The 56,693-nt window shown below is 70.5% G+C and carries 52 protein-coding genes (1 of these 52 running past the window's edge); 23 read left to right on the forward strand and 29 right to left on the reverse strand.

What is annotated here, in order from left to right; genetic code table 11:
- The first annotated feature begins 512 nt into the window (after positions 1-512).
- The 3 genes from QSK21_RS31080 to QSK21_RS31090 all read left to right on the forward strand — a co-directional run bounded on the left by QSK21_RS31080 (position 513) and on the right by QSK21_RS31090 (position 4,327).
- Complete coding sequence (locus QSK21_RS31080) at positions 513-1,898, forward strand: helix-turn-helix domain-containing protein (protein ID WP_285701048.1); 1,386 nt, start codon at positions 513-515, stop codon at positions 1,896-1,898.
- Positions 1,899-2,065: 167 nt separating this feature from the next.
- On the forward strand, positions 2,066-2,593 hold the full coding sequence (locus tag QSK21_RS31085; protein WP_285701050.1) for a hypothetical protein: 528 nt from the start codon (positions 2,066-2,068) through the stop codon (positions 2,591-2,593).
- Between the two features lie 609 nt (positions 2,594-3,202).
- The gene (locus QSK21_RS31090; RefSeq protein ID WP_285701051.1) at positions 3,203-4,327 is read left to right on the forward strand and encodes a hypothetical protein; all 1,125 of its coding nucleotides are present in this window, start codon (positions 3,203-3,205) and stop codon (positions 4,325-4,327) included.
- A gap of 71 nt (positions 4,328-4,398) precedes the next feature.
- Here QSK21_RS31090 and QSK21_RS31095 read toward each other — a convergent pair whose 3' ends face one another.
- The 6 genes from QSK21_RS31095 to fbaA form a co-directional block, all read right to left on the reverse strand.
- Complete coding sequence (locus tag QSK21_RS31095; RefSeq protein WP_285701052.1) at positions 4,399-5,337, reverse strand: glycerophosphodiester phosphodiesterase family protein; 939 nt, start codon at positions 5,335-5,337, stop codon at positions 4,399-4,401.
- A 65-nt stretch (positions 5,338-5,402) separates the two neighbouring features.
- Entirely contained in the window at positions 5,403-6,686 is a 1,284-nt protein-coding gene (locus QSK21_RS31100) for an adenylosuccinate synthase (protein ID WP_285701053.1), read from the reverse strand.
- Between the two features lie 138 nt (positions 6,687-6,824).
- Positions 6,825-7,247, reverse strand: a complete 423-nt coding sequence (locus tag QSK21_RS31105; protein WP_285701054.1) for a DUF3151 domain-containing protein — start codon at positions 7,245-7,247, stop codon at positions 6,825-6,827.
- 25 nt (positions 7,248-7,272) lie between these two features.
- Positions 7,273-7,794 carry a GNAT family N-acetyltransferase gene (locus QSK21_RS31110; RefSeq protein ID WP_285701056.1) on the reverse strand — a complete coding sequence of 174 codons (522 nt, stop codon included), beginning with the start codon at positions 7,792-7,794 and terminating at the stop codon, positions 7,273-7,275.
- A gap of 66 nt (positions 7,795-7,860) precedes the next feature.
- A complete protein-coding gene (locus QSK21_RS31115; protein ID WP_285701058.1) occupies positions 7,861-8,310 on the reverse strand; it encodes a winged helix-turn-helix transcriptional regulator in 450 nt (149 codons plus the stop codon).
- Between the two features lie 113 nt (positions 8,311-8,423).
- Positions 8,424-9,446, reverse strand: coding sequence for a class II fructose-bisphosphate aldolase (gene fbaA, locus QSK21_RS31120; RefSeq protein ID WP_285701060.1), 1,023 nt, complete (start codon positions 9,444-9,446; stop codon positions 8,424-8,426).
- A gap of 342 nt (positions 9,447-9,788) precedes the next feature.
- Here fbaA and QSK21_RS31125 point away from each other — a divergent pair, with 342 nt between their 5' ends.
- Together QSK21_RS31125 and QSK21_RS31130 are read left to right on the forward strand one after the other, a co-directional pair.
- Complete coding sequence (locus QSK21_RS31125) at positions 9,789-10,529, forward strand: DedA family protein (RefSeq protein WP_285701061.1); 741 nt, start codon at positions 9,789-9,791, stop codon at positions 10,527-10,529.
- Positions 10,530-10,538: 9 nt separating this feature from the next.
- Positions 10,539-11,009 (forward strand): RodZ domain-containing protein, encoded by a 471-nt coding sequence (locus QSK21_RS31130; protein WP_285701062.1) that lies wholly within the window; start codon positions 10,539-10,541, stop codon positions 11,007-11,009.
- Between the two features lie 820 nt (positions 11,010-11,829).
- On the opposite strand, the gene pyrE is transcribed toward QSK21_RS31130, so the two are convergent.
- The gene (gene pyrE, locus QSK21_RS31135; RefSeq protein ID WP_285701063.1) at positions 11,830-12,360 is read right to left on the reverse strand and encodes an orotate phosphoribosyltransferase; all 531 of its coding nucleotides are present in this window, start codon (positions 12,358-12,360) and stop codon (positions 11,830-11,832) included.
- Between the two features lie 82 nt (positions 12,361-12,442).
- Between pyrE and QSK21_RS31140 the strand changes: the two genes are divergently transcribed.
- Positions 12,443-12,958 (forward strand): hypothetical protein, encoded by a 516-nt coding sequence (locus QSK21_RS31140; protein WP_502871616.1) that lies wholly within the window; start codon positions 12,443-12,445, stop codon positions 12,956-12,958.
- A 6-nt stretch (positions 12,959-12,964) separates the two neighbouring features.
- On the opposite strand, the gene QSK21_RS31145 is transcribed toward QSK21_RS31140, so the two are convergent.
- The 3 genes from QSK21_RS31145 to QSK21_RS31155 form a co-directional block, all read right to left on the reverse strand.
- The gene (locus QSK21_RS31145) at positions 12,965-13,612 is read right to left on the reverse strand and encodes a tetratricopeptide repeat protein (RefSeq protein WP_285701065.1); all 648 of its coding nucleotides are present in this window, start codon (positions 13,610-13,612) and stop codon (positions 12,965-12,967) included.
- Between the two features lie 102 nt (positions 13,613-13,714).
- A complete protein-coding gene (locus QSK21_RS31150; protein ID WP_285701066.1) occupies positions 13,715-15,328 on the reverse strand; it encodes an NYN domain-containing protein in 1,614 nt (537 codons plus the stop codon).
- 320 nt (positions 15,329-15,648) lie between these two features.
- A complete protein-coding gene (locus QSK21_RS31155; protein WP_285701067.1) occupies positions 15,649-17,277 on the reverse strand; it encodes an alkaline phosphatase D family protein in 1,629 nt (542 codons plus the stop codon).
- A gap of 185 nt (positions 17,278-17,462) precedes the next feature.
- Between QSK21_RS31155 and QSK21_RS31160 the strand changes: the two genes are divergently transcribed.
- Together QSK21_RS31160 and QSK21_RS31165 are read left to right on the forward strand one after the other, a co-directional pair.
- Positions 17,463-17,804, forward strand: a complete 342-nt coding sequence (locus QSK21_RS31160; protein ID WP_285701068.1) for an SDR family NAD(P)-dependent oxidoreductase — start codon at positions 17,463-17,465, stop codon at positions 17,802-17,804.
- 35 nt (positions 17,805-17,839) lie between these two features.
- Positions 17,840-18,244, forward strand: coding sequence for a hypothetical protein (locus QSK21_RS31165; RefSeq protein ID WP_285701069.1), 405 nt, complete (start codon positions 17,840-17,842; stop codon positions 18,242-18,244).
- A 3-nt stretch (positions 18,245-18,247) separates the two neighbouring features.
- Here QSK21_RS31165 and QSK21_RS31170 read toward each other — a convergent pair whose 3' ends face one another.
- From QSK21_RS31170 to QSK21_RS31185, 4 genes are all read right to left on the reverse strand, one after another.
- Positions 18,248-19,087, reverse strand: a complete 840-nt coding sequence (locus QSK21_RS31170; protein WP_285701071.1) for a helix-turn-helix transcriptional regulator — start codon at positions 19,085-19,087, stop codon at positions 18,248-18,250.
- Between the two features lie 70 nt (positions 19,088-19,157).
- Entirely contained in the window at positions 19,158-20,801 is a 1,644-nt protein-coding gene (locus QSK21_RS31175; RefSeq protein ID WP_285701072.1) for an AMP-binding protein, read from the reverse strand.
- Entirely contained in the window at positions 20,798-22,480 is a 1,683-nt protein-coding gene (locus tag QSK21_RS31180; RefSeq protein WP_285701074.1) for an AMP-binding protein, read from the reverse strand. The genes QSK21_RS31175 and QSK21_RS31180 overlap by 4 nt, the downstream gene beginning before the upstream one ends.
- A gap of 244 nt (positions 22,481-22,724) precedes the next feature.
- Positions 22,725-23,153: a nuclear transport factor 2 family protein gene (locus QSK21_RS31185; RefSeq protein ID WP_285701075.1), complete on the reverse strand. Its 429-nt coding sequence runs from the start codon at positions 23,151-23,153 to the stop codon at positions 22,725-22,727.
- Positions 23,154-23,248: 95 nt separating this feature from the next.
- Between QSK21_RS31185 and QSK21_RS31190 the strand changes: the two genes are divergently transcribed.
- The 4 genes from QSK21_RS31190 (at position 23,249) to QSK21_RS31205 (ending at position 26,367) form a co-directional block, all read left to right on the forward strand.
- Complete coding sequence (locus QSK21_RS31190) at positions 23,249-23,824, forward strand: TetR/AcrR family transcriptional regulator (RefSeq protein ID WP_285701076.1); 576 nt, start codon at positions 23,249-23,251, stop codon at positions 23,822-23,824.
- Between the two features lie 106 nt (positions 23,825-23,930).
- Positions 23,931-24,440, forward strand: coding sequence for a dimethylamine monooxygenase subunit DmmA family protein (locus tag QSK21_RS31195; RefSeq protein ID WP_285701077.1), 510 nt, complete (start codon positions 23,931-23,933; stop codon positions 24,438-24,440).
- Positions 24,440-25,369, forward strand: coding sequence for a PDR/VanB family oxidoreductase (locus QSK21_RS31200; RefSeq protein ID WP_285701079.1), 930 nt, complete (start codon positions 24,440-24,442; stop codon positions 25,367-25,369). Before QSK21_RS31195 ends, QSK21_RS31200 begins: the two co-directional genes overlap by 1 nt.
- 23 nt (positions 25,370-25,392) lie before the next feature.
- Positions 25,393-26,367, forward strand: a complete 975-nt coding sequence (locus tag QSK21_RS31205; protein WP_285701080.1) for a heme-dependent oxidative N-demethylase family protein — start codon at positions 25,393-25,395, stop codon at positions 26,365-26,367.
- 6 nt (positions 26,368-26,373) lie between these two features.
- Here the strand turns inward: QSK21_RS31205 and QSK21_RS31210 are convergent, their stop codons facing one another.
- The 4 genes from QSK21_RS31210 to QSK21_RS31225 form a co-directional block, all read right to left on the reverse strand.
- Positions 26,374-27,141 carry a group II truncated hemoglobin gene (locus tag QSK21_RS31210; RefSeq protein WP_285701081.1) on the reverse strand — a complete coding sequence of 256 codons (768 nt, stop codon included), beginning with the start codon at positions 27,139-27,141 and terminating at the stop codon, positions 26,374-26,376.
- A 151-nt stretch (positions 27,142-27,292) separates the two neighbouring features.
- On the reverse strand, positions 27,293-27,874 hold the full coding sequence (locus QSK21_RS31215) for a copper resistance CopC family protein (RefSeq protein ID WP_285701082.1): 582 nt from the start codon (positions 27,872-27,874) through the stop codon (positions 27,293-27,295).
- Entirely contained in the window at positions 27,871-28,587 is a 717-nt protein-coding gene (locus QSK21_RS31220) for a YcnI family copper-binding membrane protein (protein WP_285701084.1), read from the reverse strand. The genes QSK21_RS31215 and QSK21_RS31220 overlap by 4 nt, the downstream gene beginning before the upstream one ends.
- Before the next feature lie 135 nt (positions 28,588-28,722).
- Positions 28,723-29,349 (reverse strand): MFS transporter, encoded by a 627-nt coding sequence (locus tag QSK21_RS31225; protein WP_285701085.1) that lies wholly within the window; start codon positions 29,347-29,349, stop codon positions 28,723-28,725.
- Positions 29,350-29,518: 169 nt separating this feature from the next.
- Here QSK21_RS31225 and QSK21_RS31230 point away from each other — a divergent pair, with 169 nt between their 5' ends.
- Genes QSK21_RS31230 through QSK21_RS31240 form a run of 3 tightly spaced genes read left to right on the forward strand, consistent with a single transcriptional unit; the run spans position 29,519 to position 31,835 of the window.
- Positions 29,519-29,914 carry a GntR family transcriptional regulator gene (locus tag QSK21_RS31230; RefSeq protein ID WP_285701087.1) on the forward strand — a complete coding sequence of 132 codons (396 nt, stop codon included), beginning with the start codon at positions 29,519-29,521 and terminating at the stop codon, positions 29,912-29,914.
- Positions 29,911-30,807: an ABC transporter ATP-binding protein gene (locus tag QSK21_RS31235; protein ID WP_285701088.1), complete on the forward strand. Its 897-nt coding sequence runs from the start codon at positions 29,911-29,913 to the stop codon at positions 30,805-30,807. Before QSK21_RS31230 ends, QSK21_RS31235 begins: the two co-directional genes overlap by 4 nt.
- Entirely contained in the window at positions 30,804-31,835 is a 1,032-nt protein-coding gene (locus tag QSK21_RS31240) for an ABC-2 membrane transporter-related protein (RefSeq protein WP_285701089.1), read from the forward strand. Before QSK21_RS31235 ends, QSK21_RS31240 begins: the two co-directional genes overlap by 4 nt.
- Here QSK21_RS31240 and QSK21_RS31245 read toward each other — a convergent pair.
- Positions 31,830-32,618 carry an enoyl-CoA hydratase/isomerase family protein gene (locus QSK21_RS31245; RefSeq protein WP_285701091.1) on the reverse strand — a complete coding sequence of 263 codons (789 nt, stop codon included), beginning with the start codon at positions 32,616-32,618 and terminating at the stop codon, positions 31,830-31,832. The two genes, QSK21_RS31240 and QSK21_RS31245, sit on opposite strands and share 6 nt — an antisense overlap.
- A 196-nt stretch (positions 32,619-32,814) precedes the next feature.
- Here QSK21_RS31245 and QSK21_RS31250 point away from each other — a divergent pair, with 196 nt between their 5' ends.
- From QSK21_RS31250 to rho, 3 genes are all read left to right on the forward strand, one after another.
- The gene (locus QSK21_RS31250) at positions 32,815-34,845 is read left to right on the forward strand and encodes a PEP/pyruvate-binding domain-containing protein (protein WP_285701093.1); all 2,031 of its coding nucleotides are present in this window, start codon (positions 32,815-32,817) and stop codon (positions 34,843-34,845) included.
- A complete protein-coding gene (locus tag QSK21_RS31255; protein WP_285701094.1) occupies positions 34,842-35,765 on the forward strand; it encodes a hypothetical protein in 924 nt (307 codons plus the stop codon). The genes QSK21_RS31250 and QSK21_RS31255 overlap by 4 nt, the downstream gene beginning before the upstream one ends.
- 449 nt (positions 35,766-36,214) lie before the next feature.
- The gene (gene rho, locus QSK21_RS31260; protein ID WP_502871617.1) at positions 36,215-37,504 is read left to right on the forward strand and encodes a transcription termination factor Rho; all 1,290 of its coding nucleotides are present in this window, start codon (positions 36,215-36,217) and stop codon (positions 37,502-37,504) included.
- A 24-nt stretch (positions 37,505-37,528) separates the two neighbouring features.
- Here rho and QSK21_RS31265 read toward each other — a convergent pair whose 3' ends face one another.
- Both QSK21_RS31265 and QSK21_RS31270 read right to left on the reverse strand, forming a co-directional pair.
- Entirely contained in the window at positions 37,529-39,001 is a 1,473-nt protein-coding gene (locus QSK21_RS31265) for a serine/threonine-protein kinase (RefSeq protein WP_285701095.1), read from the reverse strand.
- Positions 39,002-39,051: 50 nt separating this feature from the next.
- Positions 39,052-39,900: a PIG-L family deacetylase gene (locus QSK21_RS31270; protein WP_285701096.1), complete on the reverse strand. Its 849-nt coding sequence runs from the start codon at positions 39,898-39,900 to the stop codon at positions 39,052-39,054.
- Between the two features lie 182 nt (positions 39,901-40,082).
- Between QSK21_RS31270 and sigE the strand changes: the two genes are divergently transcribed.
- The 3 genes from sigE to QSK21_RS31285 all read left to right on the forward strand — a co-directional run bounded on the left by sigE (position 40,083) and on the right by QSK21_RS31285 (position 42,177).
- Positions 40,083-40,646 (forward strand): RNA polymerase sigma factor SigE, encoded by a 564-nt coding sequence (gene sigE, locus QSK21_RS31275; protein ID WP_285701125.1) that lies wholly within the window; start codon positions 40,083-40,085, stop codon positions 40,644-40,646.
- A 32-nt stretch (positions 40,647-40,678) separates the two neighbouring features.
- Positions 40,679-41,497, forward strand: a complete 819-nt coding sequence (locus tag QSK21_RS31280; RefSeq protein ID WP_285701098.1) for an alpha/beta fold hydrolase — start codon at positions 40,679-40,681, stop codon at positions 41,495-41,497.
- A 131-nt stretch (positions 41,498-41,628) separates the two neighbouring features.
- Positions 41,629-42,177: a YceI family protein gene (locus QSK21_RS31285; protein WP_285701099.1), complete on the forward strand. Its 549-nt coding sequence runs from the start codon at positions 41,629-41,631 to the stop codon at positions 42,175-42,177.
- A 93-nt stretch (positions 42,178-42,270) separates the two neighbouring features.
- Here QSK21_RS31285 and QSK21_RS31290 read toward each other — a convergent pair whose 3' ends face one another.
- The 8 genes from QSK21_RS31290 to QSK21_RS31325 all read right to left on the reverse strand — a co-directional run bounded on the left by QSK21_RS31290 (position 42,271) and on the right by QSK21_RS31325 (position 53,090).
- The gene (locus QSK21_RS31290) at positions 42,271-42,594 is read right to left on the reverse strand and encodes a hypothetical protein (protein ID WP_285701100.1); all 324 of its coding nucleotides are present in this window, start codon (positions 42,592-42,594) and stop codon (positions 42,271-42,273) included.
- Positions 42,595-42,734: 140 nt separating this feature from the next.
- Entirely contained in the window at positions 42,735-44,189 is a 1,455-nt protein-coding gene (locus QSK21_RS31295) for a hypothetical protein (protein ID WP_285701102.1), read from the reverse strand.
- A 70-nt stretch (positions 44,190-44,259) separates the two neighbouring features.
- Positions 44,260-45,045, reverse strand: coding sequence for a sporulation protein (locus tag QSK21_RS31300; RefSeq protein WP_285701104.1), 786 nt, complete (start codon positions 45,043-45,045; stop codon positions 44,260-44,262).
- A 169-nt stretch (positions 45,046-45,214) separates the two neighbouring features.
- The gene (locus tag QSK21_RS31305) at positions 45,215-46,546 is read right to left on the reverse strand and encodes a UDP-glucose dehydrogenase family protein (protein WP_285701105.1); all 1,332 of its coding nucleotides are present in this window, start codon (positions 46,544-46,546) and stop codon (positions 45,215-45,217) included.
- A gap of 47 nt (positions 46,547-46,593) precedes the next feature.
- Positions 46,594-47,745: a right-handed parallel beta-helix repeat-containing protein gene (locus QSK21_RS31310; protein WP_285701106.1), complete on the reverse strand. Its 1,152-nt coding sequence runs from the start codon at positions 47,743-47,745 to the stop codon at positions 46,594-46,596.
- On the reverse strand, positions 47,742-49,766 hold the full coding sequence (locus QSK21_RS31315) for a right-handed parallel beta-helix repeat-containing protein (RefSeq protein WP_285701107.1): 2,025 nt from the start codon (positions 49,764-49,766) through the stop codon (positions 47,742-47,744). Before QSK21_RS31315 ends, QSK21_RS31310 begins: the two co-directional genes overlap by 4 nt.
- Before the next feature lies 1 nt (position 49,767).
- Positions 49,768-51,678 (reverse strand): right-handed parallel beta-helix repeat-containing protein, encoded by a 1,911-nt coding sequence (locus QSK21_RS31320; protein WP_285701108.1) that lies wholly within the window; start codon positions 51,676-51,678, stop codon positions 49,768-49,770.
- Positions 51,679-51,725: 47 nt separating this feature from the next.
- The gene (locus tag QSK21_RS31325; RefSeq protein WP_285701110.1) at positions 51,726-53,090 is read right to left on the reverse strand and encodes a glycosyltransferase family 2 protein; all 1,365 of its coding nucleotides are present in this window, start codon (positions 53,088-53,090) and stop codon (positions 51,726-51,728) included.
- 699 nt (positions 53,091-53,789) lie between these two features.
- Here QSK21_RS31325 and QSK21_RS31330 point away from each other — a divergent pair.
- Together QSK21_RS31330 and QSK21_RS31335 are read left to right on the forward strand one after the other, a co-directional pair.
- Positions 53,790-55,685, forward strand: coding sequence for an acyl-CoA dehydrogenase (locus QSK21_RS31330; protein WP_285701112.1), 1,896 nt, complete (start codon positions 53,790-53,792; stop codon positions 55,683-55,685).
- Between the two features lie 42 nt (positions 55,686-55,727).
- On the forward strand, positions 55,728-56,693 hold the 5' portion of the coding sequence (locus tag QSK21_RS31335) for an OmpA family protein (protein WP_285701113.1). Its footprint extends 528 nt past the window's final position; 966 of the gene's 1,494 nt are visible here — the first part of the coding sequence; the start codon lies at positions 55,728-55,730; its stop codon lies beyond the right edge, outside the window.

Below are 56,693 nucleotides of genomic sequence, written 5' to 3' on the forward strand. Positions count from 1 at the left end.
CACCGCGACGGGTGCAGGTGCTGCCCACTCGCTCACCTAGGACGGCAAGGTGCGAGACGGGGCGTGAACTAGCATCACTCATTGGGTCCGACCCCCTGTGTCGGATCAAGGCCCCGGGCATGCCCGATGTTCGCAGCATCGGGACCGGGGCCGCCTTGTGTCTGATGCCTTCAACCCTGGCGGGCCTGAGTTTCGCGTAACCATGTCGATCGCAGATGGTGTTATGCCGATCATGCCGCGCTGACTTGAGCGTGCTGCGCATAAGAGCCGGTGCCTGAAGGGGTGACCGGGTTTAGACTGGCGCGCAGGTGGCCGAGTGCCCATGGTCAATCGGATGGGACTGATGCGGCATGACCCCTCAAGCGCGAAACCGCCCGCGTAACTGCCAGGAGTGCAATGCCCGCCTGGCACGCGACAACAGAGGCGAGCTATGCACCGCTTGTCAGCATAAGTCCCGTGATATCCGGTTGAGCCCGCCCGAGGTTCCTGCCTCCTTCTGGGAGTCTCCGCATATGCGTGAGGCTTTGGCGGCCCGGCATATCGGCAGGGTGCTGCGTGCATTCCGGAAGCACCCCCACCATTGGCCGCGCCGTTATTCCCAGGAAATCGCCAGTGCCTGGCTGAACGTCGGCCAGTCCTATGTAAGCCGTGTCGAGAAAGGTGCGCCGCCGAGTGACCTGAAGAAGCTGACGCACATCGCCCGTACGCTCCGCATCCCCGATCACCTGCTCTGGTTCACCCCCGAAGACATCCCTACGCCGATGACGGGTGCCAGAACGTCTGACGGCAGCACTCGTCCCGACCAGGCCAAGGCTTCAGCGGGCTGCAGCGTTCCAGCGGGTACCATGGGGCCAGACACCGACATAGCGGACGATTGGCGAGCGATGGAACGTCGGCTTCTGCTGAAACTCGCGGCAATGACCGGTGGTGGGATCCTCACTGCGCCTGAACAGAAGATCCGGCATCTGGCCGATATGGTTTTGACCACGCCACCTAGAACGCTTGAAGACTGGGAGATAGTGTGCGCGGATCATCTGTACGCGATTCGGACGCGTTCTCCCATTAAGGTGCGCGAGGACATGATGATCGACCTCCTCGCTGTGCGACGTCAACTACATGAAGCGAGCGGGGAGGATCCGCGGGAATTGCAGCGTGTCCATGCGGCGCTTGCGACGCTGTACGCCAATGTTCTCACTCGTTTGGGTGACCATGGGGCTGCCCTTCGATGGTGGCGGACCGCTCGTGAAGCGGCCGATATCTGCGGTGACCCCGATTTGCGCCTGGTGGTTCGCGGCTCGGAAGCGGGGTTTGGTCTCTATGGTCAGCGCTCGCCCGAGACGGTTCTTCGTCTCACGCAGAGTGCGCGCAGTATTCGGGGAAACAAGTCTCCGGTAGGGCTCGCCAAGGTCGTCAGCTCTGAGGCAAAAGCGCTGTCGCTGCTTGGCAGGCATGATGAAGCGAAGCAGAGGACGCTAGAACTAGAGAAATTCGCGCCCGGTGAGTCGGTGGCAAATCCAATCCCCAATATTTGGACCACCGATCAGGTTCATTTTACTCAAGCGTGGGTCTTCGCTGGCAGCGGTGACGAGTCGGCCGTTGCTGAGGCGCGATCTCTGGTCCTCGTGCAGAGTGTGGACTATCAGTACTTCGCTAATGTGCGGCTTCATCAGGCTATTTGCACTGTCGTGAGCGGTGGGATCGATCAGGGCGTGGGGGAAGCTACAGCGTTGCTTGATGCGTTGCCCGATTCCCATCGCAGCCAGATGATTACCGAGACTGCTAATAGAGTGCTCCAGTCTGTGCCTCTGGACCAGCGGAATCGCGATTCGGTGAATGAGTTCCGCGAGATTCTCATTGATACCGCCCCTGAGGTCCGCAGTTTGAATTGTGGGGCGTAGGCTCTACCTGAAATCGTCCTGGTGAAATGGCGCTCGTCGGCATGCCCGTCGAGATGCCTTTCGGGGTAGCCCTAGGAGTACTTCTCAGTCGGTGCTGCTCAGTGCGGTCGTCCGGGGTGCGATAATTGCGGGGTCGGCGCGCTGTGCTGCTGGCTAGTATCGCGATCATGGGGCTCAGGAGGATCGGTCAGGAGTGGAGGAGCGCTCTGGCCAATCGCGACCCGCGCATTATCGAGCGGTTGCTGCGGGGCGACGAACTGCTGAAGTCATCCGAAACGGCCGAACTGCGAGGTCTCCTGCTTCTGGGCGGCGACGGCGATGTCCCGTTCACCGCAGAGTCCGCGTGGGATGTACCGGCCAGCGTTGGCACCGTGCGCAGGGGAACGAGCCCTGCGGTGGCGTTCGGGACGACGCTCGGCGCCTCGATCCGCGAGGACTACGAGGGTGAGGACCTTGCCGACTACTACGAGACCGATGAGTTCGTCCGTGCGGTGAACGGCGAGTTCGACCGTCACATGCACTGCTGCACCTGCGACTCCGCCGCCGAGGCTTACTTCCTGGACATGGACGACCGTGCCTCGGACGGATTACCCCGGGTCGCGCTGTCGAGCATCAACGGTATGTCCGAGCGACCCGGAACGCCCTTCTGGGACTGGGTTGATGAGGCGCTGCCGTCCCTGCTGTTCTGCCATTGAGGACGGCGGCCCGCTGAAGCGAGGCGACGTCGGCTTCCTGCAATGGCCGTACGTGGGCTCGTGATGAAGATCGCCACCCGGCGAGCGCATGGGTGACCCCGAGCTTGGTGGGCCTGGACGACCGTCCCTGAAACCCTCCGGCCCGATCGCGGTGGCAAGTTCACCGATTGCTTCGATGCGGTCCGGGACGCGGGCAGAGCCGAAGGCCGACGCGATCGGCGAGCGCTGGCTCGGTGGCATCCGATCCGAGCCGCGGTACGCCGGGTCGGCGGCAGTGCGGCATAGCGACCAGTACTCGGCATCACGCAAAGCTCGCCGGTCCTGGCCGTAAACCATTTTTGGTAGGCCCCGAAGGTAGGTGTGACATAGATACGGGGGAGTATTTTCCCTATTTTCGAAACCTTGGCAGGGGTGGTGTGTCAACTGGCCTTTAGTGGCCGCAACATATCGTCGAAGATCTTGAAGATCTGTTGCATCCTACTGTCAGTGCACGCTCGCTCCGACGCCGGCAGGGGCCTCTGACGGTGGGTAAGTGGGCATGTCGGGCCGACGGTGGTGCGCACGTCCGCACGCTCTGCTAACGGCGACCGCGATCGAAAGGAATCGCACATGCTTCTGGTGATGAAAGACACGCACGAAGTCGTCAGGGTCGAGCAGACCGCCAGCCTGCTTGAGTTGATGTCCGAAAACGCGCGCAAGTCGCTGGAGCAGCGGATCGAGGACAAGGCGACACGGCATGGCTATCTACAGCGCTACATCGAGCAGAACAGGAGGGTCCCGCTCGCTGACCTCGACGAGTGCGTGTCAACGGCAGTGCGGATCATGGATTGGAAGGACCAAGACAAGCTACCTGGTGATCGCGGCTACATGGATTGGGCGATGTTCCATTATCTCACTCCTCACGCCCATGCCGCATGTGGAAGGAAAAGCCTCGAGTGGAATGCGGCGAAGAAGGCGATAGGAGATACTCAAACTAAGGTCGCGTTCGGTGGCCCGCGGATGCTGGAACTCTATTGCCGGTACATTGAATTCTTCAATGGTCAGGGCATCGATGCTGGAGACCAAGATGCACTCAGCCGGCTCGGCAAGGAGGCCGAGGCGGGAAAATCGGTGAGCCCGTATTACCCGGAAACGGTCGAGCCGAAGCTGAGGCAAGCAGCCTCCCCTGAGTCTCCTGAAGAATCGTTCATCATGCCCTTCAGTTACGGCGCCCATCTAACGTATATCCGAGTCTCCTTCGATCGGGAATCCTATCGATTCGAGTACTTTGATCGGCAGCGGCAGACGCTCACTCTGAAAGGGCAAGATATTGTCGGCTACTTCCAGGGCGACGAAATGGTCTCCGGCCGGCCCATCTATTTTGAATTCAAGATGGATTCTCAATCGCTGGCCCAACTGTGCCGGAAAGCGCAACTTCTCGCCGGGGAATTCAAGGCTGATCTCGAGGACACGCTGGTCGACACTGCACGAAAGAATACCCTCGAAAAGTTCGCCGAGAAGGCCACCGTCGTCTCGGTTTTCGGCGATCCTGAGCCGGCTCAGCACCCGGACGCGATCAACTGCCCATGGGCCAGTCTGGAGAGCATCATCCGTCACTTCGTCGGGGAGGAGGCTCTCCAGAGGCAAGTCAAGTTCATTCGTGAAGTAGCAGTGACCCACTATATCGCCGAACACGGGAGCGACGTCGAAAAGAGGATGGCGGGCCTGGAGGTAGTTAATAGCGAACGCTCATAGAACCGATGAGCGTGTGCGGTCGCGCGCGTCCCGCGTGAGTGTGGTGTCGCTTTGCTCCGTGGGGTGCTCTGCTATGGGGTTGGGGCGCCGTTCGGGATGGGGAGGAGGTCGGGGCGGGGGGTGGGTACGGGGAGGCGGTGGTCGGATAGGACGGTGTGGAGGCGGTCGGGGTAGTCGGTGACGATCGCGTTCACGCCGTAGGAGAGGTAGCGGGTCATGTCGGACGGTTCGTTCACCGTCCAGACCGCGACGGGGAGTGCCAGGGATTGGGCGTGTTCCACCAGGGCGGGCGTGGTCATGGCCATCTCTGGGGAGAGGCTGGTTGCGCCTACGTCCAGGGCGGCCGCTACCGGGTCGACCGGGTCCAGGCCGGCGCACCACGGGGTGCCTGGGACGGCTGTGACGCGTTCAATGAGGGCTACTCGGCCCGCGTCAGGGATGTATCGGCGGGCCTCGACCAGGACGCGCCAGTCGAAGGCCAGGAGGCGGCTTCGGGCCGACAGTGCGAAGGCTTGCAGGACTTCTGCGACCGCTACGGTGAAGCGGGTCACCTCGGTGTCGGGCCAGCTTGGGTCGGTCTTGAGCTCGACCGCCAGGCGTACGTCCGGGACGGTGCTCAGGAGGGCGCAGACCTCGGCCAGTGTGGGAATGCGCGTACCCGGGACCGGTAGTTGGGTGAGGACGAACGGGTCGTCGTCCCGGGTCGGGTGGCGGGTGCCCGCGTCGACCATGCGGACTTGGGCGAGCGTCAGTGTGCGGAGGGCCTTGCCTACGTAGGGGTAGTGCGGGTCGCCTGGTGTGGCCGGTTCCGTGTCCCTGGCGGTGAGCGCGGAGAGGGCTTGGTCGTGGTTGAGCACCACGACGTCGTCCTGGGTCAGCCCGACGTCGAACTCGACCGCGTGGACGCCCAGGGCCAGTGCGTGCCGGAACGCGGGCAGGGTGTTCTCCGGACGGAGACCCCGCGCTCCTCGGTGGCCGTGCAGCTCGACGGTCTCCCCGGTGAAGGTCACCCGTGCACGTTACAGCCCGTGACCGAACGCTTTGTGTCCGACCGGTGAGAACGAGGGGAACCGGATCAAACCAGGGGCCGGAGGGAGAGGGTTTGGGTGCGGCCCGGGCCGACGCCGATGGCGGAGATCTGGGCCCCTGACATGTCCTCGATGGCCCTGACGTACGCCTGGGCGTTCTTGGGGAGGTCGTCGAAGGTCTTGGCGCCGCTGATGTCCTCCTGCCAGCCGTCCAGGTACTCCAGGATCGGCTTGGCGTGGTGGAAGGCCGTCTGGGTGGTGGGGAGTTCGTCCAGGCGCTCGCCGTCGACGTCATAGGCGACGCACACGGGGACGCGTTCCAGGCCGGACAGGACGTCGAGCTTGGTGAGGAAGTAGTCGGTGATGCCGTTCACGCGGGTGGCGTAGCGGGCGATGACCGCGTCGAACCAGCCGCAGCGGCGGTCACGGCCCGTGGTGACGCCGTATTCGCCGCCGGTCTTGCGGAGGTACTCGCCCTGCTCGTCCAGCAGTTCGGTGGGGAACGGGCCCGAGCCCACGCGGGTGGTGTACGCCTTGAGGATGCCGATGACCTTGGTGATGCGGGTGGGGCCGACGCCCGAGCCCGAGCAGGCCCCGCCCGAGGTCGGGCTGGACGAGGTGACGAACGGGTAGGTGCCGTGGTCGATGTCCAGGAGGGTCCCCTGGGCCCCCTCCAGGAGGACGGTCTTGCCGTCGTCCAGCGCCTTGTTGAGGACCAGGGTGGTGTCGGCGACGTACTGCCGTAGCCGCTCGCCGTAGGCCAGGTACTCCTGGACGATCGAGGCGGTCTCGATCCGGCGCCGGTTGTAGACCTTGGTGAGCACCTGGTTCTTCTCGCGCAGCGCCAGGTCGAGCTTCTGGGTGAGGATGTTGGCGTCGAACAGGTCCTGCACCCTGATGCCCATCCGGGTGATCTTGTCGGCGTAGGCGGGGCCGATGCCGCGGCCGGTGGTGCCGATCCTGGCCTTGCCCAGGTAGCGCTCGGTGACCTTGTCCAAGGCACGGTGGTGCGGCATGATCAGGTTCGCGTTGGCGGAGATCAGCAGCCGTTCGCAGCCGATGCCGCGCTCCTTGAGGCCGTCGATCTCCTGGAGGAGGACGGCCGGGTCGATCACCACGCCGTTGCCGATCACCGGCACCACGTCGGGGGACAGGACGCCCGAGGGGAGCAGGTGCAGGGCGTAGCTCTCGTCGCCGATGACCACGGTGTGGCCGGCGTTGTTGCCACCCTGGTAGCGGACGACGTAGTCGACCTCGCCGCCCAGCAGGTCGGTGGCCTTGCCCTTGCCCTCGTCTCCCCACTGGGCTCCGACAAGAACGATGGCCGGCATGCCATTACACCTTTCCCACGACTAAGGCCCCTCGCTGGGCCTGGGTCACTCCCAGGGGAAAACCGCAAGCGCGAAGGGGCCTCTTGCGAGCAAATCGTACCCGCCGGTGGACACCAGGAAAACCGGAGCGGTCTCCGGCTAGCCGTTGTTCAGGATGTCGGCCGCCGTCTGGCTGCTGTCGCGCAGGAACGTACGGCAGCGCTCGGCCTCGTGGTCCTCGCCGATCGCGGCGGCGGCGCGTCCCAGGGCGTGCAGGCAGCGCAGGAACCCGCGGTTGGGCTCGTGCTCCCAGGGGATGGGGCCGTGGCCCTTCCAGCCGGCCCGGCGAAGCTGGTCCAGGCCACGGTGGTAGCCGGTACGGGAGTAGGCGTAGGAGTCGATGACGCTGCCCTTGGCGAAGGCCCAGTCCGCCAGCTCCGCCCAGGCGGCGGGGTAGTCCGGGTGGCGTGCGGCCACTTCGATCGCGTTGGTGCCGGACTCCAGGGCCTTGCGGGCCTCGGGGTTGTCCGGCAGTTCGGTCGGGGGCGGGCCGCCGAGCAGGTTCTGCGTCATGCGGGTCATGTTAGGCGGGGACGCGGGGTGTGCATCAACCCGGCACCGGTACCGGCATCGGCAGAGGCAGGGAGAAGCGCGCAGCTCCGTCCACCAGGGCGGAGCCGACGTCCGGCCAGCAGACGAGGATGGCCCGCATCGCTCCCTGGTTCTCCAGGATGACGTCGGCGTTGAACTCGGTGATGCCGCGCCGCTCGGCCAGCGGCGCCAGGCACGACACCAGGATCCGTCCCAGGCCGCGGCGCTGCCACGGGTCGGCGACGAGGGCCGCCAGGTCGGCGCGGTACGGCCGTGCCGCGTCCCGGGCGTACTCGGCGATGCCGATCATCTCGTCGTCCAGGAGGGCGACCATGGCCTCCCGGTCCCAGTGGTCGAGCGCGTCCATGGCCTGGACGTAGTACTCGGGGATGTAGGGCGACCCGGACCAGAAACGGGTGAAGAGGCTCCGCTTGGACAGCCGGTCGGACATGCGGCGCAGGCGGTCCGCGTCGGTGACCCCGTATGGGCGGATGCGGACGTCCCGCAGCTCCGTCCCGTCCACGTCAAGTTGCGTCATGCAACTCATTGGATCGCGCCAAGTTGCATGACGCAACTACCTCAGAGGTCAAGATCGCGAATGCGCTCAGGCTCCGGGGCCCGGCCGCGTCTCCACATCTTTGGGACCCAGGCGGACCCCGCAGGAGCCGCACGTGAGATCCTCGGTAAGGGCGCCACCGCAGTCGGCGTGGGTCACGAGCAGCGGCGGGCCGTCAGGGGCGTAGTGCCGGTCGCCCCACATCATCAGCGTCATCATGACCGGCCACAGCTCCACGCCCTTGCGGGTCAGGCGGTACTCGTATCGGTCGGGGCGCTCCTGGTAGCGGACGCGGCGGAGCAGGCCCTCGTCGCAGAGCCTGGACAGCCGGTCGGTGAGCACGTTGCGGGCGACGCCCAGCCGGTCCTGGTAGTCGTCGAAACGCCGGATGCCCTCGAACGCGGTGCGCAGGACGAGCATCGTCCAGCGATCGCCCACGACCTCCAGGGCGCGGGCGATCGAGCAGTTCTGGGTCTCGTACGTGCGTGGTAGTGCCACGTCCGAAGCCTAACCCGAGTTGCCTGAAGCAACCCACCTTCCAGGGAACGGCGGGCCGCCGCGGGATCGTGTCGGCGCGGACCATGATCCCGCGGCGGGGCATCGGTGCCGGCTTACTTGATCTTCGTTCCGGCGGAGCGGAGGTGGCGGCACGCCTCGACCACCCGCGCGGCCATGTTCGCCTCGGCCGCCTTGCCGTACGAGCGCGGGTCGTACTGCTTCTTGTTGCCGACGTCGCCGTCGACCTTCAGGACGCCGTCGAAGTTGCGGAACATGTGCTCGGCGATCGGCCGGGTGAACGCGTACTGGGTGTCGGTGTCCACGTTCATCTTGACCACGCCGTAGGACACCGCCTCCAGGATCTCCTCCTCGGTGGAGCCTGAGCCGCCGTGGAACACCAGGTCGAACGGCTTCTCCTTGCCGTACTTGGCACCGACCGCCTCCTGGATGTCCTTCAGCACGCTGGGACGCAGCTTGACGTGGCCCGGCTTGTAGACGCCGTGCACGTTGCCGAACGTCGCCGCCAGGATGTAACGGCCCTTCTCACCGATCCCCACGGCCTCGGCGGTGGCCAGGGCGTCGCCCGGGGTGGTGTACAGCTTCTCGTTGATCTCGCCGACGACGCCGTCCTCCTCGCCGCCGACGACGCCGATCTCCATCTCCATGATCACGCGGGCCTTCGCGCACTCCTCCAGCAGCTCGGCCGCGATCTGGAGGTTCTCCTCCAGCTCGATGGCCGACCCGTCCCACATGTGGGACTGGAACAGCGGCTCCTCGCCACGCGCGACCCGCTCCTGGGAGATCTTGATCAGCGGCCGCATGTAGCCGTCCAACTTGTCCTTGGGGCAGTGGTCGGTGTGCAGGGCGACGTTCACCGGGTACTTGGCCGCCACGACGCGGGCGTACTCGGCCAGGGCGGTCGCGCCCACCACCATGTCCTTGATCGTGGTTCCGGAGAGGAACTCGGCGCCGCCGGTGGAGACCTGGACGATCCCGTCGCTCTCGGCCTCGGCGAAGCCGCGCAGCGCCGCGTTCAGCGTCTGGCTGGAGGTGACGTTGATGGCGGGGTAGGCGAAGCCCTCCTGCTTGGCACGGTCGAGCATCTCCGCGTAGACCTCGGGCGTTGCGATGGGCATTTCGGCGTCCTTTCTTACGCAGCAGTGCCGTCGGGGCGGGGCGTACCGTCCACCGTCAGTATGTCGTCCGACCTCACCCGCCATGGGGGTGGGCTCCACAGCGCCAGTATCCCGGATGGGCCGCCGCCACGCCCGGCGCGCCCCTCCAAGAGGCCATGCCCCTCGCGGGACACCCACATGCCCCCTCCCGCGCGTTCCATGCGGCGCTCCACGGCTTTTTACGGCCCGGTGAACCTAGCCGCCCTGGGGCCCTGAGACGGCCCGTGAGCGAAGGAATGAGAGTATTACCCAGGACTCGACGTCTCACCGAAACGTGAGGCCCGCTCCGGGTACGCTCGCAACGTGGATCTCTCGCTCATTTCCCTTGACATCACCGAGTGGCTGCACCCGACGGCATGGCTGCAACTGTTCGGGACGTTCGCGACCGTCGGCGTCATCGCCATCATCTTCGCGGAGACCGGACTCCTGTTCGGCTGCATCCTGCCGGGTGACTCGCTGCTGTTCACGGCGGGGATCCTCACGGCCGTCTCCACGGTCAACGGCCAGGAGTTCCAGCCCTTGTCGCTGCCCTGGCTGCTGATCGGCGGCCCGATCGCGGCGATCCTCGGCGCCCAGCTCGGGCACTGGCTCGGCGCCAAATACGGCCGCAAGCTCTTCGAGCGACCCGACTCCCGGATCTTCAAGCAGGAGTACGTGGTCAAGGCCGAGTACTACTTCAACCGCTTCGGCCCGGCCCGCGCGGTGGTGCTGGCCCGCTTCATCCCGATCGTCCGGACCTTCCTCAACCCGCTGGCCGGGATGCTCGGCATGAGCCGCCGCCGCTTCTTCATCTGGAACGTGGTCGGCGGCGTGCTCTGGACGGACACGCTGTTCCTCCTCGGCCACTTCCTCGGCGCCGAGGTGCCCGACATCGAGCGCTACATCCTGCCGGGCGTCGCCGTGATCGTGCTGCTGTCGCTGATCCCGATCATCCGGGAGATGATGCGCGGACGGGGCGGCAAGGGCCGCCACGCCGGCAACGGTACGAATAAGAATGCCCCGGAAGAGTCCCGTCCGTCGCTCAGCGGTGACAGTTATCGCTAATCTCCCCATGTGGGACGTCATCGGTCGGACCCTCGTGGTCTCGCGCGCATACTGATCGCGGCCATCGCCGTGGTGCTGGCCTTAGCGCTGTTGGTCATCGGCGGCCTGGCCCTGGTGAACGCGCTGACCTCCAGTTCGAGCGAACCAGGCTCGGCGAACCCGCCCGGCACCCAGGACGCGAGCGAGAGCGCGTCGCCGACCCCCGAGCAGACCCGAGCCACCCGGACGGCCGCCGCCGCGGCCACCCCGCTGCTCATCCGCGTGATCGGCGCCCCCACCCAGGTCTTCGTCCGCGTCTCCGGCAGCGGCGAGGTACTGCAACAAGGCACCCTCAACACCGGCGAGGCCCGCCAGTACGAACAGGCCCCCCTCGACGTGGTCGCCCTCAACGGCGCCGCGGTGGAAGTGGTCATCTACGGCAAGAAGCAACCCCCCAAACCCTCGGGCACCCGCGGCGAATGGTTCGTCCCAGAACGCTAGCCCCACCGACCACCCCTAGAACCGCCGCGACAGCCCCCGCAGGCACCCCCGCCAACCAGCCGATCACCGCCACGCCACCCCACATCCGGCCATGGCCAAGATCAGCAATCATCGCCGCCAGGCGAGAAGCACAGCCACACCCACCCCCGAACGGTCGCCCAAGCGCCGCGATCGCGTCCAAAGGCAGGGCAAGCGCCAGCGAAACCCTGATCGCGTAGCGAGCCCCAGGCCGGATCGGAGCGATGCCAGCGATCGCCGCAACCGCAAAAAGCGACGAGCCGCCAAGGCGAGGAGCGCCGCTCGCGCCTGCCAATAAACAACACTCTCGCACCCACCCCAGCCCCTCACCCCAGCCCCGAACGGCGCCCAAGCGCTGCGATCGCGTCCGAAGGCAGATTCGAGCGGAGCGAGAATCTGATCGCGGAGCGAGCCTCTAGGCGAGTCGGAGCGATGCAGCGATCGCCGCAGGCGCGACAAGCGAGGAGCGCCAGCGACGAGCGCAGCTCGCGCCTGCCATAAGAATGAGCGCGCCCAGCGCCCGACGCCGCAGGCACCGCCAACAAACACAGCGCGACGAGCCGCTAGGGCGAGGAGCGCAGCTCGCGCCTGCCAATGAACACCTCTCGCACCCACCTCAGCCCGTCACACCAGCCCCGAACGGTCGCTCAGGCGTTGCGATCGCGTCCGAAGGCAGGGGCGAGCGCCAGCGAGACCCTGATCGCGGAGCGAGCCTCTAGGCGAGTCGGAGCGATGCAGCGATCGCCGCAGGCGCGACAAGCGAGGAGCGCCAGCGACGAGCGCAGCTCGCGCCTGCCAATAGTCACAGCAGCTCGGTGAGGGTGTAGGGGTGGCGGTAGTCGAGGCCCTCGGCGGTGATGCGTTCGGTGGCGCCTCTTTCCACGATTGTGGCTACGGCGACGACGTGGGCGCCTTCGGCGCGTAGTGCTTCTACGGCTGTGAGTACTGAGTTTCCTGTGGTGGAGGTGTCTTCTACGGCGAGTACTCGGCGGCCCTTGACGTCTGGGCCTTCGATGCGGCGTTGGAGGCCGTGGGCTTTGTCGGTTTTGCGTACCACGAAGGCGTCGAGGTGGCGGCCGCGGGCGGCGGCGGCGTGGAGCATGGCGGTGGCGACGGGGTCGGCGCCGAGGGTGAGGCCGCCGACGGCGTCGTAGTCCAGGTCGGCGGTCAGGTCGAGCATGACGCGTCCGACGAGGGGGGCCGCTTTGCCGTCCAGGGTGACTCGGCGCAGGTCGACGTACCAGGACGCGCGCTGGCCTGAGGACAGCACGAAGTCGCCTTTGACGACGGCCTTGGACTTGATCTCTTCGAGGAGGGCTTCGCGGTCGCTCACAGGGAGAACCCTAGGGGGACGGGTCGTGGCGGGGGAAACGGGGCGGCGGTCGGCGGGCTGTACCGTGGGCGCGGGAGGTGACGTGACCCCCGGAACGCTGGTGCTGTTGCACGCCCCGTACTCGCGCGCCGAAGCGTGGGGTGATCTGCCGGAGGCGTTGCGCCGGCATGGGCTGGACGTGGTGGTGCCGGATGTACCGGACAGTTCGGGGCCGCGGTACGTGGCCAGGGCATCGCTGATCATTTCGGCGACGGGTCCGGTGTCGCCGCTGGTGCTGGTGGCTTCGGGTGGGGCGGGGCCGCTGGTTCCGGCGGTCGCGCTGGCGCAGCGGGCGGCGCACCGCAGGGTCGGCGGGTACGTGTTCGTGGACGCGGACCTGCCCAGGCCCCCGGTCGGGCAGAGTGATGAGCCGGTGGCGATGCCGCCCGACTGGCCGGAGGCGCCGTGCGGCTACCTGCGTACCGATCATTCGTTGGCGCGTACGGCCGACGAGGACCGGGCGTTGCGGGAGGCGCGGTTGCGCGGCTGGGTGGTCGCCGAGCAGGGGCCGGGCACGTCCAAGGCGCTCACCCTCAACGGGCTGATCGCGGCCCTGTGACCGGCCTCAGGTGTCGTTCTTCAGCAGGTCGTCCAGGAGGGCGTCGTAGTCGTCCTCGGGACGGCCCAGGTCGACGCGCGCCCGGTAGCGCAGCCGCAGCAGCGCCTCAAGGCTGTCTTCGGCGAGGGCCACGTCGTCGGGGCCGGGGGTGAACTCCTCCTCGGCGCCCCTGGTGGGGGAGGCGCCGGTGCCCGCCCCGATGCCGACGGCGCGGTCGCGGAGGGCGAGGACGACGTCGGCGCCGGCGGTGGCCCACTCGTGCGCCCCGGCCGCGTCGCCCTGGGCGTACAGCACCTCGGCCACCGCGCGGTAGACCTCCGGGTCGCTGGGTGCGTCGGCGCGGATCTGCTCGACCAGCTTGCGCGCCTCGTCGGCCTCGCCCAGCTCGAACAGCGCGTCGGCCAGGTAGGCGCGGGGGTCGCCGTAGGTCTCGCCGCCGTCCTCGATGGCGGTCCGGTACAGTTCGGCGGCTCGCGCGTGGTCGCCCGCGTGCTGCCACTGCTCGCCCGCGCGCAGCAGCACGTTCGCACGTGACACCCCGCCGGACACCGACTCGGCGAGCTCGGAGAGCCGCCGTGCCGCCGAGATGTGATCGCCCGTGCGCAGGGTGTCGAACTCCAGGTCGTCGAGATCGTCTTCCGTCACATGCGTCACGGTTCAACGCTACCCGTCGCCCGCCGAACGAAGCGGGTGAATCGTGGAGGATCGTGAACTACCTACGCGTTCCACGTCGCCCCGCTGGTCGTCGGCACAGGGTCACCTGCGGGAACGTTCGAGCGCGTCCCAGAAACCGCGGCGGAGGGCGTGCCGCACTTCGTCGTGCAGCAGGAAGTCGATCGGCAGCGAGGAGCCCTGGAGCAGCCGCGCCTCCAGGTCGGACGGCATCCGGGGCTTGCGCGCGAGCACGGCCTCCAGCCACAGGGCCGGGGCGTCCCGCGCGACGGACTCGCCGAAGTCCTGCCCTTCGCGGTGGGCGGCCTTGACGGCGTCGGCGAGGGTCGGCGCCGCCTGCTGGGCGGGTACGGGCGCGATCTGCTGGGGGCCGGTGTACGGGCCGTGCGACTGTGGTGCCGGGGGTTGTGAGGGAGGCGGGGGTGACAGGGCGGGGGGTGGCGGGGAGAGCGCGGGCGGCGGGGGCGAGGAGGACGGCGGGAGGTACTGGGGTCCGGTGCTGGACGGGGCGGAGGTCGGTGTGGGCGCCGCGTGCAGCGGGGACGGGGGGCCCTGCGAGGGCGATGAGGGCAGGTCGTTCGGGCCTGTCCCGGCTCCCAGGGCGCTCATCGAGCCGTTCGCGGGTGGCAGGCGCGGCGCGGACCCGTTGCCGCCGAAGCCCGTGTCGGAGGTGAAGCTTCCGATGCCGGTCGTATCCGGGCCGTAGCCGGGGCCCGCGCCGCCGGAGTCGCCGGTCGTGGAGCTGTACGACCCGTACTTGCCGGGCTCGTAGCCGGAGCCGGACGTGTCGGTGTCATAGCGGGAGCCCGTTTTGTAACCGGATCCCGTGTCGTGACCGGAGGCCGTGCCGTAGCTCGAACCCGTGTCATAGCTGGAACCGGTGTCGTAGCCCGAGCCCGTGTCGTACCCGGAGGTGGACGGCCTGGCGAAGTCGACGGTGGAGTTCTGGCCCGTCGAGGACGAGGCGGACGAGTCGTACGAGGGCGGCGGGCCGGTCAGCGGCGAGGACGGAGGCGGGCCGCTGTGGGGGCCGGTGGTCTGGAGCGGGGTGAGGGAGCCGGGCGTCCCGTGCCCGTTGGACAGCGGCCCGGACGGCGAGGTGGAGGACGAGGCCGGCGCGGGGCTGAGCGCCCCGGCGGTCGTGGAGGCGGGGGCCTCGATGCCGGCGAGCAGGTTGACGTACGGGCGGAGCTGCGCGGGGCCGACCTCGATGAGGTCGTCGCATTCCTGGCGGAGCGAGCGGGAGATCGTCCAGTTGCCGTCGACGGCCACGTGCACGACCGTGACGCGGACGCCGAAGTCCTGCGCGTCCACGATCACCTGGGCCAGTTCCTCGTCGCCGCTGACCAGCACCGCCTCGGCCAGCGCGCCGTTGCGGGCCAGCGTCATCAGATCGCGGTGGATCTCGGTGTCGACGCCCTCGCGCTTGCCCGGACGCATCCGGCCGAGCCGGAGCTTGAGCCCGGGCAGGTCGGCCAGGGCCTCGTGTTCGAGCGAGCGCCGTCCTTCGACGGTGGCCTCGTACCAGTAGCAGCGCAGCATCGGCAGGCCGGTGCGCTCGCAGGCGAGGTTGCCGAGCAACTGGAGGAGTCCGCCGAAGTCCCAGGAGACGGTGTCGCGATGGCGGGTGCCGTGCACCGCCATGGCGCCGTCCGCCAGCAGGTAGCCGGCGTCTACGAACAGCGCGCAGCGATCCATGCGACATCGCCCTTCCTCAACACGGGACCTCTCGGGAAGCCCACTCCTCGGTCAGGTCGGCGAGGGGAGCATCGGCGGGCGGTCTCCCCTCTCTGCTTCGGGGGTCGCGGGCCGGGGAGAGACCCGGCCCGCCTTAGCGTATAGAAAGCCGTTAGCCACGTAGGCCAATACGGCGATTCGCCACTCTTTCATGACACTTCGTGACTCGTCGCCGCGCCGTGTGGCTCAGCGCGGACGCTACCAGCCTTTCCGGTCTGTCCCCGATTCCGCCACATGATCTTTACATGAGGATTCGATGGCGTGGAGGCTCGGCCGCCGGGTCAGCAGATGGTGGCGGCGCCCATCCCGGTGAGCGAGGTCGCGTCGCGCGGCGTCTCCCAGCGGACGTGGCAGCGGCGCCCGTCCAGCTCGACGGTGGCGATGGCGTTGTCGAACCAGGGGCCGTCGGTGATCCGCCATTTCAGCGGGGGCGGCGCCACCTTCGACAGCCTGGCCAGCAACCGGAACGGTCCGGGCACCGCCCGCGAGCACGCGATCTTGTTGGCCCAGCGGAACCTGCCGACCAGCGGGTTGCGCAGCGGGGAGCACACGATCTGCGTGATGGCCGTCCCCGTGCTCGGCTCGGTGACCCGCGCCAGGTAGGAGTAGTGGATGTCGCCGGACAGGAAGGAGATGCTGGCCGGCGCGTCGCCGCGTTCACCGCGCGCCACCGCGACCACGTCCTCGGCCACGGCGCGGAACGACGCGTCGAACGCGGCCCAGTGCTCCAGGTCGGCGCCCTGCCGCAGCCTCTCGCCGAGCCGCGCGGCCCGCCCGCCCCAGGCGCCGCCTGCCATGGCCTCGTTCCACGCCTCGGCGTGGTGGATGGCGCGGGGCAGCAGGTACGGCAGCGAGCTGGCGATCAGCAGGTGGTCCCTCCCGCCCTGGCACTGCTCGTCCAGCCACTGGAACTCGTCGTCGTCGAGCATGCCGCGGCGGTCGGCGGTGAGCAGGCGGGAGCAGCGGCTGTCCACGACGACCAGCCGGGTGCCGCCCCAGTCGTGGACGTAGCTCCAGCGCGTGGTGGCGGGCTCCTTGTCGGCGCGCTCGGCGAACTCGTCGATGATCTCGGCGGCGTCCGCGCCGCCGGCGGCGGCCGCGAGCACCTTCGCGTACAGCGGCTCGGCCGCGCGCTGCTCCGGCGACAGGTTGCCGAGGTGCTGGTAGATCCAGTACGAGCCGATGCCGCCGGTGATCCGCGCCCGCCACCACGGCTTGGCCCACATCTGCCGCCGCCAGGTGTAGGAGGTGTTCCAGTCGTCCCGCACGTCGTGGTCGTCGAAGATCGTGTACGTGGGGACGGTGGACAGCAGCCACCGCACCGCGGGGTCGTCGCGCCATGCCAGCTTGTAGAGCATGGTGTAGTCCTCGAAGTCGGCGACCTCGCCCTCGGGCTCGGTGCCGGGGGCGCGCCGCTCGGCCAGGTACGCCCGCATCTCCTCGCCCAGCTCGTCGGCGTAGATCTGGTCGCCGACCATCAGCAGCACGTCCGGCCAGGCGGAGTCCTCGGTGCCGGGCGCGGCGAGGCGGTGGGCGAAGGCGGACAGGGCGTCCAGGCCGTGCAGCCCGGCGCGGTCGGGCGAGCGGCGGCAGGAGCCGAACGAGAGGCGCACCGGTCCCGAGGGGTCGATCGTCCTGATCGCCGGGGCGGGGAACGGGCCGCCGGGCTCCGGCCACACCCGCTCGCCGTCCAGCGCGACCGCGTAGGGGATCGTGGCGCCCGGTTCAAGGCCCTCCACGTCCACCAGCGCGTAGTGGTGGCCGTGCGCGGTGAACGTGGAGGCGGAGGCGTTCACGCCGTGTTCTTCGCTGAAGACCCGTACTTCGCAGGGACGGTCGGTCTCGACCCAGATCGTGGCGGTGCGGTCGGCCACGTGCCGGAGCAGGGGCCCGAGTACCAAGGCGGTCATAACAGGCTTCTCTAGCGGACGCGCGGTGGCCGCGTCCAATGTTCCCGCGCATCCGCCTCGGAACGTACGGACGCCGCGGCGCGTACCAGAGCGGCGACCGCGGGTGAACGGCTGTCCTCCGGCCAGGCCGGCACGACGCTGGCCGGCGGGGCGTCCAGGACAGCGGTGTCGGGTCCCTGACGTTCATGACCGACCCGGAGCACTACATGTCACGGTTGCCCGCCGTGGCCGCCTACCCTTCGTCCAAGGCTGCCCTGAACGCGCTCACGGTGCAGTACGCAAAGGAGCTGCGCGGCGACGAGATCCTGGTGAACGCCGCCGTCCCCGGTGCGTGCGATACCGACTTCACCAAGGGCCTAGGGCTGAACATCACCCGGACGGCCGCGCAGGGCGCCGCCATAGCCGTACATCTGGCCACGCTGGGGCCGGACGGCCCGACCGGTGGGGTCCTTCGACGACAGCGGCCCCGTCCCTTGGTGAGGCCGGATCCGGCCGGGCGCGTCACCTCGGGGCCGGGGCAGAGTTAGGGCACCGAAGTGTTCGCGGCGAAAGGACCCCGTTCATGCCCCCCACTCCCCGCACCACCCTGTCCGTCCGTTACAACCCGGTCATCGCCTGGGTGGCCCTGGCGCTGGGCGTGCTCAACTTCATCCTCGGCGCCCTGGTGCCGATGGTGGTGAACCTGGTCCTCGGCATCATGTTCATCGTGCTGGGCGCGCTGTATCTGAGCCGGGAGTACTTCACCTACACCACGCACACCCGCACCCTCGAAGTGATCGCCCCGGTCGGCACCCGCCGCGCGTTCCGCGGGGCGGACGAGTCGTCGCTCGTCGTCGAGGGCAACCGGATCGTGCTGGTGCGGGCGGACGGCCGCCGCAAGAAGCTGCCGGTGATGCGCTGGATGTCGCGTCCCGAGCAGTGGGACGCCGTGATCGCGGCGATCGGGGAGTCCCGGAAACCCGCCTGAGCGTCAGGGGAGCAGTCCCGCGCGCCGCGCGTTCCGTACGGCCTCCGTACGGGTGTGGCTGTTGAGCTTGCGCATGGCCGACTTCAGGTAGCTCTTCACCGTGGCGGGCAGCAGCCCGAGCTGGGTGGCGGCCTGCGCGTTGGTGCAGCCGATCGCCACATAGGACAGGACGTCCAGCTCGCGCGGCGACAGCTCGGGACGGGGTTCGGGCTTCGCCGTCCCGGCCGCGGCGAGGCGGTGGGAGGCGTCCAGGAGCCTCGCGCGTACCTGCGGGTCGGTGATCTGGTCGGCGAGGCCGCGCAGCTCCGCGTGCACCGCCCGCACCTCCTCCCAGCGGGCGGACGCCTCCGCCGGGCTCGTGGCCGGGGTCCCCTCGGCGTGCAGGCGGGCCAGCGCCTGGTCGGCCTCATCCCGTACGGCCAGGTCCTGCTCAAGGTCGCGGCCGGCCTGGACGGCCATCGCCACCACCCGGTCGGCGATCGACAGCGGCTCGCGCAACGCCCCGTACAGGACGCCGCGCACCCGGCGCCGCACCACGACGGGGACGGCCACGATCGACAGCAACCCCTCGTCGGCCACCGGGGCGTCGTAGTCGTGGCTGATGGTGGACGCGTGCGGGTAGTCGCTGACCCACACGGGACGGCCCAACGCCATCGCCTTCCCGCCCAGCCCGGAGTTGCGCCGCACCACCAGCCCGTCCAGGGAGCCGGTGACGCCGCCGACCAGCTCGGTGATCCGCATCCGGTCGGGGCCGCACAACGCGCCGCCGAACACCATCGGCAGCCCGGTGGACCGCTGCAACGCCAGAACCGCCGTGCGCACCGCTCCCGCGTCGTCACCCATGCCCAGAGCATGCACGGCGGACGCTCCGTAGTGAAGTGCCCCGGGTGATCCGAATCACCCGGGACACTCCTCAGGCGGTGGGGACGTCCTTGTCCGGGAGGCCCAGGATGCCGATGGCCTCCTCGCGCATCTGCACCTTGCGGACCTTCCCGGTGACGGTCATCGGGAACTCGTCCACCAGATGCACGTACCGGGGGATCTTGAAGTGGGCGAGCCGGCCCGTGCAGAACGCCCGCAGGGACTCGGCGGTCAGCGGTTCGGCGCCGGGGCGCAGCCGGATCCAGGCCATCAGCTCCTCGCCGTACTTCTCGTCCGGGACGCCGATGACCTGCGCGTCCACGATGTCGGGATGGGTGTAGAGGAACTCCTCCACCTCGCGCGGATAGATGTTCTCCCCGCCCCTGATCACCATGTCCTTGATGCGGCCGGTGATGTTGACATAGCCCTCGGCGTCCATGACCGCGAGGTCGCCGGTGTGCATCCAGCGGGCGGAGTCGATGACCTCGGCGGTCTTGTCCGGCTGCTCCCAGTAGCCCAGCATCACCGAGTAGCCGCGGGTGCACAGCTCGCCCGGCGTGCCGCGGGGGACGGTGACGCCGCTCTCCGGGTCGATGACCTTGATCTCCAGATGCGGGTGGACGGTGCCGACCGTGGAGACCCGGCGGTCCAGCGAGTCGTCCGCGCGGGTCTGGGTGGACACCGGCGAGGTCTCGGTCATGCCGTAGCAGATCGCCACCTCGGTCATCCCCATCCGCTCGATGACCTGCTTCATCACCTCCACCGGGCAGGGCGAGCCCGCCATGATCCCGGTGCGCAGGGACGACAGGTCGTGGGTGGCGAAGGACGGGTCGTTCAGCTCGGCGATGAACATCGTCGGCACCCCGTACAGCGAGGTGCAGCGCTCGGCCGCGACCGCCGCCAGCGTGGCCGCCGGGTCGAACCCGGGCGCGGGGATCACCACGCAGGCGCCGTGGCTGGTGGCCGCCAGGTTGCCCATCACCATGCCGAAGCAGTGGTAGAAGGGCACCGGGACGCAGACCCGGTCCTCCTGGTCGTAGCCGCACAGCTCACCGACGAAGAAGCCGTTGTTGAGGATGTTGTGGTGGGACAGCGTGGCGCCCTTGGGGAACCCGGTCGTCCCGCTGGTGTACTGGATGTTGATCGGGTCGTCGGCGGTGAGGTCCCGGGCGGCCTCCGCCAGCCGCGCCCGGTCGCCGTTCCGGCCCGCGTCGTGCAGCGCGTCCCAGGACTCCCGGCCGATCAGGACGACGTCGCGGAGCGCGGCGCACCGCGGCCGCACCTCCTCGATCATCGCCGCGTAGTCGGAGGTCTTGAACGCGGGCGCGGCCACCAGCGTGCGGATACCCGCCTGGTTGAGCACGAACTCCAGCTCGTGCACGCGGTACGCGGGGTTGATGTTGACCAGGATCGCGCCGATCCTCGCGGTGGCGTACTGGACGAACACCCACTCGGCGCGGTTGGGCGACCAGATCCCGACGCGGTCGCCCTTGGTCACGCCCAGGTCCAGCAGGCCCAGCGCGATCGCGTCGATCTCGGCGGACAGCTCCGCGTACGTCCAGCGGCGGCCGGTCTCGAACTCCACCAGCGCGTCCCGTTCCGGGAAGGCGGCGGCGGTCCGGTCGAAGTTGACGCCGATGGTGTCGCCCAGCAGGGGCTTGGCGGAGGTGCCCGAGGCGTAGGAGAGTTCGGTCATCGCAGTTCGTCCTCCCGGAACTCGCCCTCGGGGCGTGCGGACGGGTCGGGATGTTTGGCGGCCTCCTCGGCGCGCAGCTCGACCCGGCGGATCTTGCCGGAGATGGTCTTGGGCAGCGTCGCGAACTCCAGGAGGCGGACGCGCTTGAACGGGGACAACTGCTCCCGGCAGTGCTGGAAGATCGCCTTGGCGGTGGCGGCGGTCGGCTCCCAGCCCGCGGCCAGCGTCACGTACGCCTTCGGCACCGCGAGCCGCACCGGGTCGGGCGACGGGACGACCGCGGCCTCCGCCACCGCCTCGTGCTCGATCAGCACGCTCTCCAGCTCGAACGGGGAGATCCGGTAGTCGGACGCCTTGAACACGTCGTCGGCGCGGCCCACGTAGGTGATGTAGCCGTCGGCGTCGCGGGAGCCGATGTCGCCGGTGTGGTACACGCCCCCGGCCATCGCCTCGTCGGTGCGCTCCTCGTCCCCGTGGTATCCGGTCATCAGGCCGAGCGGGCGGTCCTCCAGGTCGACGCAGATCTCGCCCTCGTCGGACGGCTCCCCGGTCGCCGGATCCACGAGGGTGATCGTGTAGCCGGGCACGGGCCGTCCCATCGAACCGGGCTTGACCGGCTGGCCGGGCGTGTTGGCGATCTGGACGGTGGTCTCGGTCTGCCCGAAGCCGTCCCGGATCGTCACCCCCCACGCCTCGCGGACCCGCTCGATCACCTCGGGGTTCAGCGGCTCGCCGGCCGCGACCACCTCCCGGGGCGGGGTGGACAGCCGGGACAGATCGGACTGGATCAGCATCCGCCACACGGTCGGGGGCGCGCAGAAGCTGGTGATGCCGCACCGCTCCATCTCGCTCAGCAGCCGGTCCGCGTCGAAGCGCGTGTAGTTGAAGATGAACACGCAGGCTTCGGCGTTCCAGGGCGCGAAGACATTGCTCCAGGCGTGCTTGGCCCAGCCCGCCGAGGAGATGTTCAGATGCACGTCCCCCGGGCGCAGCCCGATCCAGTACATGGTCGACAGGTGGCCCACGGGGTAGCTCGCGTGGGTGTGCTCGACCAGCTTGGGGCGGGCGGTCGTGCCGGACGTGAAGTACAGCAGGAGCGTGTCGCTGGAGAAGGTGGTGCCGTAGGCGTCGAACGCGGTCTCCGCCTCGTACGCCTCGTCGTACCGCAGCCAGCCCTCGACCTCGGGTCCCACCGCGATGCGCGTGTAGTCACCCGGGACGTCGGCGAATCTGTCGGTGGCGTCCGAGCGGACCACGACATGCTTGGCCTTGCCCCTGGTGATGCGGTCGCGCAGGTCGGCCGCACCCATGAGCGGGGTGGTGGGGATCAGGACCACGCCCAGCTTCATCGCCGCCAGGATCGTCTCCCACAACTCGACCTGGTTGCCGAGCATGAGGATGACGCGGTCGCGCCGCCGTACCCCCGCCGCGCGCAACCGGTTGGCGACCTGGTTGGAACGGCGCGACAACTCGGCGAAGGAGTACTTGGCCTCCGAGCCGTCCTCCTCCACGATCCACAACGCCGGGCGGTCGTTGCCTTCGGCGATCGCGTCGAACCAGTCCAGCGCCCAGTTGAACCCGGTCAGCACCGGCCAGCGGAACTTCTCGTACGCCGTCGCGTAGTCCTCGCGATGGGCCAGCAGGAAGTCGCGGGCCGCGCGAAACTCGACTGCCGTCATGGCTCCTCCTCGTAGTAGCCGCACAGCGACCCCGATGACATGGATCGTTGGCCAAGCCTCCGGCGCGCACCACCCCCGAAAGGGGGTACTCGGCTGTCTACCCAGCCGCGACCCGCACCTTTCGATCCACGTCCGGTCCGGACGTCAGCCGCCAGGGACGCCGGGGAGGGTCACGTGCCATCGCTCGCCGCACTCGCCGTCCTGGCGGAACGGGGAGAGCCGAAGGTCGAGGTCGCCGGGTCCCCTAGGACGCCTGGGAAGGGGCCGAGCGGACTTCGGAGGCCGCGAGGGCGTCCATGTAGTCGCGGCAGTGGACGATCTGTCCGTCCCTGATCCGCAGGACGATCAGGCTGGGGACGCGCAGGCGCGGCCCGCCGGATCCCATGCCGACGACGGTCACCTGCTCGCTCACGATCACCTCGGGATCGGCGGTCGGGTACATCGTGACGTCCTCGATCCCGTGGACCTGGAACGGGACCGCTCCCCACGCCCGCCGGTAGCCCTCCCGGACGGCCTCGCGGCCCTCGAACCGCCCGGGGAAGCCCGGTGCCGTGAAAGGGAACTCGTGCACGGCGTCCTCCGCGTACAGGTCGGCCAGCGCATCGGACGACTTGTCGCGCATCGCCTGGTGGTAGCGCTCGACGACCGTCCGGTTCTCCATGACGTTCCGCATGACGTCCTCCCTGCCGCTCTTCGCTCAACGCCCGTTGAGCGTATGCCATGGGACGGCTTCAATCAACAGCTGTTGAGCCAAGGTAGGGTCGGGACGTGGGACTCACCCGGGCCGAGCGCCGCCGCCGCTCCAGGGAACGCATACTCGCCGCGGCCCGGACGCTGTTCGCGGCGCGCGGCTACGAGCGCACCACCATCCGTGCCGTCGCGGCGGAGGCGGGCGTCGACCCGTCCCTGGTCATCCAGCACTTCGGCTCGAAGCAGGAGCTGTTCGGCCGTGCGGTCAGGATGCCGGAGGTCCCGGCGCCAGGGGTGGAGCCCGGCGAGCTGGTCGACCACATCCTCGCCACGCTCGGGCTGAAGCTCGGCGAGCTTCCGCCGCAGACCCTGGCGATGATGCGCTCGATGCTCACCCATCCGGAGGCGGCCGACTCCGTCCGGAAGAACCTGGGACGCCAGATCGAGGGGATCACCGCCGCAATCTCCGGCGACGACCCCATGCTTCGCGCCTCCCTGGCGATGTGCCTGATGCTCGGCGTGACGATAGGGCACCAGTTGATCGAACTCCCACCTCTGGGCGAGGCGTCCGCCGAGGACATCGCCCGTCTCCTGCGCCCGGCGCTCCGGGCCCTGCTGGAGGACGGTTCCCAGGACCCCCGCTCCGGCCGTTGACGGCGGCCCGGGCCGGGACGCGGCGGCTTGGCTGGAGTGCCCAGCGGTTCGGCGGGGATGGCGGCTCGGCATGCCTATCCTCGGGCGTACGAGCGAAGGAGGCGTGATGCGCGTTGACCACACCAGCGTGCCGCGCCTTGCCGGTGCCGCGCCGCCCGCCGTCGACCCGGCCGGACGGTCCTACGCGGTGATCGCGGTGGGGGCCGCCGCGCGTCCCGTCGCCGACTGCTGGCTGGCCGGGCTCGCGTCGCGCGCCGACCGGCCGCCCGTGTGGTCGGCGCACGTGGACCGGCTGGACGGGACGGTGCTCGCGGCGTTCGAGGAGCGGCTGCGGGCGGCGACCGTCGGATGGCGGCTGATGCTGGCCGGACCCGAGGCGGACGTGATGCGCCTGCGGGCCATGGCGGTCCGGGCGGGGGCCGTGCCCGCGGAGATCCGCGAGCATGTCACCGAGGCGGGCCGCCGCCGCATCCATTGCGCGCACTGCCGGGCGATCACCGAGGCCGTGGTCGGCGTGGGAGGGACGGTGGAGTGCCGCGGCTGCGGGCTGACGCTGCGGTGCCGGCGGCACTTCTCCCGGCGGCTGGCCGCCTACCTGGGGGTCGAGGCGTCCTGATGGCGGCGTTCTCCCTTGTCGTGCGGTCCGTGGAGCCGGCCGGGGACGGCGTTCTGTCCTTCGCGCTGGCGCCCCCCGGAGGGGGAGGGCTGCCGCCGTTCGTGCCCGGGAGCCATCTGGTCGTCCATTGCGGCGAGCGGCGGCGGAACGCCTACTCGCTCACCGGATCGGGCGCGCCCTCGGCGGAGTACCGGATCTCGGTGCTCCGCGAGTCGGCGGACGGGGGTTCTGCGTGGATGCATCGCCTGTCCGCCGGCGACGAGGTGACGGCCGAAGGGCCGCGCAGCGCGTTCCCGCCCGTCGCCACCGCCCGGCACCATGTGCTGATCGCAGGCGGGATCGGGGTGACGCCCCTGCTGTCCCACGCCCGTGCGGCCGTCGAGTGGGGACGGTCGTTCACCATGTTCTACGCGCACCGAACCGGTGCCCACGCCGATGAGCTGCGTGAACTGTGCGGTGAACGGCTCCGGGAGTTCTCCGGACGCGACGAGTTCACGGCCGCGCTCCGCGATGCCCTGGTATCCCAGCCGCTGGGCACGCACGCCTACGTGTGCGGGCCGTCCGGGCTGATCGACGCGGTGTGCGGGCTGGCCGCCGGTGCGGGCTGGCCGGAGCAGCGCGTCCATGTCGAACGGTTCTCGACGGACGATCTGGAACCCGGACGTCCCTTCACCGCCAGGCTCGCCAGAAGCGGGATCGAGGTGGAGGTCCCGTCCGGGGTGAGCCTTCTGGAAGCCCTGGAGCGGGCAGGCGTCGAGGTGCCGCACATGTGCCGCCAAGGCGTGTGCGGCGAATGCCGGGTAGGGGTGCTCTCCGGGCGTCCCGAGCACCGCGACCTGTTCCTCTCCGAGGGCGAGCGGGCGGCGGGCGACGCGATGATGTGCTGCGTCTCGCGCGCCCTGGACGGGAAGGTCGAGGTCGATCTATGAGATCCGCGAAACCCGCGGGATCCATGAGACCGGGGACGGTCGAGCGGTTCCCGTTCCCGTTCACGTCCGGCACGTTCAGGTACAGCACGAACGTGGAGCCCGCGCCGCGCCCGGTCACCACGGCGGCGGGGTCATGGGGCGGCACGGTCGTCGACGTGGGCGACTCCTACCGCGACGAGCTCGAATTGCGCGGGCGCATCCTCCGGGCCGATCCCAGCCGTTGCACCGTCCTGCCCCACATGTGGCCGGCGTGCTGGGACGCCCTCCTCTACCTGCTGGGCGAGCTGGCCGCCGACCATCCCGAGGCGATGGCGTTCGAGCGGGACGGGCGGAAGTGCCGGTGGCGCAACGACCTGCTGGGCGTCGAGAAGACCTTCACCATCGGCGACCGGGACTCGCTGCCGGGCGGGCCGCTCCGTTTCGCCGGGGAGCAGGTGCAGGAGGACCTCGTCCTTCTCGACCAGCGGGAGGACGAGCTGTGGGCCGACGCCGGGCTGGTGACCTTCGCGGCCGACTGGTCCCTCGCCTTCGACGTCGGGATGGCCTTCCAGGACGTGCACGGCCCCGTGCCGCCCCGCGTCCACGAAGAAGGCGTCTTCACCCGCGCGGAACGGTTCCTCATGCGGCTCCAGCCCGGCCAGGCGTACCGGCGGACGAACTGGAGCATGACCGCCGGGCACCGGCTCGACACCTCGACCGAGAACGCCCCCGCCTGGACGCCCGAACGCGAACGCATGATCGCGGAGGCGCCGGACGGGCTGCCGGAACGCCTGCACCTGCGGGTCGAGGTGCAGCATGTGGTCCGGCTGGCGCCGTCCGGGGCCGTCCTCTTCCTGATCCGTACGTACCTGCTGTCGCTCCGGGACCTGGCGCGGGTACCGCAATGGCGGCGGGATCTCGCCTCCGTACTGGACGACCTGCCGGAGGACGTGGCCGACTACAAGGGCCTTACGCGCTTTCGCCGGGCGGCGGTGGATTACCTGCGCGCGACCGGCTGACGGCCGTTATGCCTTGGGAATGTACGGGGGCGCGACGCCCCAGCCCCAATGGGGAACAGGCGCCTGCATCGGCGGCTTGGCGCCCGGCTGCGAATTGGCCAGGGCGATCCGCGTCCCCCATTCGATGTAGCCGAAGAACGCGGCCCTGAACTCGGGGTCGCCGGGCAGGCCCACCTCGTCCGCCGCGTCCATGAGCAGGCTCACCCAGCGGCGGCGCTGCGGCTCGGTGATCGCCTTGCCGAGGTGCTGGAGAAGCATGTGGTGGTAACCGCCGCGCTCGTCGCTGTAGCGGGCCGGCCCGCCGAAGACCTCGCCCAGCCACATGGCGACGTACTTGGGATGGCCGGGGTCCATCGCGGCGAAGAGCGGGCCGATCAGGTCGTCCTTGACCACCTGTGTGTAGAACGTCTCCGTCAGCCGTTCCAGCGCCTCGGCTCCGCCCGCCCACTCGTACAGGCTCGGCACGGAGGATCCGGTGCCGCGCACGGCGGTGCGCTCGTAGTGGCGCATCTCCTCGATCTGCCGCACGTACGGGCTGATCTCGGCGAAGAAGGTCTTGAAGTGCTCCCCTTCCCGGAAGCCGCGCAGGTGGTCGTCCGCGGAGGTCCAGGTGATCCGGAGAATGTACGACGAGGGTTCGTCCACGCACCGGGACAGCTCGTAGTCCACGCACTGGGGGGCGGCGGCGAGCGGGACGGCGGCGCGCGCGTACGCGGCCTCGAACGCCTCGGCCTCCGCCTGGTCGATGCGGTAGCGGATGTACTCGACGATCACACGATCACGCCTTCCCCCGATCCCGGTCCCCTGCCGGACTTTGCCACCACTTTATCCAGGTAATCGTTTGGATCGGACATGGGTCGGCCCCGCCGCGGCCGTCCGTGTGCGGATCGCGGCGGGGCCGGTCGCTCATGCGGGGACCGGGCGCTCAGTCCTGGCCGGGACGGCGGGCCCAGGCGACGCCGCCCACGCCGAGGACGACGACCAGTCCCGCCAGCCCGATCCACAGCCACCCGGACGAGGAGCCGTCCGAGCCGCCCTGCCCGGCGGCCGGGGTGGTCGCGGCACCGGGGGACGCGGCCGCGCCGGGCGCCTGGGCGGGGTCGGCCGCCGGAGCCCCGGACGAGCCGGCCGAGCCCGGCGAGCCCTTCACCGTGAACGAGAAGGTGCCGGTCACCGGGTGCCCGTCGGCGGAGACGACCCGCCAGCCGACGCGGTAGGTCCCGTTCGGGAGCGTCCCGTTCACCGGCTGGGTGACGGTGTCGCCGGACGCCTTCGCCGCCCCGGCCTCGTGCCGGGCGCCGTCCGGACCGGTGAGGATCACGCGCGGGAGACGGACGGTCTCGGTGTAGGTCAGCGTGATCTCGGTGGGCGGCGCGACCTCCGCGTCCGCCTTGGGATCGGTGGACTTCAGCGCGGTGTGCGCCGAGGCGGGCGCCGCGCCCAGCCCCACCAGGGCGGCCACCAGCAGGCCCGCCACCCCGATCCGCACCGTACCGAACCTCGTCACGACTGCCTCCTCCCACGTGCGAGCCCGAGTCCGCCGACACCGATACCGGCCACGCCCACGGCGAGGCCCAGCCCGCCCAGGAGCCGGGCCGTCCCGTCCTCCGCTTCGGACGTCCCGGCCGTCCGGGACGCGGTGATCGCGGAGGCGGGGCCGGACGAGGGTGCCGCGCCCTTGGGGGTCAGGGTGAGCGAGGGGGCCGGGCGTTCGGGCTCGTTCCGGCCGTCGCCGGGATCCTGATCCCACTTGACGACCTCGTCGTTGGAGTAGGACTGCTCGGCCTTGAACAGTACCCGGTCGACCCCGGTGGGCAGGGGACCCATCGACACGTCGAACTCCTCGAACTCGCCGGGACGGATCCTCCCGCCCGACCAGGTGATGGTGGAGACGGCCTCGGTCAGCTCGCCGCCCTCGATCTTCACCGGGCGGGCCGGCTTCTCGGTTGTGACCTTGACCTTCCATCCCGGCACGGGCCGTACCGACACGTGCTCGATCGGGTGGTCGGCGGGCATGCGGATCAGGACTTCGGTGGTGTCGGCGTTGTCGCGCTCGTTCGGCACGCGGAAGGACACCTTGGTGAAACCGCCCTGCTCGGCGGTCCTGGGGTTGGCGGTGACATGCGCCGAGGCGGCGGTGGCGAGGCCGGCCAGCGACACGATGGTCAGGGCCGCCACGGTGGCGGTCCTGCGGACGCGCGGGGACACACACACGATCATGAATCTCTCCAGGGACGTTCGAGACGTACGGGACGTCCGGAAGCGCCGAGGGGGCGTTCCGGGTGACGTACGGCGCTCGGCGCGCGCCCGGCGACCCGGGGCCGCCCAGATGCGAGCCTGGGCCGGCCCGGGTGCTCAGCCGTGCGCGAGCGCCCTCGAACGTGTGGGTGGTCCCCGTCGTACGACCAGGTGTCGCAGGATGAGGCCGACGGTGCTGGTCTCTCCCACCGCCGGTATCAGAACTGTACGGGCGGGAAGCGCCGGAGGTTCGACGTCGGCGAAAAGAGCGAGCAGGGCGCGGACGGGGCGATCCGCCAGATCCGCGACGCGCCGCGCCAGCGACCACGCGGCCCGTTCGCCGCGCCGCAGCCACCATGCCGAGATGACGGCGGCGGCGACGTGAGCCAACGTCATTGAAAGTCCGGATTCGTGCCCCGGAATCTCCGCGACCGCGTGATGCCCGGTCCCCGGATCCGTCACCGGAAGGGCCGGTGAGGTCGCGGCCGCGTAGAGGCTGTGCAGGGCGAACTGGCCGCCCAGCAGCCCGCCCAGGATGGTCGCCAGCGACCGTTCGTGCCCGGCCAGCACCAGCGTCACCGCCAGCACCCCGGCGAACCCCGCGAGCATCGCCCAGAGCGGGATCTCGGCGGTCGAGGTCAGCTCGTGCCCGACGCTCGCCAGCGTCACGCAGACGGTGGCGAACGCCACCGCCCGCGAGCTCCGGAAGAGCGGGCGCGGCGGCTGCGGAGGAGGCGCGGACATGGCGCCGACCATCGTCCCACCAACCCCTCGCGATCTCCATACCACCCCGGGGGAACGGGGTCTCGCGGTCGGCGGCTCGGTCGTGCTCGTGCCCTGACCCGGTCCGTTTGACACGGCGCCCAGCACTATGGCTCTATTGTGCTAGTTAACTAGATGAATGGAGCTTCTGGTGATCGAGTTCCATCTGGACGGGCGGTCGGGGGTCTCGCCGTACCTGCAACTGGTCCGGCAGGTACGGCAGGCGCTCCGGCTCGGGCTGCTCCGCGAGGGCGACCAGCTCCCCACGGTCAAGGAGGTGGTGGCGGGGCTGGCGATCAACCCGAACACCGTCCTCAAGGCGTACCGGGAGCTCGAACGGGACGGGCTGGTCGCGGCGCGGCCCGGGGTCGGGACGTTCGTGACGGCGACGCTCGCCGACGCCTCCCTGGCCGCGCACGAGCCGCTGCGCCAGGAGCTGCGTCGCTGGCTGGCCAAGGCGCGCCGGGCCGGCCTGGACGACGAGAGCATCGAGGCGGTCTTCATGACGACCTTTCGCGAGGCCGCCGAAGAGGAGGACATAGCGTGAGCGAACGTGTCGTTCTGGAGGCCCGGGGCCTGGGCAAGAGATACGGGCGGCGCTGGGCGCTGACCGACTGCGATCTGGAGATCCCCGGCGGGCACGTGGTGGGCCTCGTCGGGCCGAACGGGGCCGGCAAGACGACCCTGCTGAACCTGGCCGTCGGGCAGCTCACACCGGACGCGGGAAGCATCCGCGTGCTCGGCGGCGACCCGGCCGCCGGCCCGGCGCAGATGGCCAAGGTCGGGTTCGTCGCCCAGGACACCCCCACCTACGCGGGGCTCACCGTCGCCGACCACCTGAAGCTGGGGGCCCGGCTCAACCCCGCGTGGGACGCGGCGCTGGCGCGCGAGCGCGTCGAGCGGCTCGGGCTCGACCCGCGGCGCAAGGCGGGCAGGCTGTCCGGAGGCCAGCGGGCGCAGCTCGCGCTGACCCTCGGCATCGCCAAGCGGCCCGAGCTGCTGATCCTGGACGAGCCCGTGGCCGCGCTCGACCCGCTCGCTCGGCGCGAGTTCCTGCAGAGCCTGATGGAGTCCGTCGCCGAGCACGGGCTCAGCGTGCTGCTGTCCTCCCACCTGGTGTCCGACCTGGAACGGGCCTGCGACTACCTGATCGTGCTCGTGGACTCCCGGGTCCGGGTGGCGGGCGAGATCGAGACGCTGCTGGCCACCCACCACCGGCTCACCGGGCCGCGCAGGGACGCCGGCAGGCTGCCGTCCGACCAGCACGTCGTGTCCGCCAGCCACACCGACCGGCAGAGCACCTACGTCGTGCGCACCGACGGGCCGATCCACGACCCCGCCTGGACCGTCAGCCAGGTCGCTCTCGAAGACCTCGTGCTGGCGTACATGGACACCGCCGCGAGCGACGGCGACCGCCCCGCCCTGGAGGTGCTGCGATGATCTGGCTGACCTGGCGCCAGTTCCGGGTACAGGCTTTCGCGGGCGGCGGCGCGCTCGCGCTGCTGGCGATCGTCCTGGGCCTGACCGGGCCGGACATGGCCGACGCCTACGAATCCGGCCTGGCCACGTGCGGCGACGCGGAGAGCTGCCAGAGGTTCGCCGAGTCCTTCTTCGCCGACCACCAGCCCGCGTTCCTCGGCCTCCTCGCCATCGTGCTGCTCACCCCGGCGCTCGTCGGGCTCTTCTGGGGCGCGCCGCTGATCGCCCGCGAGGTCGAGGCGGGCACGCACCGGCTGGTGTGGAACCAGAGCGTCACCCGCACCCGCTGGCTGGCCGTCAAGCTCGCCGTCACCGGCCTGGTGGCGATGCTCCTCACCGGGCTGGCCACCTTCGCGGTCGGCTGGTGGGCCGAACCGCTCGACGAGGCCGCCGGGCTGGAGGCCGCGCGGATGACGCCGCTGATGTTCGACGGGCGCGGCATCGCGCCGATGGGGTACGCGGCCTTCGCGTTCACCCTCGGCGTGGCCGTCGGGCTGCTGGTCCGGCGCACGCTCGCGGCGATGGCCGTCACGCTCGCCGTCTTCGCCGTCGTGCAGGTCGCGATGCCGCTGGTGGTGCGGGAGCGACTGCTGCCGCCCACCAGCGTCACCATGGAGATCACCTCCACCAACCTCGGCGGGTTCATGTCCAGGGGGCCGGGCACCCCGATCAAGCTGACGGTCAAGCCCGGCGACCCGGGAGCGTGGATGCTGACCAACGAGACCCTGGACAAGTCGGGCAAGGTCGTCGACACGGTGCCCCTGAAGATGGGCGAGGGACCCTGCGCGGAGAACAGGGAACCAGGGGCGCGCGGCCCCGCCGCGGCCTGTCTCGCCGAGATCAACCGGCTCGGGTACCGGCAGAAGCTCGTCTACCACGGCTCGGACCGGTTCTGGCCCCTCCAGTGGGCCGAGACCGGACTCTACGTGGTCCTGAGCCTCGGCCTGGCGGGATTCTGCTTCTACCGGATCCGCCGCAACCTGTCATGACGGCCTGGGGGTCGTCCACGTGAAGGAGGGCGGCCGGCGCTCGTGGAAGGCGGCTATGCCCTCGTGCATGTCGCCGGACGGGCCGCCGGCCTCCCGCATCCACCGAAGGGCGAGCGTGTCCGCGTCGTCGCCCGCGCTGAGCGCGGTGACGATCTCCTTCGTGGCCCGCTGGGTGAGCAGGGAACGGGACGCCAGCGTGGCCGCGAACGCCGCGACCCGCTCGCGCAGGGCCGTCCCGTCCTCCACGACCTCGTCCAGAAGGCCGATGCGCAGGGCGTGGGGCGCGGAGATGAGCTCGGCGGAGTAGAGCAGGTACTTGGCGGACGAGGCGCCGATCTGCCGGACGAGCCGCCGCGTCGCCGACAGCGGGTAGACGATGCCGAGCCGGGCCGGGGTGATGCCGAAACGCGCCCCGGCGACGGCGAACCGCAGGTCGCAGGCCAGGGCGAGCTGGCAGCCGCCGCCCACGCAGAAGCCCTCGATGGCCGCGATGGTCGGCTTGGGGAACCCGGCCAGGGCCTCTTCGGCGACGGTGGAGGGGTGCGGGTCGCCGCGCCGCCCGATCTCGGCCAGCTCGCCGATGTCGGCGCCGGCCGAGAAGTCGCCGCCCGCGCCGGTCAGCACCACCACCCGGACGGACGGGTCGGCCGCGAAGCCGTCCAGCAGGACGGGCAGCCGCCGCCACATGGCGGTGCTCATGGCGTTGCGCTTGCCCGGCCGGTCGATGGTCAGGGTCGCGACGCCGTCGGCGACCTCGCCCCGCAGCCACTGGTCGGCGGTCATCCGCCCCCTCCTCGTTCGCGATGCGCCGCAATCGTAGGGTGCGGCGATCTCAGGGTCCGACTCCGCCCTGGGGACGATCCATCGCCTCCCGCCGTCCACCCAAGGGTGAGCTGCGATACACCACCTGTGGGTGAAGAATTCGCGCGGGCCACGACGGATTCTTGATACGGGCGGCTTTGGATGATCGGAGTCTGTTGTGCCACAAAGCACGCGGGTCTTCTGGCTCGATGACGCCCCGGCCGCGTCCGCCGCGCGTGCGGGCGCCAAGGCCGCGAACCTCGCCAGGGCCGCCCTGCACGACCTGCCGGTGCTGCCCGGCTTCGTGATCCCCGTACGGCCGGGTGACGGCGCGCACGATCTGCGCGCCGCCTGGGAACGGCTGTCGGCCGGCGGGCGCCGGACGCTGGTGGTCCGGTCGTCCTCGACGCTGGAGGACGGCGCCGTCTCGTCGATGGCGGGCCGGTTCGTCTCGGTGCTGGACGTCGAGGGCTGGCCGGCCTTCCTCGCGGCGGTGGACGAGGTGCGGGCGTCCGCGTCCGGGCCGGGCACGATGGCCGTCCTGGTCCAGCCGCAGCTCGACCCCGCCGCCGGCGGGGTGATGTTCGGCGCCGACCCGGTGGACGGCCGCACCGACCGGGTGATCGTGTCGGCCACGCCCGGCGGTCCCGCGGCGCTGGTCGGCGGCGAGGTGAACGGAACGCGGTACGCGCTGACCCGGCGCGGGCGCCTCGTCTCGGTGGAGCACGACAGCGGACCCGCCGAGGGGGAGGGCCCGCTCAGCCGGTTGCAACTGCGCGCCCTCGCCAGGCTGGCGGCGCGGGCGGCGTCGGTGTTCGGCGGGCCGCAGGACGTCGAGTTCGCCTTCCAGGGCGATGGGCGGCTGTGGCTGCTGCAAAGCCGTCCCGTGACGGCGCTGGCCCCGCCGCCGCCTCGCCGCGCGCCGCTGCTGGGCCCCGGCCCGGTGGCGGAGACGCTGCCCGACCCGCTGTCCCCCCTTGAGGAGGACCTGTGGCTGGTACCGCTGGACCGGGGTCTCGGTGAGGCGCTGGTCACCGCGGGTGTCGTGTCGCGCCGCGCGCTGCGCAAGAGCCCCACGGTCATCGCGGTCGGCGGGCGGGCCGCCGCGGACCTGCGGCGGCTCGGCGCCGCGCCCGGACGGCGGCGCGCCTGGGCGCGGCTGGTCAACCCGGTGCCCGCCGTCCGCAGGCTGGCGGTGGCCTGGCAGGTGGGCCGGCTGCGCGCACAGCTTCCCGGCCTGGCCGCCGAGACCGCCGCCACCGTCGACGCCGACCTCGCCGCCGTCCCGCCGCTGAAGGACCTGACCGGCGCGGAGCTGACCGCGGCCCTGCGCTGGACGCGCGCCACGCTCACGTCCCTGCACGGCCTGGAGGCGCTCGCCGGCTCCCTCCTCGGCGGCACGGAGGACACGACGACGACGGCGGCGGCCCAAGGACTGGCCGCGCTGAGCCGGGCGCGCGCCGCCGGGCAGGACGACGCGCGGATCCTCGTGGAGAACCCCGCCGTCCTGGCCCTCACGCCGCCGTCCATCGGCGACAGGGAGCTGCCGCCCACCGCCGGCGATCCGCAGTCGTTCGGCGGCACGGGGCAGGCCCCGCTGGGCGCCCGCGAGTCGCTGCGCCTGCGGATCCGATGGGTGCAGGAGCTGGCCGGGCGGCTCGCGTGGGAGGCCGCCGGGCGGCTCGTCGCGGACGGCGCGCTGGCGCGCCCGGAGACCGTGCGCGTGCTGCGCCTCGACGAACTGGTCGCGGCGTTCGAGGGCGGCGCACTCCCCGCCGACCTCGAACGCCGCGCCGCTCCGCCGCGTACCGCGCCGCTGCCCGCGGCGTTCCGCCTGGCGGGGGAGCGGATCGTGGCCGAGTCCTCGCCGTCCGGGGACGGCGGGCAGCCCGCGGGCGGCGGGCGGGGGTCCGGGCCGGTGCACAGCGGACCCGCGGACGGCGCGGACGCCCCGCCCGCGGGCTCGGTGCTGGTGGTGCGGACGCTGGCGCCGTCACTCGCCGCCTACCTGCCGTCCCTCGCGGGGATCGTCGCCGAGACCGGCAGCCCGCTGTCGCACCTGGCGATCCTGGCGCGCGAGATGGGCGTGCCGACGGTCGTGGGGATGCGGGGCGCGCTCGACCGCTTCCCGCCCGGCACCCGGGTCCTCGTGGACGGCGACACCGGCACGGTCGAGACCCTGCCGGCCCGCGAGAAGGAGGCGGCATGAGAAGGCTCGTCTATGCCGGGCTTGGGTTGATGGTGCTCGCCACCGGCGGGTACCTGGTCGTCTACCTCGCCCGATGGGAGTGGCAGCGGTCGCTGATGGCCGGTCAGCTTCTGCTGGTGTGCCTGATCGTGCTGGTGGCGGTGGCCGGCGCGCACCGGCTGCGGTCGCTGGAGCAGCGGATCGGCGACCTGGCCGAGGGCCGTGCCGGCTCGGATGCCCGTTCCGGCTCGGGTGCTCGTCCCGGCTCCGATGCCCGTGCCGGCGACCGGTCCGGCCCGCGGCCCGTGGAGCCGACCGGGGACGAGGCGCCCCGCTTCCGCTGGCTCGAAGCGGAGACGTACTCCTACAAGGTCTTCATCCCGGTCCTCCTCGGCGCCGGGATCATCGTGTCCGGGCTGGCGGCGCTCGTGGAACGCGCGGCCTCGGCCTTGGGACGGGGGCAGCCCGCGTCCCGCGCCAGGGTCCCCGAGTCGCTGGCGCTGCCGCCGGGAGGCGTCCTGGCGGGGGCGCCGGAGTCGGTGCCGGACGGGCGCGGGCTCAAAGTGCGCCTGCTGGGCGGGGGGATCGCGCTCCTGCTGGCGGGCCTCGCCGTCGTCGAGCTGGCCGAGCACACCCAGGACCGTCCCGACCCGCCCATGCGCGAGGCGGTCAGCACCCTGGTCATCCAGGCCCGGACGCACGGGCCGACGGGCGCCGCCACGACCGACCCGCTCGCGACGAGGCTGTGGGAATACTGCCGGGGCTCCACCCGCCCCTACCTGCAAGGCGGCGGGCTCGTCCCGCTCGGCGGACAGCGGTACGCGCTCGTCGTGCAACCCGCGCTGGGCGAGCATGCGATGCGCCGTTTGCGGGGATGCCTTGAGGACGCGGTCATCGATCATGGGCGGTTCTCGGTCGTGTCCGTCCGGCACGGCGGCTGATCAGAACCCCGGCCGCGGATCCGGAGTCATACGGGGTGTCCGAGGCACGAAATCAGAGGCTTCACGCGACCGCATGAGGGGGAACGTACTGATGGGCGACCCGGCGCAAAGGATCGCCGGACGGGGGAATGCGGAACGGGTGTTGTGTGCTGTACTGTCGTGATAGCGCCTTTAGGTCGCCGCCTCATATCGGTTGGGCGGTGAGGGCGCCCTTTCCCCGCCCGGGCCATCTGAGAGCCCGATGAGTGTGTTCCCCCATTCGTCCGAGTCCGGGGGTACGTGCGAACCCGCATCCCGGACCACCGCACCAAGGGAGCCGTCGACAGCTTGGTGAACCGAGCTGCAGCTTTCGCATTCCCTCCGCGTACAGGCGGCGCACAGGCGAACCGTACGCGGAGGCAGACCCCGGGCGCAGCGCGCTAGGGCGCGCCGCCCGAGAAGGGATCTTCATGCCCACCACCATCACGACCGGACGCGCGACGGCCGTGCCGAAGCAGGCCACCCGCAGGCGCGCGGCGCGGCCCGGGCGGCAGGCCGGAACGGCACCCGCCGCCCAGCGGCCCAGGCAGGCCCGTGAGGCCCGGTCGACCGGCCAGGCACAGGCCGCGCGCCCCGATCGCCAGACCGCCGAAGAGCAGGTCGTCCGGTTCCAGGGCGTGCTGTCCGTCCAGGACAAGCACGCGTTCGTGCGGACGGAGGGCTACCTGCCCGGCCCGTCCGACGTGTTCCTCACGCCGGCCCAGGTGAAGGCGAGCCACCTGCGCCCCGGTGACCTCGTCACCGGCACGGCACGCCCGCCGCGTTCCAACCGGGAGAGGCACCACTCCCTCGTCGAGGTCGAGTCCGTCAACGGGGGCACGCCCGAGGAGGCCGCGGAGCGCCCCGAGTTCGGGAAGCTGACCCCGCTGTTCCCGCAGGAGCGCCTGCGGCTGGACACCGGCGCGCTCGCGCCCCGCGTCATCGATCTCATCGCCCCGATCGGCAAGGGCCAGCGCGGCCTGATCGTCTCCCCGCCCAAGGTCGGCAAGACGATGGTGCTCGCGGCCCTGGCCAACGCCATCGCCACCGGCAACCCCGAGACCCACCTCATGGTCGTGCTCATCGACGAGCGTCCCGAGGAGGTCACCGACATGCAGCGGTCGGTGCGCGGCGAGGTGCTGCACTCCACCTTCGACCGTCCCGCCTCCGACCACACGGCGCTGGCCGAGCTGGCCGTCGAGCGCGCCAAACGGCTCGTCGAGCAGGGCCGCGACGTGGTGATCCTGCTCGACTCGATCACGCGGCTCGGCCGCGCCTACAACCTCGAGGCGCCGTCGAGCAGCCGTATCCTGGCCGGCGGCGTGGCCACCACCGCGCTGTACCCGCCCAAGAGGTTCTTCGGCGCCGCGCGCAACATCGAGAACGGCGGCTCGCTGACCATCCTGGCGACCGCGCTGGTCGACACCGGCTCCCGGATGGACGACGTGTTCTTCGAGGAGTTCAAGGGCACCGGCAACATGGAGCTCAAGCTCGACCGCGGCCTGGCCGAGCGGCGCATCTTCCCCGCCGTCGACATCGAGGCCAGCGGCACCCGGCGCGAGGAGCTGCTGATCCCGCGCGAGGAGCTGGAGCTGAACTGGCGGCTGCGCCGCGCCCTGCACGGCCTCGACCGCCAGCAGGCCATCGAGATGCTGCTGGAGAAGATGAAGGGGACGACCTCCAACGCCGAATTTCTGCTCAAGGTGCAGCAGACCACCTGAGGCCGCTCCCGCCCTACCCGGCCTCTATTCGGAACGGAAGCTTTCCAGCACCCGTTCGTAGTGACGGTGTGACGGTGTCCAGCGGGAGTCGGGGGCGGAGAAGGTGAACTCGTATCCGGCCGCGCGGCTGCGCAGCACGTGCATGCGATCGCCTCTCGTCCCCCAGGTGAACTCCCACTCCGCGGCGGTCTCGTCCGTCCCGTCGGTACGCAGCGCCGCCGGACGGTCGCCGGGCGGCAGCGCCTCCAGCCGGAGCAGGCGGTAGCCGGGGTAGCCTCCGGATTCCGCGGCCTCGAACTCGGTCGCGCGCAGGCCCGCCAGCGGGTCACCGCCGATCGGCATGATGCGCAGCAGCCTGTCGCCCCGCGGGTCCGTCCATTGGACGCCCGCGCCGTACTCCTCCCGCCGCCAGCCCCTCGGCACGTCCACCGAGTAGTCGATGTACCCGAGGGACCCGGACGCCTCGCCGGCCTCGCGGTAGGTGACCATCGCGGAGTCGCCGCTCTTGGCCACCGAGTCCCAGCGGGCGCTCCACGCCCCGAGGACGACGGCCGCGGTCGCGACGAGTCCCATGCAGGCGACCGCCCGCAGCCGCCCGCGTGTGAGGGGTCCTCTCGGCGCGGCCCTCGGCCTGGGCCGTGTCGTGCCCGCCGCCGTCTCCGGGCCGGTGCCCATCCTGATCTCGCCCAGCATGCGCGCCGCGTCAACGGCCCTGAGCCGGTGCCCCGGGTCCTGCCGCAGCAGGCCCTCGATGACGGGGGTCAGCGCGCCCGCCCTCGCCGGCGGGGCGTAGTCGCCCAGCAGCACCGCCAGCATGGACGCCAGCGCGTGGCCGCGCAGGAACGGCGACACCCCTTCCACGGCCGTGTAGAGGGTGGCGCCGAGCGACCACAGGTCCGACGCGCGCACGCCGGGTTCGCCGCGGACCCGTTCGGGCGGCAGGTACGCGGGCGAGCCCTCGATCCCGGCGACCAGCGTCTCCTCCGGCTCCTGCGTCCTGTCCATGTGGACGGCGAGCCCGAAGTCGGTGAGCAGGATCCGGCCGTCGTCGCACAGCAGCACGTTGCTGGGCTTGACGTCGCGGTGCAGGATGCCCGCCTCGTGCGCCGCGTTCAGGACCGACAGGACGCTCTGCCCGATGCGGGCGGCGCGTTCGACGCGCAGCGGCCCGTTCTCGGCGATCTCCTGGTGCAGGGAGCGGGCGCGCAGGAACTCCATGACGATCCAGGGGCGCCCGTCCTCGATGACCACGTCGTGGACGTCCACCACGCCGGGGTGGCGCAGCGCGGCGGTTGCGCGGGCCTCCTCGATGAGCCGCCGGCACAGGAGCCTTCGCTCGCCCTGGGTGAAGCGTTCGGGGAGGCGTACCTCCTTCACCGCCACGTCCCGGTCCAGCATCTCGTCGTGGGCCCGCCAGACGACGCCCATTCCGCCCCGGCCGGCCACCGAGAGCAGGCGATACCGCCGGGCCAGCGGTATCCACCGATCTCCCCCCATGGAGGTCGTTATGCGCGTGAATCGCCCAAGGAATGTCCTGGAACGTCACATCATTTCTTAAGGGAAGTCGTGGGCTCCGCGGTGGTGTGGCGGGCGGGCCGCCGTTCCCGCTCCGGCGATGAGGCCGTCTCCGGCCACATGGCCAGTGGATGATCGAGGACGGTCCCGGGCGGCAGGTCCCGCCGTACGAACCATTCCGTGCCCATGACCTGGCTGAACAGGGGGCGGGGCAGGCGGGGCAGCGCGGTGGAGGCGCAGACGGAGCCGCCGCCCGCCCGGTGGCCGGAGTGCGCCGCCATCGCCGCGCGCTTCATGGAGGAGTACGCGCCGACTCGTACCCGATGCGTGATCTCGGCGCGCGCAGAGTACGCGTTCCGGGGAGCCGTCCAGGACTTGAGAAGGGGGCCGAGGAATCGCAGCGCGCGCCGGAGGAAATCCCGGTCTAACGTCGCTTCCAGGACGACCGGTGTGCTCGCCAGCTCCGCGGCCCTGACCCCGACACGGTGGACGTGGACATGGTCGGGGTGCCCGTACCCGCCGCCAGGGTCGTAGACGGTGAGCAGATCGGCGTCCTCTTCGCGGAGGACTCCTGCCAGCACGCCGGCGGCGAGGTCGACGTTCGTGCGGGAGAAGCCGCCGAGCGCCTCCCCGTCCGGGCCGGAGTCCTCGTACCCGAGGACGACCACGCGTGCGCAGCCCAGCATGCCCGCCGGCGCGTCCTGCACGTCGGTGCGGATCGGGGCGCGCGGGCGCGGGTCCAGGCAGGACGGCTCGTGTCCGGTCGCGGCGAGGACGAGGACCACCCGATGCCCCTCCGCCGCGAGCCGCGCCATGGTGCCCGCGGTCAGCAGCGTCTCGTCGCCTCGGTGGGCGTGGAAGAACACGCAGGTTCTGGGCACGGCACCGTGATGCCCGGCCGCGGTCGACGATCATTCCAGCGGATCGTCAAACCTGTTCCAGGCCCGCGCGGGGAGCCGCTTCCGGCCACGGACGGCCTTCTTACACGGCTCTTATCCGGGTACCGGCATGCTTGGCCGTAACGATTTCGCATCAGACGGGGGTAGTGGTGAGCGCAGGCGCGATGGCGTGGACGCCTCCGACGTGGGAGGAGATCGTCAGCGAGCACTCCACGAAGGTGTTCAGGCTGGCGTACCGGCTCACGGGCAACCGGCATGACGCGGAGGACCTGACGCAGGACGTGTTCGTCCGGGTCTTCCGGTCTCTGTCCTCCTACACCCCCGGCACCTTCGAGGGCTGGCTGCACCGCATCACGACGAACCTGTTCCTCGACCGCGCGCGCCGCAAGCAGCGGATCCGGTTCGACGCGCTGGCCGACGACGCGGCGGAGCGGTTGCAGGGCCGGGAGCCGAGCCCTGCCCAGGCGTACGACGACCGTCATCTGGACGCCGACATCCAGCGCGCCCTGGACGCGCTGGCCCCCGAGTACCGGGCCGCCGTGGTGCTGTGCGACATCGAGGGCCTGACGTACGAGGAGATCGCCGCTTCACTGGGCGTGAAGATGGGCACGGTGCGCAGCCGCATCCACCGCGGTCGCGCCCAGCTCCGCGCCGCCTTGGAGCACCGCCGCCCCGCCGACGTCTGCCTTGAGCCGACGTTCCCGGCGTGTGAGGGCCATCACACGTGACCGGCCAGTAACTTCTGTCCTACCCTCGGGTCGTGGACCTCGTCTTCGACCGTCGCGGCGACGGCCCCCCGCTCGTCCTCCTGCACGGCATCGGACATCGCCGGCAAGCCTGGGACCCCGTCATGGACGCGCTCGCCAAGGAGCGCGACGTCATCGCCGTCGATCTGCCGGGCTTCGGCGGCTCGCCGCCCCTCCCCGCGGGCACCCCGTACACCGTGGGCGCCACCATCGGCATTCTGACCGACTTCTTCGACCGCCTGGACCTGGGGCGCCCGCACATCGCCGGGAACTCGCTCGGTGGCCTGTTCGCCCTTGAGGCGGCCGACCGCGGCCTGGTCAGCTCGGCCACGGCGCTGTCTCCCGCGGGCTTCTACAACGCCAGGGAGCTGGCCTTCGCCGCCGCCACGTTGCGCGCGTCCCGCCGCGCCGCCGCCCTTCCCGAGGCGCTGATGGCCCGGCTCGCCGACTCCCCGCGCCGCCGCAGGGTCATGTTCGGGATGATCTACGGTCGTCCGGATCGCATGGACTTCGCCACCCTTGCCGCCGATGCCCGCGCGCTGCGGTCCTGCCCCGGTTTCGAGCCCACCCTGCGCGCGGGGCGCCGCGTACGGTTCCGGGGCTCGTGCGCCGACGTCCCGGTGACCATCGCCTGGGGCGTCAACGACCGCTTGCTGCGCATGGCGCAGGCCGTCCGCGCCCAGCGCACGCTGCCGAACGCCCGGTTCATCTGGCTGGAGGGCTGCGGGCACGTCCCGATGTGGGACGACCCGGAGTTGGTGGCCAGGGTCCTTCTGGAGGGCAGCGACCACCCGCTGCGCGACGCCGATCGGGCCGTCCGCGCCGAGGTGTGAATATCTGGGCGCGACGGGGTGTTCCACTGGCAGCCGAGACCGGTGATCGCTAAGGTTTGACAGGTACTTGAAACCTCAACTAACCTGACGCGAGCTGGTTGTTGAAATTTCAAGCAAAATTGGAGCCTTCCATGAGCATCGCCACCGTGGCCCCCGGACTGACCGCCGGCACCTGGAACATCGACCCCGCCCACTCCGAGGTCGCCTTCGTGATCCGGCACCTGATGACCAAGGTGCGGGGCATCTTCACCGAGTTCGAGGGCTCCATCGAGATCGCCGACGACCTGGTCTCCTCCAAGGCCAAGGCCGAGATCAAGGTGGAGTCGCTGACCACCCGGCACGCCGACAGGGACGCGCACGTCCGCTCGTCCGACGTCCTGGACATCGCGAACCACCCGGTCATGACCTTCGAGTCCACCGGCGTCCGCGAAGAGGACGGCCAGTACTACCTGGACGGCGCCCTGACCATCAAGGACGTCACCCGTCCGGTCAGCCTGGAGGTCGAGTTCAACGGCGTCAGCGAGGACCCGTGGGGCGGCTTCCGCGCCGGCTTCAGCGCCGAGACCACCATCAACCGCAAGGACTGGGGTATCGAGTTCAACGTCCCGCTGAAGGGCGAGGGCGCCCTGCTCAGCGACAAGGTCGTCCTCCAGCTCGAGATCCAGGCCGTCCGCGCCTGACCCGGCTCCGCGCCGCGTACCGAGAAAGGCCGCCCGCCTCATGGCGGGCGGCCTTTCGGTCCGCCGGTCTCCTGGCCCGTGCCGTCGAATCGGTCACATCGAGTGCATCGCGGCGGCCATCAGCGCCGCCGCGCCCGACAGCCCGCCGAAGAGGACGACCGCCGAGGCGGCCAGGGCGAGACCCGGCTTGATCATGCGGCGCATCACCAGATAGGCCGCCGCGGTGGCGAGAAAGGCGAGCAGCGGAAGCCAGGGGACGAACAGCGACGTCAGGCCCACGAGGAGGGCGCTGAGCAGAGAGACCCCTATCCTGGCCGACCCCTTGAGGTCACGGCCGGTGAGCGCGAAGGTGACGGTTCCGGCGAGCACGAAGTCGGCGACGAGCATGCCGATCACGATCAGGTCGTCGGAATGCATTGAGGACTCTCCGATCCCGTGGGTTCGATGCGAGGGGCCGGCCGCCTTGTATGACCCGGACCCGGGTCGGAAAGTTCGATCAACGCTTCCCGCGTCTTCACGCGCCCGCTCGTGAAGGCTCCCGTCCTGGTTGTGACGTCCTAGTTGGGACGCAGGACGCGGGTGACGCCGGCGATGAGGGCGGTGGCCAGGATCCAGCCGGCGGCCACCAGGGCGTAGGCGATCCATCGGGACCAGCCCTGGGGGTCGTAGGACTGCTGCTGGCCGAAGGTGTCGATCGGGATCAGCAGGTCGAGGGTGTAGACGAAGGCGTGGAAGTCGGGACGCTCGTCGGCCGGTTTGATCGAATGGGGGCGGTGGGAGGAGAAGACGGCCGTGCCGAGGCCGACCAGGGCGGCGAACCAGGCGAAGGCCAGCCAGGGTCGGTAGCCGTAGCCGACCGTCCAGTCGAGCAGCCCGTTCCACGCCTTGCCGATCGGGTTGAGGTTGCGGCGGCGGGCGCGCAGCTTGGCGAGCTGGACCTTGCGGGCGTAGTCGTCGTGGCCGATGCCGCGGTAGTAGGTGGCGAGCTGCTCGTACGGCTGGGCGTGGAACTCCTTGTCGCGGGAGACCCAGCTCAGCCTGTGCTGGAACGGCACGTTGCGCAGGGTCTCGTAGGTGAGGCCGTTCAGGCGCAGCTCGTCCGGCCAGATGGACTGGGCGTCCATGACCACGGCGATCCGGGAGAACGACAGCGAGACCGGCCCCTTGATCTTCTCCGCCGGCAACAGCAGCAACTCGTCGCAGGTCATGTGGCTGGCATGCAGGGCCAGCCGGTGGGGGTCGGCCGAGTCGAGCCTGGCCCGGGAGAACGCCAGGAGCCCGTTGACGCGGGCGTTGCGGAGCCGGACGGTGCCGATCGTGGTGGCGCGGGAGAACTCGGCGGCGTCCTCGACGACCATGTTCTGCGCGTCGATGGCCAGCCGCCCCGGGTTGCGCAGGGTGGCGCCCTCCAGCCAGATGCCGCCGTTCATGCGGGCGCCGGTCAGCCGGACCCCGCCCTCGATCTCGGCCTCCCGCGCGTACATGCCCGCCTCGACCAGCAGCGCGCCGCCGAACAGCGCCCACTGGGCGGGCTCGGAGGCGGTGATCCGCGTGCCGTTCAGCCGGAGACCGCCCATGATCTGCGCGCGGGGCAGCCGGACCGACCCCTCGATGTGCGAGCCGGACAGGCTGAGGTAGCCGTCGGCGCGCAGCCCACCGCCGTCGAACCCGGGCATCCGGCACTCGGACAGGCGCACCTGCCGGGTCTGCGCGTTGGACAGGTCGGGGGTCTCGGTGAGACGGCAGTGGGTGAGCCGCAGCTCGTACTCGACGGTGCCGCCGGACAGGTCGAGGGTGCCGATGACGTACGCGCCGCTCAGCCGGACGGCCGCCACGAAGCCGGTACGCGGCGGGCAGGCGCCGAGCAGCAACTGGGAGATCACCTCGGCGCGGACGATGCGGTCCGGGTCGGGGCCGGCCGGCACCACCTCGCCCAGGACCACCTGGCCGCCGGTGGGGAAGGACGACCACAGCCGCCGTTCCGCGTCGTTCAGTCCGGGGGGTTCCACCACGGGGTCTCTTTCTACGGGAGCAGAAATGACCAAGGCCCGGGTGTCCGCCCCGGGCCTTGTCAGGCAAGGCTCAGAACAGCCCCCTCCGGCGGCCGGCCTGCTGAAGGAAGCCGTCGAGCTCCTGCTCCCAGTTGGTGTGCTCGACGGTCGCGTAGTCGACGGTGAAGCGGCTGAACGCGTCATGGCCCTCGGTGTACACGCCGCCCCGCTTGTCCAGCTCCAGGACGACCTCCATGGACTGCGGGTACGACACGAACGTGACCTCGAGCTGCTTGATGACCCTGGCGTACTGCGACGGCGGGTAGAACTCGATCTCCTGGTAGAACGGCAGCTCCTGGTGGACGCCCCAGATACGGCCCTTCTCGCAGTCGGCGTTGCGGAATTGGAAGCCGAGGTTGGCGAACGCGAGCAGGATGCGCTCCTGCGCGGGCAGCGGATGCACCGCGATCGGGTCCAGGTCGGTGGCGTCGACCGCCCGTGCTACTTCGAGCTCGGTGGACAGGCCGACCGTGGTGCCGTGCAGTGGACGGCCGTAGAAGTGGGTGAGCGGCGCCTCCCACGGCACCTGGAACTGGAACGGGACGCTGTAGCGCGCGCCGTCGTCCAGCTTGAACGCCCCGGCGATCGGCAGCTTGGCGTACTCCAGGTTGGACGAGTACTCGCTGTCGCCGGACTCGACCTCCACCCGGGTCTTCAGGGCCAGGTTGACGCCCAGGATGTCCGAGTCGTGCTTGCCGCCCAGGATCGTCACCTCACCGGTGATGGTGCCGCCCGGTGTGGTGCTCGGGTTGTGCAGGATCGTCTCGACCTCCGGACCGCCGATCCCCGCCGCCTGCATGAGCTTCTTGAAGACCAAGGCTTTTTCCTCCCGTGTCGTGGGGCGTCTCCCCCGTCGGCGTCAGTCGAATAGACGTCCTTACCGGAGGCTACGTTCCAGCGGGCTGTCGTGCGGGGTGATCGCGTGTCCGGAGTCGGACCCCGATGGTGAGAGGGTTCAGCCGGTCTCACCACCGGGGCGTCCGTTGTCAGCTCCGGCCGAGCGCCCGGTATTCCCAGCCGGCGGCGCGCCATTTGCCGGCGTCCAGCGCGTGCCGCCCGTCCACGATGCGCTTGCTCCGGACGACCTCGGCCAGCGCGTCCGGCTCGATCTCGCGGAAGTCGGCCCATTCGGTGAGGAGCACCACCACGTCGGCGTCCCGCGCCACGTCCAGCGCGCTCTCGCCGTACCGCAGCTCGGGGAACGCGCGGCGGGCGTTGTCCAGCGCGGCCGGGTCGAACACGCGGACGTGACCGCCGAGGCCGTGCATGGTGCGGGCCACGTCCAGCGCGGGCGCGTCCCTGATGTCGTCGGAGTTGGGCTTGAACGCCGCGCCCCAGCAGGCGATGCGGTACCCGGAGATCTGGCCGCCCAGCAGCTCGCGCACCAGGTCCACGGTGCGGGCCCGGCGGCGGCGGTTGATCGCGTCCACCTCGCGCAGGAACGCCACGGCCTGGCCGACGCCGATCTCCTCGGCGCGGTGCGCGAACGCCCGGATGTCCTTGGGCAGGCAGCCGCCGCCGAAGCCGAGGCCCGGCTTGAGGAACTTGCCGCCGATCCGGTCGTCCAGGGCCAGCGAGTCGGCCAGGTCCTTGATGTCGGCGCCGACCGCCTCGCACACCTCGGCCATCGCGTTGATGTAGGAGATCTTGGTGGCGAGGAAGGAGTTGGCGGCGACCTTGACCAGCTCGGCGGTGGCCAGGTCGGTGCGGATCACCGGCGTGCCCTGCTCCAGGATCGGCTGGAAGGCGGCGGTCAGCCGCTCGTACGCCCAGTCCGACGCGACCCCGAACACCAGCCGGTCGGGATGCATGGTGTCGTCCACCGCGAAGCCCTCGCGCAGGAACTCGGGGTTCCAGGCCAGCTCCACGTCCGTTCCCGCCGGGGCCAGCTCGTGCACCAGCCCGGTCAGCCGGGCCGCGGTGCCGACCGGGACGGTGGACTTGCCGGCGACCAGCGCCCGGCGGTCCAGATGCGGGGCCAGGCCGCGCACGGCCGCGTCCACGTAGGTGAGGTCGGCGGCGTCCGAGCCGGGCGTCTGCGGGGTCCCCACGCACAGGAAGTGGACGTCGCCGAACGCGCCCGCCTCGGCGAAGGACGTGGTGAACCGCAGCCGTCCCGACTCCAGCGCCTTGGCCAGCAGTTCGGGCAGGCCCGGCTCGAAGAACGGCACCTCGCCGCCCGCCAGCTTGGCGATCTTCCGCTCGTCCACGTCCATGGCGAGGACCTCGAAGCCCAGGACGGCCATGCAGATCGCGTGGGTGGCTCCCAGGTAGCCGGTGCCGATGACGGTGAGCCTGGGGGTCTCCGTCTGGTTCATGGATCCTCTCCCTCGCGGGTCGTTGGCGTGGTTGGTCGTCATCGGGGTCACGCGCAGGAGCCCTTCTTGAGCAACGGCCCGCCGGTGACCTTGTTGTCGCAGGCGATGGTGTTGCCGCCCGCGGTGTCGTTCACGCCGACGCCGTTGCCGCCGGCGAGGTCGATGATGTTGCGGCGGAACACGTTGCCGGTGCCCCAGCCGTTGACGATCTCGTGCGTCTGGAAGCCGTCCTCCTGGGTCCCGGTGCCACGGTTGCCCTCGATCAGGTAGCCGTTGCCCTTGACGTCCACCCAGGAGTCGTTGACCTTGTCGCCGCCCATGGCCGAGCCGTCGAACACGTTGCCGACGATCCGGCCGCCCTTGGTGCCCTCCTTGATGTCGATCGCCTCCGCCGTGGCCCTGATGACGTTGCCGCGCACCACGTTGAAGTCGCTGTTGTCGACGCGGCCGCCGGAGAACTGCTTCCAGTTGGACTGCGCGGTGCCGAGGTAGACGCCCTCGCCGAACTTCTCCCGCCGCTTCCCGGTGTTGTAGATCTTGTTGTACTGCACGGTGTTGCGGGTGGAGAAGTTGCGCAGGTGGATGGCCTCGTCGCCGATGTCGTGCACGGTGAGGCCCTGGACGATCGAACCGGTGGTGGTGTCGGCCATCACGCCCTTCTGGCTGTTGCGGACGGTGAAGCCCACCAGCCTCCAGTGCGCGGCCTTGTTCAGGTGGAAGGCGTAGCCCTTCTTGATCCCGCCGCCGTCCAGCACGGCGTCCGGGCCGCCGCACAGGAAGATCGGCTTCTGCGCGGTGCCGGACGCGGTGGTCACGAACTTGCCCTCGTACGTGCCGGCGTTCATCCGGATCACGTCGCCCGGGCGCGCCGACCGTAGCGCGTCCTCCAGTTCCCTGGTGCCGCTCACGGTCTTGGTGGGGGACGGGCAGGTTATCTTGCCCTCGCCGTCCGGCACGGGCAGGTCGAAGCCCGGCCCGGGGGTGAACACGTCGTCGCCCCGGTCGTCGTCGCCGTTGTCCTCGCCCTCATCGCCCTGGCCGCCGTCCTGGCCGTCGTCCCCGGACGCCGCCGGGCGGTTCTGGGACGTCCCGGACGAGTCGTCGCCGTTCATCCCCGCCAGCAGGAACGCCAGCCCCGCCATGAGCAGCGCGCCGACCAGCAGCCCCACGAGGAACTTCACATCGATCCTGGTCGTCACATGCCCCCCGTCCTCTCGGCGAACGCCCCCACAGGCTCGCCGTCGGGCAGCGTGTGACCGTTGGGCGATGGCTCGGGCCGGGCGCGCCGCAGGACGCGCACGGGGCGTTCTTCCAGTTTGCGTTGCTTCTCATAGGGGTGTGCGCCGCGCCGCCCGATCCGTATCTCCGCGTGCCGCGACCGGTACGCCGAGATGGCCACGAGCAGGAACACCCCCGCCCAGATCAGGTTCATCGGCTTTAGGGTCCGCTTCACCCACGTCCCGAATCCGGCGGTCTTGTGCCAGGCCCGGGTGTTGTTGCCGGTCGCGGCGTAGCCGCCGGTCGCCCGGCCCACGTCCAGCGCGCTGGTGCCCGTCCCGCCGATCGTGTTGCCGGTGACCCGCGTCCCGGCGACGGAGCCGGTCAGCGTGACCCCGTGCCGGGACGCCGACTGGACGGTGTTGCCGATGAGCGTCCCGGTGGCGCGGCGCAGGTACAGGGCCGTCTCCGCGCCCGTGATGACGTTGCCCGCGACCGTGGCGCCCGCCACCCCGTCGCGCAGCACGATCCCCTGCCGGTCGGGCTCGCTGACCTGGTTGCCGGAGATCTGCACGCGGGTCGCGCCGCTCCGGACGACGATGCCCATGTCGCCGCCGCTGATCCGGCTGTTCTGCACCGCCGCGTTGTCGCCGCCGATCAGCTCGACCCCGTACCTGCGGTTGCCGCGGGCGGCGCTGCCGCTGATCAGGTTCCCGCCGAACGCGGTGGTCGACTCGCCGGACGCCGAGGGCCCGTCGGCCAGCGGCTCCCCGTTCAGCGTGAAGCCGTTGCCGCCGTTGCCCTCGGCGCCGCAGCCGGTGATCCGCACGCCCTCGGTGCCGCGCGACAGCACGAACCCGTCGCCGCGGCTGCCCCGCACCGTGGTGTTCTCGATGACGGTGTTCTTGGCGAACCGGTGCAGCAGCACCCCGTGCACCAGGCTGCCGCTGATCGTGTTGTTGGTGAGCTGGGTCTGGTTGGCCGCGGTGACGAACAGGCCGTAGGCGTTGCCCGTCACCGTGGTGTGGTCGATGACGCCGCTGACCAGATTGGCCTGCGGAACGTAGTACATCGTCCGCCCGCCGGACCCGGACGGCGAACCGACCTCGATCTCCTCGCGGTCGCCGCTGTTGGTGTCGCGTTCCCCGCTGGGCAGCCGGATCGCGCGCGGGACGGCGGGCGCCCCCACCGGCTCGGCCGCCGAGTCGGGACGGTCGCTGCCGGTCAGCGCGAGCCCGCCGGTCCGCCCGCTCCAGAAGCCGAGGTCGGAGACCTGCGTGTAGGTCATGCTGAACTCGCCGCCGATCGCCCGGATGTAGGCCCGGCCGTCCGACACCTCGGTGTCCGGGCGCCGGGCGTCGTCGTTCCAGCTCGTGAAGCGCACCGGGTTCTGCGCCGAGCCGTTCACCCGGATGCTGGCGCCGAAGCCGACGATGGAGGTGAACGAGCCGGGGACGCTGCGCAGCCGGATGGTCAGCGGCCCGGACGCGTTCTGCAGCACCAGCTTGGCGCCCTCCACCGCAAGGATGCTGGTGGTCAGCAGGTACGACCCGTCCGCCTGCTTCTCCAGAACCCGCCTGTTCTCCAGTTCCGCGATGTAGTACGGCTCGCGGCGCTGCGGGAGCACCAAAGTGCGGCCGTTGGCGGAACTGGCGGTGTAGGGCTGCCGGACCTGGGCGGCGCGGCTCCCGCCGTCCGCGAGCCGCGAGTCGTGATTGGCGCGCACCTGCATGATGCGCGTGTCCTCCTGGTCGACCAGCGTCGTCTGCTGCCGCGCGGACGCCGGCGTCACCTCGTTCACGCCCGGCATGTCGCCGCCCCCGTTGAGGGCGTTGACCCGGTATGCGTACGTCCCGCCGCCCACCAGGCCGAGGACGACGACGGTCATGACGACCTTGCCGAACGCCCCCTTCTTCGGGGGCGCCTCCGGCGGCTCCTGGGGCTCGGGCGCCTTAGCGGGCCCGGGGGGCGTGGGCGAGTGCTTCATCCCGTGCCTGGCCATGTCAGATGCCCTCCGCCTCGGGCCGTCGCTTGGGCTGCGTGAGCGCGGCACCTGTGGCGCCTGCGCCACCGCGCCGCAGGTGCCACACTCGCCGTTGCTCCAGGGGGCGCTGCAGCGCGTACGGGTGCGTTCCGCGGCCGCCTCTGCCCTGGCCGCGCCGTCCCCCGGACCGCGTCATCGTGAGGACCACCAGCATGAAGACCCCCGCCCAGATGAGGTTCATCGGCTTGGCGTACCGCTGCACCTTCATCCACAGCGACGCGGTGTCGTGCCAGCCCTTGGTGTCGTTGCCCTCCTTGCGGACCCTCCCGTGCGAGCCGGACGTGCTGACCGCGCTGGTACCCGAACCGCTCAGCGTGTTGTTGCGGACGGTGGACCCGTCCGCGGCCCCCCGGAACGTGATGCCGTGCTCGGTGGCGCCCTGCACCACGTTCCCGACCAGCGAGGCGTTCGCGTTGCGCAGGTAGATGCCGGTGCGGGCCCCGACGACGGTGTTGCCGGCCAGGCGCGCGTCGCGCACCCCGTCCCGCAGCGCGATGCCCTGCCGCACCTGCCCCTCCAGCCGGTTGCCGGAGATCTGCACGTCGGTGGCGCCGTTGCGGACGACGATGCCCATATCGCCGCCGATCACCCGGCTGTTCTGCACCGACAGCCGCTCGCCGCCCAGCAGCTCGATGCCGTAGTGACCGTTGTTCCTGGCCACGCTGCCGTTCACGGAGCTGTCCCCGAAGCTCTCCAGCGACTCGCCGGACGCCGAGGGGCCCTTGGCCAGCGGCTGCCCGTTCAGCGTGAACCCGTTGTGGCCGTTGCGTTCGGCCACGCAGTCGGTCACCCGCACCTTCTCGGTGGCCCTGGACAGGACGAACCCGTCGCCCCGGCTGCCGGTCACCGTGGTGTCGGCGATCGTGGCGTTCTTGGCGAACCGGTGCATGAGCACGCCGTGCACCAGACTGTTCACGATCCGGTTGCCCTTGATCTGGGTCTGGTTGGAGCCGGAGACGAAGAGGCCGTAGGCGTCCCCGCTGATCACGCTGTTCTCGATCGACCCGGTGACCAGGTCGGCGGCGGGCACGTGGGTGGCGGTGCCGCCCGGCTCCTCGATCTGGATGTCGCCCGGACCGCCGCCGCCCGAGCCGCGCTGCCGGTTCTGCTCAAGCCGCCGCCGCTTGGCCTGGTTCCGCTGCTCCTTGGTGAGCCGCTTGGCCGCGTTGGCCGGGCGTTCGGTGCCGGTCAGCGCGATGCCACCGGTCCGCCCGCTCCAGAACCCGAGATGCGACACCTGGGCGTGCTTCATCTTGAGCTCGCCGCCGACCGCCCGGATGTAGGCGCGGCCGTCCGCGACCTGTGTGTCCGGCCCGCGGGTGCGGACGTCCCAGCTCGAGATCCGCACCGGGCCGCGCGCGGTGCCTTCGATCCTGACGCTGCCGCCGAAGCTGACGATCGAGCTGAACGCCGACGCGGTGCTCGCCATCCGGATGTGCAGCGGCCCGGACGGGTTGCTCAGCACCAGCCCGGCGCCGTCCGCCACGAACAGGTGCGCGGCCAGCAGGAACGATCCATCGGGAAGCTTCCGGAAGTACTTGCCACCGATCCGTACCAGGTCGGCGACGGTGTAGGGGTGGCCGCTCACCGACGGTGGAAGCACCAGCGTCTTGCCGTGGCTGGACCCGAAGACCTTCGGCTGCTTCAGCGCCGCTGTGGGCGCGCCCCCGCTCTGCATGATCGCCGCCAGCACCGAGCGGATCTGCATGATCCGCTGGTCCTCCTGGTCGACCAGGGCGGCCTGCCGGACGGCGTCGTCGGCCGGTCCCGCCTTGGCGTGCGCCGCCGGCGGCGCGGCCTGGGCGTGCGCCGCCGCGACCGGCCCGGCGAGCGGCACGGCCAGGCCGGTCCCGAGTGTGAGAGCGCGCATGATCATCCCCCCGTGCCGCCCGCGCGGGCGGCGATAATCGGACCGGCTCATCCGTGGCTCGTCCCGTGGGGCGCGCCCGACGGGGCCGGCCCTGTGCCGTGGTTCTGGTGCACCCCGTGCGCACCCGTTCCGTACATGGGAGGGCCGGGAACATGAGCCGCACCACGCGCGGGGCGTGGTCCGGGGCCGTGGACGGGAGCCGGGCCCGGAACCGGCGCGTGCGCGCGGCCGGGAGCGTTGGCCGGCGGACCGGCCACGTGCGACGCGGCGGGGGCCGGGCGTGAGGCCGGGACGCCCATGCCCTGAAGGGAGCTGGCGGTCTGCCCGGCGCCGCCGATCTGGTCGGCGCTGCGGGTGAGCCAGCCCTGCTTGTTCATGGTGACGAACGCGTACAGCTTGATCGGCAGTGAGATCATGATGACCACGAGGGTGGTCAGCGGCAGCAGCAGGATCTCGCCGGGGTGCCGCTTGAGGTGCGACCAGCCGCGGATGCCCCGGCCGAGCAGCACCCAGCCGATCGCCAGGCCGACGCCCAGCGGGGTCAGGTTGCCCAGGATCCGGCTGAAGATCAGGTAGCCGAGGGTGACGCCCATCGTGACCGGGGTGAGCAAAATCTGCAGCACCGTGACCTTGGTGACGAACGGGGTCTTCCAGAGCCAGCCCTTCCACAGGGCCGTCAGGTAGCAACGGTAGGAGTTGCGGCTCCACCGGATCCGCTGCTTGAAGAACGCGCGGAAGGAGTCGGGGAACATCGACACGGCGCGGGCCGACGACTGGTGCACGGTCTTGTACCCCTGGGAGAGCACCAGCCAGGTCAGCCGCCCGTCGTCCCCGGCGATGCAGCGGCGGCCCAGGAAGAACTCGTTCTCGAGGTGCTCCAGCACCGGCAGGATCACCGACCGACGGTAGGCGGCGGTGCGCCCGGACAGGCAGGCGACCCCTCCCTTGGAGCCCATCGCCGGGACGTAGTCGTAGTAGCGCAGGTTGACCAGCCAGTCCGCGATCCGCCGCCACACGCTGGTGGTGCGCTGGTAGACGTTCTGCTGTGTGCCGACGCCCCCGACCTCCGGGTCCTCGAAGGGCATCTGGACGGCGTCCAGCAGGCCCGGCCGCCACCAGGTGTCGGAGTCGGCGACCACCACCAGCTCGGATTTCGCCGCGCGGATGCCCACCCCGAGCGCGGACCGCTTGCCCTGGTGCTCGTAGATCAGCACCTGGAGGCGGGGGTCGGTGACCTCGGCCAGCCTGCGATGGGCGTCCTCGTCCGCGATGTCGACCACGATGATGACCTCGGTGGGATCCTGCGCCAGCCAGCTTTCCAGGCAGCGCATCAGGATCTCCGGGTCCTCGCGGTAGGACGGCACGACCACCGAGACGGTGGTGCGGAATCCGTTCACCACAGGTCTGTCCAAGCGGGACAGGATCACCCTGTAGAGCCAGAGCGACCAGACGAGCAGGCCGGCGATTCCCAGGGGGACCAATTTGCGCCAGTCGCCCCCTGCGGTAGCCCCCGCTATCGCCTCCCACGCGTCATTCAGCCACCCCGAGACAGACGACAAAATCCCTCCTCTGTCGGCCGAAGGGGAGCTCACCACCCTGGTGACAACGGCCTCTACCAGTAACGACCATCGATCCAGCAGAATGGTACAGATTGCCGGAAGCGGTCAGATACCGTTCCGGATCCGGCCAAGATAGGGGATTGCGTGACCGGCATCGGCCGTTCCATCTCCCGTTGCACTGCCGTTTCCAAATGGAAACGACGATGCCGTTTTGGCAACCTGCCGGATTTCCGCCGGACACTTTCCTGAAATCTCGGGCCGGGAGAGAAGACCGATGTCCGATTTGTCCAGAATCAGGGGACGCATGGCGGGCGTGATGGGATTACCGGTGTGAGTTGTCTCACGCTCGCCCCCCATCGTGAGCCCCCGATGTGAACATCGTCACTTCGCGAGGAGAGGGCCGAACCCATCGGACCTGCTGGATCTGGCGGGAGATGCCTGGCTTGGGGGCTTGCCACCGGTTACCAACGGGTAGCATGATGTCGAGTTACCGGCTGGTAGACAGCACGCAGCGGGGCCGTCAGGAGCACCGCCGAACAGACGGAGTGTTCGATGGGGCATTACAAGAGCAACCTCCGCGACCTGGAGTTCAACCTCTTCGAGGTCTTCGGTCGCCAGGAGCTGCTGGGCACCGGTCCCTACGAGGACCTCGACCTCGACACGGCCCGCAGCATCCTCGAGGAGGTCAACCGGCTGGCGCACGGCCCGCTCGCCGAGTCGTTCGAGGACGCCGACCGCAACCCGCCGGTGTTCGACCCCGCCACCGGCACGGTCACCATGCCCGACAGCTTCAAGAAATCCTTCAAGGCATGGCTGGACGCCGAGTGGTACCGGCTCGACCTGGCCGCCGAGTTCGGCGGCGTCGGCGCCCCGCGCAGCCTCGCCTGGGCGGTGTCCGAGCAGGTGCTGGGCGCCAACCCGGCCGTCCACATGTTCTCCTCCGGCCCCGGCTTCGCCCAGATCCTGCACTACATCGGAACCCCCGAGCAGAAGCGTTTCGCCGAGCTCGCGCTGGAGCGGCTGTGGGGCGCCACCATGGTGCTCACCGAGCCGGACGCCGGCTCCGACGTCGGCGCCGGACGGGCCAAGGCCATCGAGCAGCCCGACGGCACCTGGCACATCGAGGGCGTCAAGCGCTTCATCACCTCTGCCGAGCACGACATGGCCGAGAACATCTTCCACCTCGTGCTGGCCCGTCCCGAGGGCGCGGGCCCCGGCACCAAGGGCCTGTCGATGTTCCTGGTGCCCAAGTACCTGGTCGACCTGGAGACCGGCGAGCTCGGCGAGCGCAACGGCGTCTACGTCACCAACGTCGAGAAGAAGATGGGGCTCAAGGTCTCCACCACCTGCGAGCTGACCTTCGGCGAGAAGCACCCCGCCATCGGCTACCTGGTCGGCGGCGTGCACGACGGCATCCGCCAGATGTTCCTGGTCATCGAGTACGCCCGGATGATGGTCGGCACCAAGGCCATCGCCACCCTCTCCACCGGGTACCTCAACGCGCTGGAGTACGCCAAGGAACGCGTGCAGGGCGCCGACCTCACCCAGATGACCGACAAGACCGCGCCGCGCGTCACCATCACCCACCACCCCGATGTCCGGCGCAGCCTGATGACCCAGAAGGCGTACGCCGAAGGCATGCGCGCGCTGGTCATCTACACCGCGACCTTCCAGGACGCCATCCAGATCGCCGCGCACGAGGGCCGCAAGGACGAGCGGGCCGAGAAGCTCAACGACCTGCTGCTGCCCGTGGTCAAGGGCTTCGGCTCCGAACGCGCCTACGCGCTGCTCGGCGCGGAGTCGCTGCAGACGCTCGGCGGCTCCGGCTTCCTCCAGGACTACCCGATCGAGCAGTACATCAGGGACTCCAAGATCGACACCCTGTACGAGGGCACCACCGCGATCCAGGGCATGGACCTGTTCTTCCGCAAGATCCTGCGGGACAACGGCGAGGCGTTCGGTCACCTCGCCGCCGAGATCACGGCGTTCGCCGGCGGCGACGCCGGCAACGGGCGGCTCAAGAACGAACGGGACCTGCTCGCCCGCGCGCTGGAGGACGTCCAGGGCATGATCGGGACGATGACCGGCTGGGCGCTGGGCTCCCTGGAGAACCCCAGGGAGATCTACAAGGTCGGGCTCAACACCACCCGGCTGCTGCTCGCCCTCGGCGACCTGATCGTCGGCTGGCTGCTGTGCCGCCAGGCCGAGATCGCCCTGACCAAACTGGACGGCGCAGCGCCGACCTCCGGTGGGGACAACCCGCGCGAAGACAGGCCGACCGCCCTCAGGGCACCCGGCCAGTCGGCCCAGGACCGCGACTTCTACACAGGCAAGGTCGCCGCGGCCCAGTTCTTCTGCGCCACCGTGCTGCCCCGCCTCACATCGGAACGCGTCATCCTCGACAACACCACGCTCGATGTCATGGATCTTCCGGAGGCGTCGTTCTAGTCGTTACCGAACGCGCCTCCACGGCGGGGGTGGGAGAGTCCTATGCTCGCGTCCATGTTCGCGTCCGGGCCGCCACGCAGACTCCTCGCCCCCGCTGTCTCCCTGGCCTGCCTGCTGACCGCCGCCGGGTGCGCTGACAGCGGTTCCCCCCAGTCCGTCGATCCGCCCATCTCGCGCCAGGGACCCGCACAGCCCACCGCCCGGCCCGCCGGGCAGTTCACCAAGGAGGGCTGGTTCGGGACGGCGGACGGCCTGCACGCCCGCCTGGAGATCAGGTCGGTCGAACGGCAGAGCGCCAAGACGGTGCTCAGCTACACCGTCACCTCGCTCGACAACGCCACCAAGTCCATCCCGTTCACGCTGGCGCTCCTCGACCCGATCGGACGCAAGCTCTACCGTCCCCTCGGGACCCAGCCCGGCGCGACACCCCAGAACATCCAGTTCGCCCCCGGAACGTCCCGCGACCTGACCGCCGAGTTCCCGCCGGTGCCCGCCACCGTCCAGCGGATCACCGTCCTGAGCCTCGGCACCGCGGGCGAGTACACCGGCATCCCCGTGACCGGCAGAGGCGACTCACCGTCGCCCACCACCTCCTCCACCCCGGCGCAGCCCACCAACCCGCTGGACCTGTACGACATCACCGAGGGTGCCGTGAAGGACGTCGCGGCCAGCGGCAACGACGTGAAGGTGAACCTGCGCGCCGACGTGCTGTTCGAGTCGGGCTCCGCGGAGCTCACCGAACGCGCCAAGCAGGTGCTCGACCAGGCCGCCCAGGAGATCCGCGCCCAGGGCGACCCGTCCCGCGGCCCGATCACCATCAACGGCCACACCGACAGCCAGGGCTCCGACGCCGACAACCTCACCCTCTCCAAGGAACGCGCCGAGACCGTCCGTGAGGAACTGGAGAAGCGGCTCGGCGCCACCTACCGGTACACGTCCCAAGGCAAGGGCGAGACCGAGCTGATCGCCAAGGAGGGCGGCTCGGACGACGCCCAGGCCCGCGCCCGC

Origin of the sequence: Actinomadura sp. NBRC 104412 (assembly GCF_030269515.1) — a bacterium.
In the GTDB taxonomy this organism is placed as follows: domain Bacteria; phylum Actinomycetota; class Actinomycetes; order Streptosporangiales; family Streptosporangiaceae; genus Spirillospora.

What these genes read in the sequence shown, in the direction of transcription:
- QSK21_RS31170 (WP_285701071.1), bottom strand. Translation starts at nt 19,087, where the DNA reads ATGGGTGACGACGCGGGAGCGGTGCGCACGGCGGTTCTGGCGTTGCAG.
- QSK21_RS31315 (WP_285701107.1), bottom strand. Translation starts at nt 49,766, where the DNA reads ATGGCCAGGCACGGGATGAAGCACTCGCCCACGCCCCCCGGGCCCGCT.
- QSK21_RS31180 (WP_285701074.1), bottom strand. Translation starts at nt 22,480, where the DNA reads ATGACGGCAGTCGAGTTTCGCGCGGCCCGCGACTTCCTGCTGGCCCAT.
- QSK21_RS31200 (WP_285701079.1), top strand. Translation starts at nt 24,440, where the DNA reads ATGGCGGCGTTCTCCCTTGTCGTGCGGTCCGTGGAGCCGGCCGGGGAC.
- QSK21_RS31185 (WP_285701075.1), bottom strand. Translation starts at nt 23,153, where the DNA reads ATGCGGAACGTCATGGAGAACCGGACGGTCGTCGAGCGCTACCACCAG.
- QSK21_RS31195 (WP_285701077.1), top strand. Translation starts at nt 23,931, where the DNA reads ATGCGCGTTGACCACACCAGCGTGCCGCGCCTTGCCGGTGCCGCGCCG.
- QSK21_RS31160 (WP_285701068.1), top strand. Translation starts at nt 17,463, where the DNA reads ATGACCGACCCGGAGCACTACATGTCACGGTTGCCCGCCGTGGCCGCC.
- QSK21_RS31105 (WP_285701054.1), bottom strand. Translation starts at nt 7,247, where the DNA reads ATGACCCGCATGACGCAGAACCTGCTCGGCGGCCCGCCCCCGACCGAA.
- QSK21_RS31245 (WP_285701091.1), bottom strand. Translation starts at nt 32,618, where the DNA reads ATGACCGCCGACCAGTGGCTGCGGGGCGAGGTCGCCGACGGCGTCGCG.
- QSK21_RS31255 (WP_285701094.1), top strand. Translation starts at nt 34,842, where the DNA reads ATGAGAAGGCTCGTCTATGCCGGGCTTGGGTTGATGGTGCTCGCCACC.
- QSK21_RS31175 (WP_285701072.1), bottom strand. Translation starts at nt 20,801, where the DNA reads ATGACCGAACTCTCCTACGCCTCGGGCACCTCCGCCAAGCCCCTGCTG.
- QSK21_RS31090 (WP_285701051.1), top strand. Translation starts at nt 3,203, where the DNA reads ATGCTTCTGGTGATGAAAGACACGCACGAAGTCGTCAGGGTCGAGCAG.
- QSK21_RS31285 (WP_285701099.1), top strand. Translation starts at nt 41,629, where the DNA reads ATGAGCATCGCCACCGTGGCCCCCGGACTGACCGCCGGCACCTGGAAC.
- QSK21_RS31320 (WP_285701108.1), bottom strand. Translation starts at nt 51,678, where the DNA reads ATGCGCGCTCTCACACTCGGGACCGGCCTGGCCGTGCCGCTCGCCGGG.
- QSK21_RS31110 (WP_285701056.1), bottom strand. Translation starts at nt 7,794, where the DNA reads ATGACGCAACTTGACGTGGACGGGACGGAGCTGCGGGACGTCCGCATC.
- QSK21_RS31240 (WP_285701089.1), top strand. Translation starts at nt 30,804, where the DNA reads ATGATCTGGCTGACCTGGCGCCAGTTCCGGGTACAGGCTTTCGCGGGC.
- QSK21_RS31165 (WP_285701069.1), top strand. Translation starts at nt 17,840, where the DNA reads ATGCCCCCCACTCCCCGCACCACCCTGTCCGTCCGTTACAACCCGGTC.
- QSK21_RS31330 (WP_285701112.1), top strand. Translation starts at nt 53,790, where the DNA reads ATGGGGCATTACAAGAGCAACCTCCGCGACCTGGAGTTCAACCTCTTC.
- QSK21_RS31265 (WP_285701095.1), bottom strand. Translation starts at nt 39,001, where the DNA reads ATGGGGGGAGATCGGTGGATACCGCTGGCCCGGCGGTATCGCCTGCTC.
- QSK21_RS31085 (WP_285701050.1), top strand. Translation starts at nt 2,066, where the DNA reads ATGGGGCTCAGGAGGATCGGTCAGGAGTGGAGGAGCGCTCTGGCCAAT.
- QSK21_RS31155 (WP_285701067.1), bottom strand. Translation starts at nt 17,277, where the DNA reads ATGACCGCCTTGGTACTCGGGCCCCTGCTCCGGCACGTGGCCGACCGC.
- QSK21_RS31100 (WP_285701053.1), bottom strand. Translation starts at nt 6,686, where the DNA reads ATGCCGGCCATCGTTCTTGTCGGAGCCCAGTGGGGAGACGAGGGCAAG.
- QSK21_RS31220 (WP_285701084.1), bottom strand. Translation starts at nt 28,587, where the DNA reads ATGATCGTGTGTGTGTCCCCGCGCGTCCGCAGGACCGCCACCGTGGCG.
- fbaA (WP_285701060.1), bottom strand. Translation starts at nt 9,446, where the DNA reads ATGCCCATCGCAACGCCCGAGGTCTACGCGGAGATGCTCGACCGTGCC.
- QSK21_RS31225 (WP_285701085.1), bottom strand. Translation starts at nt 29,349, where the DNA reads ATGTCCGCGCCTCCTCCGCAGCCGCCGCGCCCGCTCTTCCGGAGCTCG.
- sigE (WP_285701125.1), top strand. Translation starts at nt 40,083, where the DNA reads ATGGCGTGGACGCCTCCGACGTGGGAGGAGATCGTCAGCGAGCACTCC.
- QSK21_RS31305 (WP_285701105.1), bottom strand. Translation starts at nt 46,546, where the DNA reads ATGAACCAGACGGAGACCCCCAGGCTCACCGTCATCGGCACCGGCTAC.
- QSK21_RS31080 (WP_285701048.1), top strand. Translation starts at nt 513, where the DNA reads ATGCGTGAGGCTTTGGCGGCCCGGCATATCGGCAGGGTGCTGCGTGCA.
- QSK21_RS31290 (WP_285701100.1), bottom strand. Translation starts at nt 42,594, where the DNA reads ATGCATTCCGACGACCTGATCGTGATCGGCATGCTCGTCGCCGACTTC.
- QSK21_RS31150 (WP_285701066.1), bottom strand. Translation starts at nt 15,328, where the DNA reads ATGGATCGCTGCGCGCTGTTCGTAGACGCCGGCTACCTGCTGGCGGAC.
- rho (WP_502871617.1), top strand. Translation starts at nt 36,215, where the DNA reads ATGCCCACCACCATCACGACCGGACGCGCGACGGCCGTGCCGAAGCAG.
- QSK21_RS31205 (WP_285701080.1), top strand. Translation starts at nt 25,393, where the DNA reads ATGAGACCGGGGACGGTCGAGCGGTTCCCGTTCCCGTTCACGTCCGGC.